Below are 55649 nucleotides of genomic sequence, written 5' to 3' on the forward strand. Positions count from 1 at the left end.
GGGTTGTACGTATTGCAAGGCCGCGTGCTGCGCTGGCAAAGGAGCGCCGGATGAAACGCCCTCAACAGTGGCATCAATGGGCGCTCATCGGCCTGGGTGTGGGCGTGGCGGTGCTGTTGCTCGTGCTGCCGCTGGTGCTGATCTTCACGCGCGCCCTCAGCGGCGGCTGGGAGCTGCTGGCGGCCAATCTCTCGGAAGGATTCATGCAGCATGCACTGGGCCTCACGCTGCTGGTGGCCGTGCTCACCGTGCCGGTCAACATGATCTTCGGGATTGCGCTGGCATGGTGCGTGACGCAGTATCAGTTCCGCGGCCGGCGCCTGCTCACCACACTGATCGACATCCCCTTCGCCACCTCGCCCGTGGTGGCCGGCATGTGCTATCTCGTGGTGTACGGCATGGAAGGCTTGCTGGGCCAGTGGCTGTCGGCCCGCGATATCCAGATCATCTTCGCCTGGCCAGGCATCGTGCTGGTCACGATCTTCATCACCTCGCCCTACGTGGCGCGCATCCTGATCCCGCTGATGCAGACGCATGGCAACGACGAGGAGCACGTGGCGCTCACCCTGGGGGCCAACGGCTGGCAGATCTTCTGGCGCGTGACGCTGCCCAAGATCAAGTGGGCCCTGCTCAACGGTGTGGTCACCACCAACGCCCGTGCGGTGGGTGAGTTCGGCTCCGTGGCCGTGGTGTCCGGGACGATCATGAACCAGACCCTCACGCTGCCGCTGCTGGTGGAGCAGCTCAACAACGACTACAAGGTGGCTGCCGCCTTCACGGCCGCTGCGTTGCTGGCCTGCATGGCGCTGCTGAGCTTGCTGCTCAAGAGCGTCATGGAATGGCGCCAGGAGAAGCTGGAAGCGCTGGCCGTCAGCGCTTGAGCGGGGATCGTCGGGCTCTGGGCCGACCGCCCGCTTCATCTCCCGAGCGCATTCCTCTACACACAACTTTACCCACCCTGCACAGGATCGACACCCTCGCGGTTCAGAGTCATGCTCATGGAAGCCGGGCACAGGGCCCGGCGCGATGCCAGGAGCAAGACCATGAGCAAGCTGAAACTGAAATCCTTCCGTATGGGCCGGGGGCTGCCGCTCGGCGTGGCCGCCGGGGTTCTGATGGCCGGCACGGCAGCCATCGCTGCCATGCCCGAGGGTGGTCAAGGGCGGCATGAAGGCATGCGCATGCATCACGCCGCCATGCACGGCGGTGGTGTGCATGGCGGCATGGGCATGGGCATGCGCCTGGGCGGCGATCCAGCCCAGGTGGATCGCATGGTCGAGCGCATGCTGCGTGGCTTGAACGCAACCGAAGCCCAGACGGCGCAGATCCAGCAGATTGCACGCGCGGCTACCCAGGATCTTCAGGGGCTGCGTGAGGCTCAGCGCTCGCTGCGCGAGCAATCCCGCCAGGTTTGGTCCCAGCCGAATGTCGATGCCAACGCGGTGGAGTCGTTGCGCCAACAGCAGATCGCGCAGATGGATCAGCGCAGCAAGCGCATGAGCCAGGCCATGCTGGACATCAGTCGCGTGCTGACGCCCGAGCAGCGCGCGCAGCTGGCCGAGCGGATGCAGCAGCGTCAGCGTCACATGCAGGAGCGTGCTGGCCAGAGCCCTCGCATGCAGCGCGGGGCGCCTTTGGCGCAGTGATGGGCTGAAGCATGAGCCGGGTCTGGCTGACCGCGGGCATGGGCCGCTGCGACCCGCCGGACGCCCCGGTTGGGGCGCAGCCGCTATCCTGTGCGTCCGTTGTCTCTCGCCGTGAAGAACCCATGTCCGCACGCCTTTTGCTGATCGATGACGACACGCGCCTGACTGGCATGGTGGGCGACTATCTGCGCCAGGCGGGCTATCAGATCACCGCCGCACCCACGCTGGCCGCCGCGCGCAGCCTGCTGGCGACCAAGGATCACGGCTTCGACGGCCTCATCCTTGACCTCATGCTGCCCGACGGCGACGGCCTGGACCTGTGCCGCGAGTTGCGTTCTCAGCCCCGCACGCGGACCCTGCCGGTGCTGATGCTCACCGCACGTGGCGAGCCGATGGACCGCGTGGTGGGCCTGGAGATCGGAGCCGACGACTACCTGCCCAAGCCCTTCGAGCCCCGTGAACTGCTGGCCCGGCTGCGCGCCGTCCTGCGCCGCGCCACACAGGGTCCGGCCGAGGAGGAGGGCGATGTCATGCGCTTCGGCCGCCTCGAGATCGACCTGGGCGCGCGCCTGGCCCGGGTGGACGGGCGCGAGTGCGAGCTCACGAGCTACCAGTTCCAGATGCTCGTGGTCCTGGCCCAGCAGCCCGGGCGGGTGCTGTCGCGCGATCAGATCATGGACGCCCTGAAGGGCCATGCGCTGGAAGCCTTCGATCGCTCGATCGACGTGCACATCTCGCGCATTCGGGCCGCCATCGAAGACGACCCCAAAAACCCCCGTCGCATCCTCACGGTGCGCGGTGCAGGCTATGTGTTCGCGAAGAAACAGGACGCCGACGAGGGCTGAGGTGAAGAGCCTGTACCTGCGCATCTATCTCACCGTCGTGACGGTGCTGCTGCTGTTCGCCCTGGTGGCGGGCTGGCTGTTCAAGCGCAACATCGAGCATGAGCAGGCCCAGCGGGCCACGGCCATGAGTTCCGAGCGGCAGGCGGCCTGGAGTGAACTCTTTGCCAATGCGCTGCCGGCGGCGAGCCTGCCCCGCGAAGCGCAGGCCCAGGGGCTGGAGGAGTGGGCGCAACGGTTGCGCATGCCGATGGCGCTGGACGACGAGCAGGGGCTGCGCATCGCCGAATCTCAGAGCTTTCGCGAAGCGCTGGATGAAGGCCCCAAGCGCTTCTGGCGCATGGAGCTGAACGACGGACGCACGCTGTGGGTCCTGCGCGGGCCCCCACGCACGGGGGCGCCCCGGAACGCCCCCTGGCGGCGCGATGCGCAGGTCATGACGGAATCCGGCCAGGTGCGCAACATCCCCGCGCCGGCCCCTTCCGCGTTCACGCCGCCCTGGATGCTGTTCGAGGGGGCACAGGGCCTCATCCTCGCGCTGGTGGTGCTCTTTGCCGCCGTGTCGCTGGGGGCCTACCCGGTGGTGCGCCGGCTCACACGCCAGCTCGAGACCCTCCAGCGAGGTGTCGAAGCCTTCGGCGCCGGCCAGCTCAGCCATCGTGTCAAGGTGCGCGGCAAGGACGAGGTGGCCGCGGTGGCGGCCAGCTTCAATCGCGCCGCGGCGCGGATCGAGGAACTGGTTCGTTCGCACAAGTCGCTGCTGGCCAACGCATCGCACGAGCTGCGCTCCCCGCTGGCGCGTCTGAAGATGGCGGTGTCGCTGCTGGAGACGGCCGGCCCCGAATCCCGCGCGGCCCTCAAGCAGGAAATCGAATCCAACATCCGCGAACTGGATGCCCTGGTCGAGGAGGTGCTGCTGGCCAGCCGGCTCGATGCGGCCAAGGCGCTCGATCGTCGCGAGCCGGTGGACCTGCTGGCGCTCGCTGCTGAAGAAGCAACACGCGTGGATGCGCAGGTCGAGGGTCAGAGCCTCGTCGTGAATGGCGATGAGCGCCTGCTGCGGCGCGCGCTGCGCAACCTCCTGGAGAACGCGCGCCGCTACGGTGGCGCCGAGGCCCCGCTCGTGCAGGTGCGCAGCGATGGCCGTCAGGCGCTGGTCCAGGTGTGCGACCGTGGACCGGGCGTACCCGAGGACCAGCGTGAACGCATCTTCGAGGCCTTCTACCGCCTGCCCGGCCACGCCGAGTACGCTGGCGGCGTGGGGCTGGGCCTGAGCCTGGTGCGCCAGATCGCCCAGCGCCACGATGGCCAGGTGCGCTGCGAGCCGCGCGAAGGCGGTGGCAGCTGCTTCAGCCTGCGGCTGCCTCTGGGGACGCCGGCGTGACGGATGAGACGAGGGTGGTGCGCTCGGCGTAGCGATTGAACCGCCAGGCCGTGCCCTGCAGCGTGATGCGCCGCCAGGTGGCGCGCTTTTCCGCCGGGCTCATCTCGGTCCACATCTGCACTTCGGCAAAGTCGCGACCGCAACCCTTGCACACCTCGTCACCCTGGCTGGTCGAGCAGATCGCAATGCATGGCGTGTCGGGGGTGGTGGCGTACCAGGCCAGCCAGGCGTCCTTGGCCTTGGGCGGCATCGAGTCCTCGTCGCACTCGCTGTGGTGGTAGTACACCATCAGCGCGTACACCTCGGCCAACGCAAGCACTTCAGGGCAGGCGGTCACCCCATCGGGCGAAGGTCGCTGCTGGCGCCACCAGTTGATGGCCGATTCGATGTCGGTGATGTGGATACCGGCCACACTGCCACCTTCTGGGTTCACTCCTGGGCTGCCACCAGGGCTGCCAGGGCCGCATCGACGGTGGGGCGTTCCACACCGTCACCGAGCGATACCGGGGCTGCGTCCAGCGCAGAAGCTCCCTCGGTCTTGAGCCGCTTGACCCAGCCGCCGGCCTCGCGGCCCTCGGCCAAGCCGGTGCTTTGGAGCAGCACCCGGCCGTCGGGGGCCGTCAGCTTGAAATAGAACAGGCCATTCTCGCGGTACTGCTTGAACTCGGGCAGGGCCGCGGCCTTGGCGGCCGGTGCCGCCTTCGCGGCCGGTCGAGGTACAGCCACCATCGGCCGCAGGCCCACCGCCTGCCGAAGCTCCTTCAGGAAAGGTGTGGCCACCGCGCGGGCCTTGCGTGCGCCGGCCTGGAGGATTTCTTCGACCTGCTCGGGGTGGGCCATGAAGCGTTCGTACACCTCACGCATGGGACCGATGTGACCTTCGATCAGGGCCAGCAGGCGCTGCTTGGCCTCGCCCCAGCCCAGTCCGCCGCGCAGGTCGGCATGAAAAGCCTCCCGTTGGCCCGCGTCGGCAAAGGCGTCGTGGATCATCACCAGGGCCGAGCCTTCCGGCTCCTTGGGTTCGCCAGGGGCGCGCGAATCGGTGACGATGCGCGCGATGGCGTCCTTCAGGCCCTTGGCGCCGCCTTCGAAAAGCGGGATGGTGTTGTCATAGCTCTTGGACATCTTGCGACCATCCAGACCGGGCAGGGTGGCCACATGGTCATCGATCTGCGCCTGGGGAAGCACGAAGTAATCGCGTCCCCGGCCGAAAAGATGGTTGAAGCGCTGCGCAATGTCGCGCGCCATCTCGATGTGCTGCACCTGGTCGCGGCCCACCGGCACACGGTGGGCGTTGAACAGCAGGATGTCGGCGGCCATCAGGATCGGGTAGCTGAACAGGCCCATCGTGATGTTCGCATCCACATCCTCCCCCGCGGCCTCGTTGGCATCGGTGGCCGCCTTGTAGGCGTGCGCCCGGTTCATCAGGCCCTTGGCCGTGACGCAGGTCAGCAGCCAGGTGAGTTCGGGGGTCTCGGGGATGTCGCTCTGGCGGTAGAAGGTCACGCGCTGCGGGTCCAGCCCGGCTGCCAGCCAGGCGGCGGCGATTTCCAGGCGCGAACGCTCGATGCGCTCCGGCTCGTCGCACTTGATGAGGGCGTGGTAGTCGGCCAGGAAGAGAAAGCTCTCCACGCCGGGCTCCAGGCTGGCCTGCACGGTCGGACGGATCGCTCCGACGTAGTTGCCCAGGTGGGGGGTGCCGGTGGTGGTGATACCGGTGAGGACGCGTTGGATCATGGGTGGAACCACAAATGGTGGGCGACGCAGGATGAGCGCAGGATTGTAGGTGCGGCTCCCGAGGCCTGCCGGGTGAGGGCAAGCCAACGGCTACACTGCCGCCCCATGAAACGCATCGTGATCCTGATCTCGGGGCGGGGTTCGAACATGGAAGCCATCGTCCAGGCCTGCGAGGCCGAGCAGTGGCGAGCCCGGATCGCCGCCGTGATCAGCAACCGCCCGGACGCCAAGGGCCTGCAGTTCGCCGCCTCGCGCGGCATCCCCACGGCCGTGGTGGACCATACCCAGCACGCCAGCCGCGAGGCCTTCGACGCCGAACTGGCCCGTGTCATCGACGGCTACAGGCCCGACGTCGTGGCCCTGGCCGGCTTCATGCGCATCCTCACGGCGCGCTTCGTCCAGCACTATCACGGCCGGCTGGTGAACATCCACCCCTCGCTGCTGCCGGCCTTTCCGGGCCTGCACACCCACCGGCGGGCGCTGGAGGCCGGCTGCAAGCTCGCCGGGGCCACCGTGCATCTGGTGACGCCCGAACTGGACCACGGCCCCATCATCATCCAGGCCGCGGTGCCCGTGCTGCCCAGCGACACCGAGGACAGCCTGGCCGAGCGGGTCCTGGCCAAGGAGCACCTCATCTACCCCCGTGCCGTGCGCTGGATGGTCGATGGCGTGCTGGACCTGCGCAAAGGCATCGTCACCCATCGCGACGGCGACGCCCAGTTGCTGCTGTAGATCAACCCCGACAGGGCGAGCCGGGGATAATCCCGCGCCATGCATCCGAATGCCCTTGTCGATCTGACCACCGAGCTGCTGCGCGCGATCCTGAGGCTGGACGCGCCGGCCGACGCGTTGGTGTCTGCCTTTTTCCGCCAGCACCGCAACCTGGGGCCGCGCGAGCGCCACGCCCTGGCCGAGACGGCCTATGCCGTGCTGCGACGGCGCCTGTTCTATCAGCACTTCGCCCAGTCCGGCCACGGCGCCCTGGAGCGCCGCCTGGCCCTGCTGGCCTGGCAGGGCGGCGAAGCTGTGCTGCGTGCCGCCGCAGGGCCCCATGAACAGGCCTGGCTGGCCCAGGTGAAGGCCGCGGATGTGTCTGCCCTGCCCGAAAAGCTGCGCCACAACCTGCCCGACTGGCTGGCCGGCGCACTGAAGGCCGCCTTGGGCGACGAGTTCTGGCCGCTGGTCGAGAGCCTGTCGCAGCCTGCCCCCCTGGATCTGCGCGTGAACGTCCTCAAGGCCAAGGTGGAGGCCGTGCAGGCCGAACTGGGCGCGGCGGGCGTGGAGGCCGCGCCCACGCCGTACTCCCCCTGGGGGCTGCGTGTGCAGGGCAAGCCGGCGCTGAACAAGCTCGAGGTCTTCACCCGCGGCGATGTCGAGGTGCAGGACGAGGGCAGCCAGCTCCTGGTCCTGCTCACTGGCGCAAAGCGCGGCGAGATGGTGGTGGACTTCTGCGCCGGCGCGGGGGGCAAGACCCTGGCGCTGGGGGCGGCCATGCGCAACACGGGGCGACTGTATGCCTTCGATGTCTCGGGCCACCGGCTGGACAAGCTCAAGCCCCGCCTGGCGCGCAGTGGCCTGTCGAACGTGTATCCGGCCCAGATTGCTCACGAACGGGACGATCGCATCAAGCGCCTGGCTGGCAAGGTCGACCGTGTGCTGGTGGATGCCCCTTGCTCCGGACTGGGCACCTTGCGCCGCAACCCGGATCTGAAGTGGCGCCAGTCGCCCCAGGCGGTCCAGGAACTGCAGGCCAAGCAGCATGCCATCCTGGCCAGTGCGGCGCGCCTGCTCAAATCCGGCGGGCGTCTGGTCTATGCCACCTGCAGCGTGCTCCCCGAGGAGAACGAGCAGGTCGCCGAGGCCTTCACCCAGGCCCACCGCGACTTCCGCGTGCTCCCGGCCGTCGAGGCGCTGACCCAGGCCAAGGTGCCACAGGCCGAGACTTTGGTGAGCGGCGATAGCCTCAGACTATGGCCACATCGTCATGCCACCGACGGCTTTTTTGCCGCCGTCTGGGAACGGACCTGAGTGCCCGCATCTCCAAGGCTGGGCCATGACGCCCGCGCCGATTGACGCAAGGCAAGCGGACGTGCGTTACGGCCGGAATCCGCCGCTTTCCCCGGGCAAATCCGGGCCCGGCGGCGACCGGGCCGCCTACAATGCGGCCTGCTATTGAAAGGCTAGACCAATGTCCGAGATTCTTGTCGTGTGGGAGGGCCTGGTGGACTGGCTCGCCAATGGGGTACTCCAGGCTGCCTGGTGGCAGATCCTGGCCTTCACCCTGGTGGCCACGCACATCACCATCGCCTCCGTCACGATTTTTCTGCACCGCTCGCAGGCGCACCGGTCGCTCGACCTGCACCCGATCGCGGCGCACTTCTTCCGCTTCTGGCTGTGGCTCACCACCGGCATGGTGACCAAGGAGTGGGTGGCCATCCACCGCAAGCACCACGCCAAGTGTGAAACCGAGGAAGACCCGCACAGCCCGGTGGCGCATGGCATCAAGACCGTGCTGCTGACCGGCAGCGAGCTCTACCGCGCCGAGGCCAAAAACCAGGAGACGCTGACCAAGTACGGCCACAACACGCCGGATGACTGGATGGAGCGCAACGTCTACAGCCGATTCACCTGGCAGGGCGTGGGCCTCATGCTCATCATCGACCTGGCGCTCTTCGGTGCCATCGGCGCCACGGTGTGGGCCGTGCAGATGCTGTGGATCCCGATCACTGCTGCGGGCATCATCAATGGCCTGGGTCACTGGTGGGGCTACCGCAATTTCGAGGCGGCTGATGCCTCCACCAATATCTCGCCCTGGGGCATCATCATTGGCGGCGAGGAACTGCACAACAACCACCACACCTACCCGACCTCGGCCAAGCTGTCGGTCAAGAAGTACGAGTTCGACATCGGCTGGGTCTACATCCGCGGCCTCGAAATGCTGGGGCTGGCCAAGGTGCGCAAGACCCCACCCATGCTCAAGCTGGGCCAGGTGAAGCCCGTGGCGGATGCCAAGACGCTGGAAGCCGTGATCGCCAACCGCTACGAGGTCATGGCCAAGTACGCCCGCGAATTGCGTCGTGCCTGCAAGGACGAGATGCGGGCTCTCAAGCAGGCGGGTGCCAAGAACAGCGCCCGCTGGAAGGAGCTGCATCTGGCCAAGCGCTGGCTGCACCGTGACGACGATCGCATCCCCAGCGAACTGAGGCCTCAGATCGCCAGTGCCTGCGCGCAGTCCCCGGCGCTGGCCAAGCTTGTCGCCATGCGCGAGGAACTCCGCCAGCTCTGGACGCGCACGAATGTGTCGGCCGAGCAGCTCGTCGCCGATCTGCAGGCCTGGTGCAGGAAGGCCGAGGAGAGCGGCATCGCCGCCCTGCAGGACTTCGCCCTGAAACTGCGCGCCGCCCACGCCTGACCCGAGCGTGGCTGGCAACACGAAGGCGCCCCGAGGGGCGCCTTTTTTCATGCCCGAAGCGGCTCCGGGTGTGAAGCACCCATGAAAAAACCCGCCTGCGTCGCCGCGGCGGGTTCTGCTTTGCCGGTGAACCGCAAAGGCAGGCCAGCGGCCTGCCCCGGGGGCTTACTTCAGCTTGGTTTCCTTGTAAGCGACGTGCTTGCGCGCCTTCGGGTCGAACTTGATGAATTCCAGCTTTTCAGGCGTGGTCTTCTTGTTCTTGGTCGTGGTGTAGAAGTGACCGGTGCCGGCCGTGGATTCCAGCTTGATCTTCTCGCGTCCGCCTTTGGTGGCCATGGTGCGTTCTCCTTAATGAGGCGGGTGGATCAGAGCTCGCCCTTGGCGCGCAGATCAGCGACGACCTGGTCGATGCCGACCTTGTCGATCAGGCGCAGCGCGGCGTTGCTCACGCGCAGGCGCACCCAGCGGTTCTCGGTTTCGAGCCAGAAGCGGCGGTACTGCAGGTTGGGCAGGAAGCGACGCTTCGTTTTGTTGTTCGCGTGGGAAACATTGTTGCCCACCATCGGGCCCTTGCCCGTAACTTGACAGACGCGTGCCATGACGCTTCTCCGTTTCAATCTCGGTTCACGATGTGCGGGGCAGAGCAGGAACGTGGAAGGCCCTGATGACCCGTCTTCGAGGGTCCGGCGCTGCCAATGAGGAAGGCGCCGGAATCGGCAAAGACCGCGATTATAGCCACAAAATGCGGCCCGGACCAGCGGTGCCGTGGCGCAGGCCGTCAGCCGGCGTTCTGCTCCAGGAAGCGCTGGGCATCCAGGGCAGCCATGCAGCCCGTGCCCGCACTGGTGATGGCCTGGCGGTAAACGTGGTCCTGCACGTCGCCGGCCGCGAACACCCCGGGCACGCTGGTCATCGTGGCCATGCCGTTCAGGCCGCTGCGGGTGACGATGTAGCCGTCCTTCATCTCCAGCTGGCCCTTGAAGATGTCGGTGTTGGGCTGGTGGCCGATGGCGATGAAGCAGCCCTGTACCGTCAGGTCTTTCGTGCTGCCATCCTGCGTGCTCTTCAGACGCACCCCGGTCACGCCGCTCTGGTCGCCCAGCACCTCGTCCAGGGTGTGGAACAAGTGCAGTTCGATCTTGCCGGCGGCCACCTTTTCCATGAGTTTGTCCACCATGATGGGTTCGGCGCGGAACTTGTCGCGGCGGTGAATCAGATGGACCTTGCTGGCGATGTTCGACAGGTAGAGCGCTTCCTCGACGGCCGTGTTGCCGCCACCCACCACGCACACCGGCTGCTCACGGTAGAAGAAGCCGTCGCAGGTGGCGCAGCCACTCACGCCGCGGCCCATGAAGGCCTCTTCGGAAGGCAGCCCCAGGTACTTGGCCGATGCACCGGTGGCGATGATCAGCGCGTCGCAGGTGTAGGTGCCGCTGTCGCCGGTGAGCGTGAACGGGCGCTTGGAGAAATCGACGCTGTGAATGTGGTCGAAGACGATCTCGGTCTTGAAGCGCTCGGCATGCTGCAGGAAACGCTGCATCAGGTCCGGACCCTGCACGCCATGCACGTCGGCCGGCCAGTTGTCGACCTCGGTGGTGGTCATGAGCTGGCCGCCCTGGGCCATGCCGGTGATCAGGACCGGGTTGAGATTGGCGCGCGCGGCGTACACCGCGGCGGTGTAGCCGGCCGGGCCGGAACCGAGGATCAGGACCTGGGCATGCTTGGGAGTGGTGCTCATGGGATGGGTGCGGTGGGGTGGGTGGGAAGGGCGGTGATCGCACGGCTCGCGCCGGCGCGGCTCTCCGTGAAAGCCAGTGCTTCAGTTAGAGTCGCGGTTGTGAGATAACTCACGCTGAGCCCGGCAAGGATGCTGCGCAGATGGGGACAGGATGCATCGTCACAAGACGGATTGTAGGAAAGTGACCATCCGCATGCGCCGTCGGGGTTTGATGCGTGGACGCCACGAACCGACAACCGATACCTATCAAGGGGGCCCTCCATGGCGATGCTGTCCAACCTCGACCTGATCCGTCGTGTGCCGTTGTTCTCGATGCTGACCAGCAGCCAGGCGGAGCAGGTGGCCGAAGGCGTGGTCAAGCGGCGTTTCCGCCGCGGCGAGATCATCGTCGAACAGGGGCGCAAGTCCAACGCCCTGTTCATCCTGCTCACGGGGCGTGCGCGCGTGCTCACCGCCGATTCCCGCGGCCGCGAGGTCATCCTGGCCATGCTCCACCCGGGCGACTACGTCGGCGAGATGAGCCTGATCGACAACGAACCCCATTCGGCCACCGTTCGCGCCGAAGTCCAGACCGACGTCCTGGTGCTGGGCCGCACCGAATTCGCCCGCTGCCTGCCTGAGAACTCGAGTCTGTCCTACGCCATCATGCGCGGCCTCGTGGCCCGCCTGCGTGCAGCCGATCGCCAGATCGAGTCGCTGGCCCTGCTGGATGTGTACGGCCGCGTGGCGCGCACCCTGCTCGACATGGCCGAGGAGACCGGTGGCACGCTGCTGATCCGCAACAAGGTCTCCCGCCAGGATCTGGCCAAGATCGTGGGCGCCTCGCGCGAGATGGTCAGCCGCGTGATGAAGGATCTCGAGGAGCGCCACTACGTCGAGACCCAGCCGGACGGTTCGGTCATCATCAAGGAGCCGCTGGTCACCGCGTGAGCCTGCCGGCGCAAGGCGCCGAATGTGAGCAGTTGTTGCCGCACCCGGGGAGTTCTCACGGGGCGGAGCCGGCTTGATTCACAATCCGGGCATGGCTTTTCCCCTTGGTTCCCTGGGCGGCGATGCCGCCGCCGAAGAGGCCGCGGCGCCTGCGCCGGCACGCGCCGCGCCATACAAGCGCGGAGCACGCAACGCCGCGCCACCGCCGCCTCCCTCCTCACCGCGCTGGCGCACCCAGGTGGGGGTGCTGCTCGGCGCCATGGGCCTGGCGCTGTTGCTGCTGGCCCTGCTGACCCATTCGGCGGGTGACGCCGCCTGGTCCACCTCGGGCGATGGCACCCCGCTGCACAACAAGGCAGGTGTGCTGGGGGCCTGGGTGTCCGACCTGCTCTACTACTTCTTCGGTTTCTCCGCGTGGTGGCTGGTGCTGGTGGCCGTGCGTGGCTGGCTGGGCGCGCTGGCGCGCCTGTTGCGCAGCGGCCAGGGAGGGGCGCCGGCCGCAGGGCCTGAGTCGGCGGCCCTGCCGACCTGGGTGTTCTGGGCGGGGCTGGCGGTGCTGATCGGGGCGAGCGCGAGCCTGGAGTGGACGCGGCTCTATGCCCTGGAGTCTCACCTGCCCGGCCATGCCGGCGGGGTGCTCGGCTATGGCCTGGGCACGCTGAGTGTCAGGTGGCTGGGCTTCGTGGGCTCAGGGGTGTTCTGGATCGCGCTGCTGGTGATGGGCTTTTCGCTGGCCTTCCGCTTCTCCTGGTTGCGCACCGCCGAACGTCTGGGCGCCTGGATCGATGGCTGGCGTTTGCGCCGGGAAGAGGCCCGCGAGCGCAAGGAAGACCGGCGCCTGGGCGAGCGCGCCAAGCGCGAGCGTGAGGCCGACGTGGAGGTCGAGCGCCAGGTCATCGTCGAGCATGCGCCCATCCTGATCGAGCCCACGGTGCCGGAGCTGCCGAAGTCCGCCCGGGTGGTGAAGGAGCGCCAGAAGCCGCTTTTCACCGAGCTGGCCGACACCAAGCTGCCGCAGGTGGACTTGCTCGATGCTGACCCGGGCCGGCAGGAGACGGTCACGCCCGAAACCCTGGAGATGACCTCGCGCCTGATCGAGAAGAAGCTGAAAGACTTCGGCGTCGAGGTGCGCGTGGTGGTGGCCTCGCCCGGCCCGGTGATCACGCGCTACGAGATCGAGCCGGCCACGGGGGTGAAAGGTTCCCAGATTGTCAATCTCGCCAAGGACCTGGCGCGTTCGCTCAGCCTGGTGAGCATCCGCGTGGTGGAGACCATCCCGGGCAAGAACCTGATGGCCTTGGAACTGCCCAATGCGCGGCGCCAGAGCATCCGTCTGGCCGAGATCCTGGGCTCGCAGGCCTACAACGATGCGCATTCCATGCTCACCCTCGGCCTGGGCAAGGACATCGTGGGCGGCCCGGTGGTGGCCGACCTCGCCAAGATGCCCCACTTGCTGGTGGCCGGTACCACCGGTTCGGGCAAGTCGGTGGGCATCAACGCGATGATCCTGTCGCTGCTGTACAAGGCCGAGGCCCGCGACGTGCGCCTCATCCTCATCGACCCCAAGATGCTGGAGATGGCCATGTACGAGGGCATCCCGCACCTGCTGGCGCCGGTGGTGACCGACATGAAGCAGGCCGCCAACGCGCTCAACTGGTGTGTCGGCGAGATGGAGCGCCGCTACAAGGTGATGAGCAAGCTGGGCGTGCGCAACCTGGCGGGCTACAACAAGAAGATCGCCGAAGCCGCCGAGCGCGAGGAGAAGATCCCCAACCCCTTCAGCCTCACGCCGGAGGACCCCGAGCCGCTCGAGCGCATGCCCTACATCGTGGTGGTCATCGACGAACTGGCCGATCTGATGATGGTGGTGGGCAAGAAGATCGAGGAGCTGATCGCCCGCCTGGCACAGAAGGCGCGGGCGGCCGGCATCCACCTCATCCTGGCCACCCAGCGGCCCAGCGTGGACGTGATCACTGGCCTGATCAAGGCCAACATTCCCACGCGCATCGCCTTTCAGGTGAGCAGCAAGATCGACAGCCGCACCATCCTCGACCAGATGGGCGCGGAGGCCCTGCTGGGCCAGGGCGACATGCTCTACCTGGCGCCGGGGACTGGGTTGCCGGTGCGGGTGCACGGCGCCTTCGTCAGCGACGATGAGGTGCATCGCGTGGTCGAGTACCTCAAGAGCCAGGGCGAACCCAACTACATCGAAGGCATCCTCGAAGGCGGCGTGCTCGATGGGGAAGGCGGCGGCGAAGGTGGCGCCGCGGGCGAGGGCGATGGCGAGGCCGACCCGATGTACGACCAGGCCGTGGCCGTCGTGCTGCAGCATCGGCGCGCGTCGATCTCCCTCGTTCAAAGACATTTACGCATCGGATACAACCGCGCTGCCCGCCTGCTGGAACAAATGGAGCGTTCGGGCGTCGTATCCAGCATGGCCACGAATGGCAGCCGCGACGTCCTCGTGCCCGCGGCCCGCGACGAATGAAACGACTGATCCTGACCGCGCTGCTGGGCGCCGCTCTTGCTTCCCCGGCCTGGGCCGATGCCGTGGCCAGCCTGCGCCAGTTCGTGCAGGAGGTGAAGAGCGGCCGCGCCACCTTCACCCAGACCGTGAGTTCACCAGACGGGGCGCGCAAGCGCAGCACCGAAGGGCGTTTCGAATTCGTGCGTCCCAACCGCTTCCGCTTCGACTACGCCCCACCCATGGCCCAGCACATCGTCGCCGACGGGCAGAAGGTGTGGCTGCACGACCCCGACCTCGACCAGGTGACGGTACGTGCGATGGGCGATGCTCTGGGCGCCACGCCGGCGGCCCTGCTGGCGGGTGGCTCGCTGGACAAGGATTTCACCCTCAAGGCGTTGCCCGATCGCGACGGCCTGCAATGGGCGGAGGCCCTGCCCAAGGCGCGCGACAGCCAGTTCCAGGCGGTGCGCGTGGGGTTCAGGGGCAAGGATCTGGCCGCCCTCGAGATCGTCGACAGCTTCGGCCAGGTCTCGGTGCTGTCGATGCGTCAGTTCGAGGCCAACGTGAGCCTCGCGCCGGAGCGCTTCCGCTTCACGCCGCCCCCGGGGGCGGATGTGCTGGAGCAGTAGGAGCGGGCGGCCACGATTCTTGCCAAATTTTGGCAAAAGACCTAGTCTTGCGGCATGAGCACGATGAACATCTCACTGCCGGAGGCGCTGAAGGCCTTCGTTGACGAACAGGTCGCTCAACGGGGCTACGGCACCAGCAGCGAATACGTGCGCGAACTGATCCGCAGGGATCAGGATCGCCAGCGGTTGCGCGAGCTTCTGTTGGCCGGGGCTGCTTCCGAGCCCACGGCCGTGGCTGATGAGGCCTATTTCCAGAGCTTGCGTGAGCGGGTTCGCCAAGCTGGCGCATCCGGTTGTGGCCTCAGGTGACGGGCAAGCCCGTGGTTCTGCGCGCATTGGCGCAGCAGGACGTGGAAGAGGCGGTGGCGTTCTACCTTGGTGAAGGGGCAGACCATGCCGCTGTCGGCTTCATTGATGCCCTGGAGCAGGCGTATGCGCAGATCGGACGCCATCCGGCGATCGGCTCGCCGCGGTATGCCCACGAGCTGGATCTGCCGGAGTTGCGCTCGTGGCCCTTGAGAGGCTATCCCTACCTCGTCTTCTATGTCGAGGGCGAGAAACACGTCGACGTCTGGCGCGTCCTGCACGGGCGGCGCGATATCGCTGCCTGGATGCAGCAGGGGCTGGAAACCCCATGAAGTCTCATGGGCAGAACAGAGGGGCAGCTTACCTGACGCGCATGCCGGGCTGAGCCCCCGGCCAGGGCTCCAGCACGTAGATGCCGGGCTGCGCCTTCTCGTCGGCATGCGAGGCCGCCAGCACCATGCCTTCGCTCACACCGAACTTCATCTTGCGCGGCGCGAGGTTGGCCACCATCACGGTGAGCTTACCCACCAGGTCTTCCGGCTGGTAGGCCGACTTGATGCCGCTGAAGACGTTGCGCGTCCGGCCTTCACCCACGTCCAGCGTGAGGCGCAGCAGCTTGTCGGAACCGTCCACATGCTCGCAGGCCACGATCTTGGCGATGCGCAGGTCGATCTTGGCGAAGTCGTCGATGCCGATGGTGGGGGCGAGGTCTTCGCCACCGGGCTTGGGCGCTTCGACCACCGGCGGCTCGAACAGGGCGTCGAGCAGCTTGGGGTCGACGCGCTGCATCAGGTGCTGATAGGTGCCGATCGTGTGGGCACCGAGTGTGCGATCGGCGTCGGCAAACTGCAGCGGCTCGACCTTCAGGAAGGTCTCGACCTGCGCGGCCAGGGCCGGCAGCACCGGCTTGAGGTAGATCGTGAGCAGGCGGAAGGCCTCGATGCACACGGAGCAGACCTCGTGGAGGCGGGCATCCATGCCCTGCTGCTTGGCCAGCTCCCAGGGCTTGTTCTGGTCCACGTATTCGTTCACACGATCGGCCAGCAGCATGATCTCTCGCAGCGCCTTGCCGTATTCCCGGTCTTCGTAGAGGCGCGCCACCTCGGCACGACCGCCGCGCAGTGCCTGCAGCAGGGCCTGACCGTCTGCACCGATGTCGGCGCCGAGACGACCCTGGAATCGCTTGGCGATGAACCCGGCCGCCCGGCTGGCAATGTTGATGTACTTCCCCACCAGGTCGCTGTTCACCCGCGCCACGAAATCGTCGGGGTTGAAGTCCACGTCCTCGACGCGCGCATTGAGCTTGGCGGCGATGTAGTAGCGCAGCCATTCGGGATTCATGCCCAGCGAGAGGTACTTCAGCGGGTCGATGCCAGTGCCGCGGCTCTTGCTCATCTTCTCGCCGCTGACGGTGATGAAGCCGTGCACGAAGACGTTGGTGGGCACCTTTCGCCCGCTGAAATGCAGCATGGCGGGCCAGAACAGGGTGTGGAAGTAGGTGATGTCCTTGCCGATGAAGTGGTACTGCTCCACCGCCGGATCGGCGATGAATTCCTCGAACGATCGGGTTTCGCCGTACTTCGCCCTGGGGCCGCCATTGTCGAAGTAGCTCTTGAGCGAGGCCAGATAGCCCACCGGGGCATCGAGCCACACGTAGAAGTACTTGCCGGGCGCATCGGGGATCTCGATGCCGAAATAGGGGGCATCGCGGGAGATGTCCCAGTCCGACAGCCCACCGTGACCGTTCTCGTCGGTGGTGAACCACTCCTTGATCTTGTTGGCCACTTCGCTTTGCAGCTTGCCATCCTGCGTCCACTGCTGCAGGAAGTCGATGCAGCGCTGAGAGGAGAGCTGGAAGAAGTGGTGCTCGCTGGTCTTCATCACCGGCGTGGCGCCGGTGAGCGTGGAGTAGGGATTCTTCAGCTCGGTGGGGGCATAGACGGCGCCACACACCTCGCAGGAGTCGCCGTACTGGTCTTTCGCGCCGCACTTGGGGCATTCGCCCTTGATGTAGCGGTCGGGCAGGAACATGTTCTTCACCGGGTCGAAGAACTGCTCGATGTCGCGCGTGAAGATGAGGCCGTTCTTGCGCAGGGCGCGGTAGATGTCCTGGGCGAGCTCGGTGTTCTCGGGGCTGTCGGTGGAATGCCAGTGATCGAAGCTGATGTGGAAGCCGTCGAGGTATTCCTTGCGGCCCGCGGCAATCTCGGCCACGAAGGCCTGCGGCGTCTTCCCGGCCTTTTCGGCGGCGATCATGATGGGCGCGCCATGGGCGTCATCGGCGCCGACGAAGTGCACCTGGTGGCCCTGCATGCGCTGGAAGCGCACCCAGATGTCGGCCTGGATGTATTCCATGATGTGGCCGATGTGGAACTTGCCGTTGGCGTAAGGCAGGGCGGTGGTGACGAAGAGCTGGCGGGTCATCGTGGGCGCGGCGCCGCGTGTGCGAACGCAACTGGGGGTAAACCCCGGATTCTAGGCCGGGAGCGGGCGCTTTGGCCCCTTGCGACAACTTGTCCTGCGCCCCTGCGCTAGACTGAACTCCAGTCCCAATTCCTCCTTTTCCTGCTCCCCATGGCCCCCACCGAACAAGCGCTGCAAGACGCCCTCAAGACCGTTGCCGACCCCCACACGGGGCGGGACTTCGTGACTTCCAAGGCTCTGAAGAACCTGCGGGTGGACGGGGGGGACGTCAGCTTCGACGTGGAACTGGGCTACCCCGCCAAAAGCCTGGCGCCGGGCCTGCGCAAGCAGCTCATCGCTGCGGCACGCACGGTGCCGGGGGTGGAGAATGTCAGCGCCAACATCACCACCCGCATCATCGCGCACGCAGTGCAGCGTGGCGTGCAGCTGCTGCCCAAGGTGAAGAACATCATCGCCGTGGCCTCGGGCAAGGGCGGCGTGGGCAAGAGCACCACCACCGTCAACCTGGCCCTGGCGCTGGCCGCGGAAGGCGCCAGCGTGGGCATCCTGGATGCCGACATCTACGGCCCCAGCCAGCCCACGATGATGGGCATCGAAGGCCGCCCGGAAAGCGTCGATGGCCAGACCATGGAGCCGCTGGAGAACTACGGCGTGCAGGTCATCTCCATCGGCTTCCTGATCGAACCCGACAACCCCATGATCTGGCGCGGCCCCATGGCCACCCAGGCGCTGGAGCAGCTGCTGCGTCAGACCAACTGGCGTGAGCTCGACTATCTGCTGGTCGACATGCCGCCGGGTACCGGTGACATCCAGCTCACGCTCAGCCAGCGCGTGCCGCTGACAGGGGCGGTGATCGTCACCACGCCGCAGGACATCGCCCTGCTCGACGCCCGCAAGGGCCTGAAGATGTTCGAGAAGGTGGGCGTGCCCATCCTGGGCATCGTCGAGAACATGGCGGTGCATGTGTGCCCCAACTGTGGCCATACGGAACATATCTTCGGTGCCGATGGTGGTCGCAGGATGGCTGCGGAGTACGGTGTGGACTATCTGGGCGCCTTGCCACTGAACCTGTCGATCCGCGAGCAGGCCGATGCCGGCCGCCCGACGGTGGTGAGCGAGCCCGATGGTGAGATTGCCCGTCTGTACGCCGACGTGGCGCGCAAGGTGGCGGTGAAGATCGCCGAGAAGGCCAAGGACTATTCGGCCAAGTTCCCGACGATCTCGATCTCCAAGAACACCTGAGAGAGCCGGCCATGACTGCCACTGCCTCCCAGCCCCTGCGCGTGGACGTCGCGGTGGTGATGGAGCGTGAACGCGCCCCCAACGCCTGGGAGGACTGGCGCTTTCGCATCGTCGAGGTCGTGCCTCAGGAGCCGGCCTTTGGCGACGCTGCCCGCCTCATGGTGGACGACGGCCGGGTGTCGCGCTGGCTGCATCCGGGCTTGGTGGTCGAATTGTTCCGGGATGAAGCCGAGGGCTACCACCTGAACCTGAGTTCGGGGCGGCCGGTGTGGTTCGTGATGTGGCGCCAGGAGTCCGGCGACCCACCGAAGGCGTGGCCGGAGGCGGTCAGTCTGTCCTACAACGAGGCCGGCCGGTGGCTGGACGCCCAGGAGCGGGTGGACAACGTGCCCCTGGATCCGGTGGTCGCGCAGTGGCTGCAGGCCTACACCGACGAGCACTACCGCCCCGAGCCGAAGAAGCGCCAGCGCCCGGCCTCTTTCCTGGCGCCGGGGCAGCGGGAGCCGGAGGGAGGCCGCCGTGGCTGAGGAAGGGTTCCTCTCACGCTGGTCCCGGCGCAAGGCCGCTCAGGCGCCGTCCGAGCCGGCACCGCAGGGCGTGCCTGCGCCGTCGCCGCTCGCCCCCGCCCCGCAGGCCGAGGGTGCTGCCGTCCCCCCGACGCCGACGGAACCTTCCTCGCCGCCGCCCACCCTGGAGGATGTCAAAAGGCTGACGCCCTCGACCTCCGACTTCTCGCGTTTCGTGGCGCCGGATGTGGACGAGTCGGTCAAGCGTGCGGCGCTGAAGACGCTGTTCAGCGATCCCCATTTCAACCGCATGGACGGGCTCGATGTCTACATCGAGGACTACACACAATTCACGCCCGTCCCCACGAGCGTGCTGCGAAGGATGGTCCAGTCCGAAGCGCTGGGCCTGTGGCGCGAGGAGCGTGCGCCCCAAGTGCCTTCCGAGACTCGGCGCGATGGCCCGGCGGCCCCCCCAACCCCGCAATCGAACGATTTCCCCACGCAGCCACCCGCCGATGAAGCGGGGGCGCCACCTCCCCACGATGAAAACCCTGATCTGCAATTGCAACCGGACGATGCCGCTGGACGAGACGGCCCTGGGCCGGGCTCTGAGCCAGGCGGGCGCTGACGCCGACCTGTCGTCCCACACGGTGCTGTGCCGGCGTGAGGCCGGGGCCTTTCAGCGTGCCGCAAAGAGCGGCGACGACCTGCTCGTGGCCTGCACGCAGGAAAGCCGGCTCTTCCTGGCACTGAACGACGAGACGGAAGGCGCGCAGCCGGTCACTGAACGGCCGATCCGCTTCGTCAACATCCGCGAGACCGGCGGCTGGTCACGCGACGCGAAGCAGGCCACGCCCAAGCTGGCAGCGCTCATTGCTGCGGCGCAGCTGCCCGACCCTGAGCCCGTGCCCACGGTGAGCTATGCCAGCGCCGGGCGCTGTCTCGTGGTGGGGCCGGCGGATGCAGCCCAGCGTGCAGCCGGCCTGCTGGCCGATACGCTGGACGTGACGGTGCTGGCCGAGGGCCGCAGCGGGGCACTGTCGCAGCGCCGCGCCCAGGCCCAGCACACGGGGCGCCTCACGAGACTGCAGGGCTGGCTGGGCAGCTTCGAGGCCGAATGGACGAGCGACAACCCGATCGACCTCGATCTGTGCACGCGCTGCAATGCCTGCATCGAAGCCTGCCCGGAAGGCGCGATCGACTTCAGCTACCAGGTGAACCTGGACCTGTGCCGCTCGCATCGCGATTGCGTGCGGGTCTGCGAAGCCGCGGGCGCGATCGACTTCCAGCGCGAGCCGCAGGCTGTCACCGAGCGTTTCGACCTCGTCCTCGACCTGGGCGATACCCCGCGCTTCACGATGCACCAGCCGCCCCAGGGCTATGTGCATGCGGGCCGGGACGAAGCGCGTGTGCTGCAGGCGGTGCTCACGCTCAAGGACCTGGTGGGCGAGTTCGAGAAGCCCAAGTTCTTCCAGTACAAGCGCAAGCTCTGCGCTCACAGCCGTAACGAGCAGGTCGGCTGCAAGGCCTGTGTCGAGGTCTGTTCGGCGCGCGCCATCCGGTCGGAGGCCGACAGCAGTGGCGGCATCTTCGTCGAGCCTCACCTGTGCGTGGGCTGCGGCGCCTGCACGACGGTGTGCCCCAGCGGGGCACTGGCCTATGCCTACCCCAACACGGTCGACCAGGGGCGGCGGCTGCGCACGCTGGTGGCGAGCCACGTGAAGGCCGGTGGCAAGGCGCCGGCCCTGTTGCTGCACAGCGAAGGCGCGGGCGCCCGGATGATCGAGGATCTGGGGCGCGCGGCGCGGGTGGATGCCGCAGTCCACGGTGTGCCTGCGCGTGTGCTACCCGTGGCGCTGTGGCATACCGCGAGCGTGGGCCTGGACCTGTGGCTGGCGGCCATCGCCTACGGTGCCGCCAATGTGTGGGTGCTGCTGACTGACGAGGAAGCGCCCGAATACCGGACGGCCTTGGGCGAACAGGTGGCGGTGGCCAATGCGATCCTGAACGGACTGGGCTACGCGGGCACGCCCGTGGCACTGATCGAGGTGCGCGACGCGCGCGATCTGCCGGCCCTGGACCAGGCGCTGCGGGCACCGGCGGCTCAGACGGTGCGCCAGCCGGCGGCTTTTGCCACCCAGTCCGACAAGCGGGCCACGCTCGATCTGGCCATTGACCACCTGCTGGCGCAGGCCCCCCAGGCCAGCGACGAGATCGTGCTGCCCAAGGCGGGCGCTCCCTTCGGCGCGGTCGTGGTCGACTCGGACAAGTGCACGCTCTGTCTGAGTTGTGTCGGCGCTTGCCCCGAGAGTGCGCTGGCGGACAATCCGGACCGTCCGCAGCTCAGGTTCGTCGAGAAGAACTGTGTGCAGTGCGGGCTGTGCGAGACCACCTGCCCCGAAGGGGCCATCACGCTGCAGCCGCGCCTGTGGCTGTCGGGTGCCGGCCAGGCGCGCAAGCAGGCGCGGGTGCTTCATGAAGTCGAGCCCTACCACTGCGTGCGCTGCGGCAAGCCTTTCGGCACGCTCAAGGCGGTCGAGCTGATGATGGGCAAGCTTGCCGGGCATGCGGCTTTCCAGGGCGCAGCGCTCGAGCGGCTGCGCATGTGCGGTGACTGCCGCGTCATCGACCTGTACAGCCAGCCCAATGAAGTGAGGATCACCGACCTATGAATGCCCAGGCCATGGCTTTTTCCACGCCGGACGACGCCGAGGAACTGGCGCGGGCCGAAATGTACGGCGTGCTCTCGCGGCTCTATGTGGCTGCGCCCGATGAGGCGTTGCTGCGCCAGTTCGCCGTCGCCGTGACTGAGGCGCCTGCCGAAGGCGCGTTCCTCCAGGGCCCGTGGGAGGCCTTGGTGGCCGCGATGCGCGGCACCACCGCGCAGGCTGCCGCAGACGAATACGATGCGCTTTTCCAGGGGATCGGCAAGCCCGAGGTGTTTCTCTATGGTTCCTACTACCTGGCCGGCTTCCTGAACGAGAAACCGCTGGCGGCGTTGCGCAGCGATCTGGCGGGCCTCGGTCTTGCGCGGGACGAATCGCGCGGCGAGACCGAGGACCATGTGGCCTACGTGTTCGAGGTGATGCGCTACCTGATCGCCGGGGACGACGTGGCGGTGTGCAATCTCGAGCAGCAGCGACGTTTCTTCCGCGCGCACGTCCAGTCCTGGGTCGAGGCCATGTGCGATGCACTGGTCGCCCACCCACGGGCGGATCTCTACCGTGCGGTGGCGGAACTCACCCGCGCGTTCGTCCAGGTGGAGGCGCAGGGTTTCGACATGATCGAGTAGCGCCTCTCGGTGGGTGCTTCATCAAAACGTCATCCCCCTGACGTGTCCATGTCATGCCGGCCGGGCAGCATGGGAACTCATGCGATGGATGCCCCCCACCGACTTCTTCCAGCCTCCGGTTGCTGCTGCAGCGCCAGGCGCTCATCCGCCGGCGGATCCTGACGCGGCACTCGCCGGCGGGTCGCCGGCACCGTTGAAGCTGCGTACGATCTTCATCTCGGACATCCACCTGGGGACGCCGGGCTGCCAGGCCGCCGCCTTGCTGGACTTCCTGCGTTCGGTGGAGTGCGAGACGCTCTTCCTGGTGGGAGACATCATCGATGGATGGCAGTTGCGGCGAAGCTGGTACTGGCCTCAAGCCCACAACGACGTGGTTCAGAAGCTGCTGCGCAAGGCCCGCAAGGGCACGCGCGTCATCTTCATCCCAGGCAACCATGACGAGTTTGCCCGACGCTATGTCGAACACAACTTCGGTGGCGTGGATGTGGCCGAGGACTGGGTGCATGTCACGGCCGACGGTCGCCGCCTGTGGGTGACCCATGGCGACCTCTTCGACGGCGTCATCCAGTGCGCAAAGTGGCTGGCCTACGTGGGGGACTCCCTGTACGAGTTCACCCTCAGGCTCAATCGCCACTTCAACTCTCTGCGCGCGCGTCTGGGGCTGCCCTATTGGTCGCTGTCGAGATACCTCAAGCTCAAGGTCAAGCGGGCGGTGAGCTACGTGAGCGACTTCGAGGAGGCGCTCGCACGCGAGGCGCGCAAGCGGGGGGTGGACGGCGTGGTGTGTGGGCACATCCACCACGCCGAGCTGCGGGACATTGACGGCATGCTCTACGCCAACGACGGCGATTGGGTCGAAAGCCTCACGGCCCTGGTCGAGCACCCGGACGGCCGGCTGGAGATCCTGGACTGGGCAGCCCGCCTGCGCGCCGAGAAGGCACTCAAGCCCCAGGGGCGGGTCGCTGCGGGCGTGCCCGCCTGAACCGGCCAGGGGTGCCGGTGAGGGGGCGCAAGGCCCTGGGGTGTCGTCACCTTGTCACACGCCGGTCATATACTGAAATCATGAGTTCGGACTTTGCCCCTGTCCTGCCGCTGGAGCGCCCCTCCTCGGCAGCGCCCCTTCCTTCGACGGTGGTCGGCAGCCTCAAGCTGCTCAACCGCGAGCGCGCGATTCTGGAGTTCAACGGCCGTGTGCTGGCGCAGGCGCAACGCCCCGACGTGCCGTTGCTCGAACGCCTGCGCTACATCTGCATCGTGTCGTCCAACCTCGACGAGTTCTTCGAGGTGCGCTTCGGTGACTACCTGGAAGCGGCCCGGCGACCCGGAGGCGGGGTGTCCGAGACCGATCTCGCCGAGGTGGCCGCAGCCGCCCACGAGCTCATCGACCGGCAGTATGCGGTGTTCAACCAGGAAGTGATGCCGGCGCTCAAACGCGAGGGCATCCTCATCCTGAACCATGCGGAGCGCAATGACGCTCAGCGCCGCTGGGTGGACCGCTTCTTTCAGCGTCAGGTCCGACCGCTGCTCGTGCCGCTGGGGCTGGATCCAGCCCACCCCTTTCCGCAGGTGGCGAACAAGTCACTGAACTTCATCGTGAAGCTCGGAGGCAAGGATGCCTTCGGCCGGGACAACACGATTGCCATCGTCAAGGTGCCGCGCGTGCTGCCGCGGGTGATCCGGCTGCCCGAAGACCTGACCGATGGTCAGCAGGTCTTCGTGCTCCTGTCCAGTGTGATTCGCGCCCACCTGGAAGAGCTGTTCCCGGGTCGAACGGTCGAAGCCTTCTCGCAGTTTCGCGTCACGCGCGATTCCGACCTCGCCGTGGACGAGGAGGACGTGACCAACCTGCGCCAGGCCCTGCGCTCCTCGCTCACCACACGTCACTTCGGTCAGGCCATCCGCCTGGAGGTGGTGAGCACTTGCCCCCCGGACCTCTGGGGTTTCCTGTTGCGGCAGTTCGGGCTGCCTGAAGCGGCGCTGTACCGGGTGGACGGGCCGGTGAATCTGGTGCGGCTCAACCAGCTCATCGACCAGGCCGATGCTCCCCATCTGCGCTTTCCCCCGTTCGAGCCGGCATGGCCGCGGAGCCTGCCGCGCCAGATGTCCATCTTCGAGCGACTCAAGCGGGGTGACGTGCTGATGCACCACCCTTTCGAGTCCTTTGAGCCGGTGGTGCAGTTCCTGCGGGAAGCCGTGCACGACCCGGATGTGCTGGCGATCAAGCAGACCATCTACCGTACGGGCAGTGAGTCGGTACTGATGGACCTGCTGCTCGAGGCCGCCCGGCGTGGCAAGGAAGTCATGGCGGTGGTCGAGCTCAAGGCACGTTTCGACGAAGAGGCCAACATCAATTGGGCCGAACGGCTGGAAGCCGTCGGAGCTCAGGTGGTGTACGGCATCGTGGGCCTGAAGACACACGCCAAGCTGCTGCTGGTCACGCGCCGTGAAGAGGGCTCGCGGGGCCCTGTCCTGCGCCGCTACGCCCACCTGTCCACCGGCAACTACAACCCCAAGACGGCACGCCTGTACACCGACGTGGGTTGCCTCACGGCGGATGCGGAGCTCACGGCCGACGCCGACGTGGTCTTCCAGCAGCTCGCGAGCCTGACGCGCGTGCGCACGCCTCGTCACCTCTTGATGGCGCCTTTCAGCCTGCACAAGCAGATGCTGCGGCACATCGAGCAGGTGGCCGAGGCGGCCAGGGCCGGCGAGCCTGCGCGCATCGTGCTCAAGCTCAATGCGCTCACGGACATCCCGCTGATCGAAGCCTTGATCCTCGCCTCGCAAGCCGGCGCCAGCATCGACCTCGTGGTGCGCGGCGCCTGCATGCTGCCGCCGGGGGTGCCCGGCCACACCGAGCGGATCCGCGTGCGCTCCGTGGTGGGTCGCTTCCTGGAGCACACGAGGTTGCTGTACTTCCGCTGGGGCAAGGCGGATGAGCAGGAGGTGCTCTACCTCTCCAGTGCCGACTGGATGAGCCGCAACATGTTCCGCCGCATCGAGGTGGCCTGGCCGGTGCGCGATGTGGCGCTGCGTCAGCGCCTCATCGACGAATGCCTGGTGCCCTATCTGCAGGATCGCTGTGATGCCTGGATCCAGCAGAGCGATGGCCGCTACGAACGTGTGGGTCATGACGGACCCAGCGCGCAGCAGGCTCTGATGGCACGCTACGCTCAGGCCTGACCCCGGGGCAGTGATGGACCTGATCCTCTGGCGCCATGCCGAAGCGGCGGTGGCCCGTGCGGGGCAGGACGACCTCGAACGCGCGCTGACACCCAAAGGAGAGCGTCAGGCTGCCCGCATGGCAGAGTGGCTCAACCAGCGGCTGGCCCAGTCCACCCGCGTGCTCGTGAGCCCGGCCGTTCGCACCCAGCAGACCGCTCAGGCCCTGGGGCGTCCTTACCGCACGGTGCCAGCCCTGGCGCCCTGCGCCGACGTGGAAGACCTGCTCCAGGCAGCACGCTGGCCGGATGCCAGCGAACCGGTCCTGATCGTCGGCCACCAGCCGACGCTGGGTCGCGTGGCGGCCCTCCTGCTGGCGGGCACCGATCAGGCTTGGTCGGTCAAGAAGGGGGCGGTGTGGTGGCTGCGCCAGCGCGAGCGGGACCACGGCAACCCGGTGGTTCTGCAAGCAGTCCAGTCGGTGGATTGCCTCTGAAGGAGGTCAGGTCCGGGTGCGCAGGCTGAGACGGAAGATCTCGCTGCGTTCCCAGATGGCCTGTTCCTCTCGCAGCAGATAGAGCGTGCGTGGATGCGCCTCGGCCCAGGAGGACTCCATGGACAGCACCACTGTCCGGCCATGACGACTGGCCGTGAGTGCGCTCAGCGTCGGCAGGTTGCGGGCATGGCACAGGATCACCGCCAGTCGCAGGCACATCACCTGCAAGGCGAAGGTTTCCTCGCGCAATTGCTCGTCGAGTTTGCGCAGTCCGCCCCGTTGCCCCATGACCATGTCGGCCAGGCGGCGCTGCTGCGACTGCGAGAAGCCCGGCGCATCCACGTGGCCGAGCAGGTAGGCGCTGTGGCGGTGATGGTCGTGGTGCGACACCATCATGCCCATCTCGTGCAAGGCACAAGCCCAGTCGAGTTCGCGCTGGGCCTCCAGCTGCGCCTGCGGGGCCAGGCTGGCATGCAGGTTGCGCGCCACGGTCTGCACACGCTCGGCCTGCACCCGGTCGATGCCGAAGCGCAACTGCATCTGCAGGACCGAGTCGTCGCGCATGTCGTGAGGGTGCTCGCTGTCCAGGCTGCCATGCAGGCGGTCCTGGAGATCGAAGATCACGCCCTGGCGCAAGGCACCCCGGGCAGGCTGCAGCGCCACGATACCGAAATGCGTGGCCAGCGTATAGAGGATGGACAGGCCCCCACCCAGCACCGCCTTGCGATCTTCCTTGAGCCCGGGCAGGTCCAGCCGCTCTGCACGGCCCGCACGCAGGCAGCGCTCCATGCACCAGCGCAGGCCCTCGGGCGTGATCGTGCCGTCGCTCACACCGTTGGCCACGAGCAGCTGAGAGACTGCGCCCACGGTGCCGGACGAGCCCAACGCTTCCTGCCAGCGGCTGGGGGCGAAGGTCTCCAGCGCCTCCTCCAGCTCGGCGCCGGCCGCGACCTGGGCGCGCCGGAAGGCGGTTTCCGTGTAGCGGCCATCGCCGAAGAAGCGCAGTGACAGGCTCACGCTGCCGATCTGGAAGGATTCGGCCTGCAAGGGGGTGCGGCCCTCACCCAGGATCATTTCAGTCGAGCGCCCGCCGATGTCCACCACGAGCCGCCGACCGTCGCCCGGCGGCATCAGCCGCGCCACCCCGACGTAGATCAGGCGGGCTTCCTCGCGGCCGGAGATCACCTCGATGGGATGGCCCAGCACCGTTTCGGCTCGCCGCAGGAACGCGTTGCGGTTGCGTGCCTCGCGCAAGGTCTGGGTGGCGACGGCGCGCACCTGGCCCGGACGGAAGCTGCGCAGACGCTCTGCGAAGCGCGCCAGGCAGGCCAGGCCACGCAGCGCCGCCTCCTCGGTGAGCATGCCCTCGGCGTCCAGACCGCCTCCCAGGCGCACGGTTTCCTTGATGTAGTCCAGCCGGCGGTATTGGCCGCGGTCGATCTGGCCGATCTCCAGCCGGAAGCTGTTCGAGCCCATGTCGATGGCCGCGAGCAGCGCGCCGGCCTCCGCCGAGGCTGGGGTGGGCGCAGGGGGGGACGATGCGGCCGTGCGGGTGGAAGGGGGCGGGGAGGCGGTCATGGCCTCCATTCTCTGCGCAAACCGAGGGTTTCTGGCGCGCCTGCAACTGTGCGCCGGGCTGCAATCCGGTGCCCGCTTGACATGATTGATAAGATCAAGCCTGCATCCATGCGGATGGAAGGGCCTGCGGGCCCTTCTTTGCTGATGTCCACGCCCTCGCCCTCATGACGCTCACCTACATCGTTCTGGCCACCTTCCTTGGGGGGCTCCTGTCGGTCGTGATTGCGGCCAGTCTCACGGTGACGGTGCTGAGCAAGGTGGTGCGCAGCCTGGTCAGCCTGTCAGCCGGCGTGCTGCTGGGCACCGCACTCATCCATCTTCTGCCCGAGGCCTTCGAGAGTTCTGCCGGCGCACACGAACTCTTCCTCACGCTGTTGGGCGGCCTGCTGTTCTTCTTCCTGCTGGAAAAGGCCGAGCTTTACCGCCACGGCCACCACCACGAGGGCGATGGCGACCATCACCATCATGGTTTCGACCACGAGCAGGCCGGCCGGGGCGGATGGACGGTGCTCGTGGGCGACAGCATCCACAACTTCTGTGACGGCGTGATCATCGCCGGCGCCTTCCTAGTGGATGCCCGGCTGGGGGTGGTGACGGCCCTGGCCATCATCGCCCATGAGATTCCCCAGGAGGTGGGTGACTACATCGTGCTGCTCAATGCCGGGTTCTCGCGGTCCAAGGCACTGCTCTTCAATGCCCTGTCAGGCCTTGCGGCCGTGCTGGGCGGGGTGGTCGGCTACTTCGTCGTGCGGCCCTGGGAAGACCTCTTTCCCTACCTGCTGGTGGTGGCCTCATCGAGCTTCATCTACGTGGCCGTGGCCGACCTCATCCCCCAGCTGCAGCGGCGGCTCTCGTTGCGGGAAACCCTGTCGCAACTGCTGTGGCTCGCCGCCGGCCTGGGGCTCATTCTCGTCCTGGTGGAGCAGTTCCACGGGCACTGAGCCCCATGCGGCTGTCAGCGCACCACCAGCACCGGCACGGTGCTGTGTGTGAGCACGCGGTTCGTTTCGCTGCCCAGGAGCAGCGCCTGCACGCCGCGACGGCCGTGGGAGGCCATCACGATCAGATCGACCTGGTGCTGCTTGGCGTAGTCCACGATGGCTTCCCACACGCTGACCGACTCCACGGTGTGCCCGGTGCAGGCCACCCCCTGCGCTGCGCACGCGTCCTTCACGGCTGACACGTTCTTGGCCGCCACCCGTTCCTGTGCATCCAGGAACTCCTGCGGCAGCGTGGGCTGCATCTCTGACATCGCGCTGTAGGGGTAGGGGTCCTTGACGCTGAGCGTGAAGACCTCGGCGCCAAACTGTTTCGCCAGCGTCACCGCCGTGGCCACGGCCCGCTGGGTGATTTCGGAGCCGTCCGTCGGAACGAGGATGCGCTTGTACATGGTGACCTCCTGTCAGTGATGAATGTGCTCATCTTGCGCGCCAGGCGCCAGACCATGTTGATGCAAATCAAGCGTCGGGGCAAGCCCCGGGCGGATGCGGCCGATTCAGCCCTGGGCCACCGGCCGGGTCGGGTCGGCGCACCATTCGCTCCACGATCCCGGGTACAGCGCAGCCCCCGCCAGGCCGGCGGCCTCCATGGCCAGGAGGTTGTGGCAGGCGGTGACGCCGGAGCCGCATTGGTGGACGACGGTGTCGGGCGCAGCGCCTTGCATCAAGGTCAGGAAGTCGGCTCGAAGGGCTTCGGCCGGACGGAAGCGGCTGTCCGGGCCGAGGTTGTGCTGGAAGAAGCGGTTGAGGGCCCCCGGAATGTGGCCGGCCACCGGATCCAGTGGTTCCACGTCTCCGCGGTAGCGCTCGGGCGCGCGGGCATCGAGGATGCGCTGGGTGGGCGAGCCCAGCTCGCGCAGCACGGCATCGGCGTCGCGCATGGCCACCCGGGAGGCTCCCGGGGCATAGGCCACGGCCGCAGGCGGACGCACCGGGCCCTCCTGCACCGGGCCTCCAATGGCCTGCCAGGCGCCCAGGCCGCCATCGAGCACCGCCACGGCCTCGTGCCCCAGCCAGCGCAGCATCCACCAGCAGCGCGCGGCATAGGGGGCGCCCTGGCGGTCATAGACCACCACGGGGGTGTCGGGGCCGATGCCGAGGGCGCCGACGCGCTGCGCAAAGACCTCGCGTGTGGGCAGGGGGTGGCGGCCGTTGCGGCCGGTCTTGGCACCGCTGAGGTCCCGGTCCAGGTGCAGGTAGTGCGCTCCGGGCAGATGGGCTTGCAGGTAGGAGGCTTCGCCAGCGGCCGGGTTGGCCAGGTCGAAGCTCACGTCGATGAGCACGGGGGGCGTCGGGCCGGCCAGCGCGGCCTGCAGCGCCTCGGCCGAGATCAGCGGGGTGGTCAGGATCATGATTCGGTGCTCGTGGTGTTGGGCGGCACGCTGGGCGCCGTCTTGCTGCGCAGGAAGGTGGCGGCGATGCCGGCCGCCACGATGAGGATCATGCCGGCGACGGCCATCCATGTCACCGGGTCGCGGAAGAGCAGCACGCCATAGAGGAAGGCAAACACGATGCCCAGGTACTGCAGGCTGGCGTTGACCAGGGTCTTCCCGGTCGCGTAGGCGCGTGTCATGAGCAACTGGGCCACGGTGGCGAGCACGCCCACCGCCAGCAGGAGCGCCACGCCCTGGAGCGTGTGCGGGTTGGCGCCGCCGGCGAGCATCGTGAGGGCCCCAGCCACGACCCCACCGAGCGAGAAGTAGAACACCACGCGGTATTCGGGCTCGCCGATGCGGCCCAGGGCGGTCACCTGCAGATAGGCAGTGGCCGAGAGCATGCCCGAGATCAGGCCGACCAGACCGTGCCAGAGCTGGTTGTCGTCGATGGTGGGGCGCAGAATCAGGGCCACGCCGGCAAAGCCCGCGAGCACGGTGGCAATGAGCCGGCCGTCGATGCGGGCCCCGCCCATGATGATGGCCCCGCCCAGCAGGAAGAGTGCCATCCACACCGAGGACATGTAGTTCAGCGTCATGGCGGTGGCCAGCGGCAGGCCGCCGATGGCGTAGAACCAAAGGCTCAGGGCCAGCACGCCGCTGAGGCTGCGCCAGAAGTGCATGGCGGGTACTGGGGTGCGCAGCGAACCGCCGCGGCGCCACACCATGAAGCCGATGGTGACCGCGCCGACGATGCCACGATAGAACACGATCTCGCCGCTGCTGTAGAACTCGGAGGCGTACTTCACGCACACCCCCATGGTGGCGAACAGCAGGGAGGACAGAACCATCAGGGTGGAGGCGCTCACAGGACTTCTTCTTCGGGACGCAGGAGGTGAACGGGAGGCTCGGGCAGCGCGGCGTTGGCGGGCAGACCCCACACCAAGATTTCGCTGTCGCGCCCTTTGATCGTGCGGGCTCCGAGCGGGCGCAGGCACTCTCGCAAGGGGGGTGGCAGCAGGTCGTGGGTCGCCTGGTTGACGAAGGCGACCATGCCGGGTTCCTCTTTGGCCAGGCCCTCGATGCGCGCGGCGATGTTCACGGTGTCGCCGATCACAGTGTAGATGCACCGCTCGGGCGAGCCGATCTGCCCGGCCAGGGCTGCGCCGCTGGCCAGGCCGATCCCGATGGACAGCGGGGCCGCACCGTAGCTGGCCCGTTCGGTGTTGAACTCGGCCAGCGCCTGCTGCATGGCGGCGGCCGCATACAGCGCCCGTTCGACCCGGTGCGGATCCGGGGTGGGGGCACCGAAGACCACCACCATCGCGTCGCCCATGTAGTTGTTCACATAGCCGCCGAATCGCTGCACGGCATGGGTCATGCGGGTGAAGTGTTCGTTGAGCGTGAGCACCACGTCGCGGGGCTTGAGCCCTTCGCACAGCTGGGTGAAGCCGCGGATGTCGGAAAAGAGCACGGTGACATCGACCTCATGGCCCCCAAGGATCAGCTCGCCTTGCACCAGCTGGTCGCGCACCTCGGGCGACACCAGCCGCCCGAAGACGTCGCGCTCCCGCTCCCGCTGCTCCAGCTCCCGGCTCATGTGATTGAACGACTGGGCGAGCAGCCCCAGTTCGTCGTCGCGCTCGAGCTGGACGTGTGCATTGAGGTAGTGTCCCCGCAGGATGGCGCGCGCGGAGCGGGCGACCTCCCGGATGGCCCGGGCCAGAGAACGGGCAAAACGCCAGGCCAGCCAGGCGCTGAGCAGCGAGATGGCCAGCACCACGGCGCCGAATCGCAGCAGCTCGGCGTAGACCAGGGAGCGGTAGGCATCCAGCGAGGCCTGCACTTCCACGTGCCAGCCGCTGGTGTCGATGGGGGACGAAGCCACCAGTGGGGCGGCGTCGCGCCCGGCGGAGGGCAGGGCTTCGAGCACCGGCAGCGGCAGGATCTCGACAGGCCCCGAGGCCACGCGGCGTACGAGGGACAGAGGCCGGCCTTCAGGGTCGCGCAGCAGGGCGCGGACCTCGCCGGCATCCTGCGCCGGCAGCTCCAGGGCCCGGGCCATGGCGTTGGCAGAGAGTCCGACGCTGACCCAGCCCGCGCCCCCGGGAACCTCGGCCCACACATCCACGCTGCCGCTGCCGTTGCGGGCGAGCCAGAGGGGCCCGCCAACCTGAGGGACCCTGCGGTGCTGCGTGTCGCTGCTGGCCCGAGGCGGATGGCTTTGCACGATGCGGCCCTGTGGGTCGAGCAGTTCGACCTGATCCACCTCCGGGAAGCTGCGCACCAGCACCAGCCATTCGCCGCCCAGCGCGTCGATCTGTGTCTGGGGTTCCATGGCAGCGTGGTCGTCACGAGACTGCAGGCGCAGGGCCACCTGGGCCGTGGGGGCGGCCGCGATCATGCCGGCCAGACGTTCCGCCGAGACCATCAGCTGCCCGACCCGACCGGCCAGCAAGGTGGCCGTCTGACGTGTGCGCAGGTCCTGCTCGTCGCGCAGCCGCTGGGCACCTTCGGTGAGGGTGAGCAGCCCGGCAATCACCAGCGGGACCACGGCGAACAGCAGCACCGACACCGGCAGGGTGCGGCTCAGCGAGCGTCGTTGGGTGTCGGCGGGGATGGGGGTCACGTCGATCGGGCGGGGGAGACGAGTGGCATTGTGCGACACCCGGAAACAAAACACCCGGCCGAGGCCGGGTGCTGCACAGAGCGGGGCACTGTCAGAGGCTGCCCAGCTTGTCGCGATACCACTCATGGAAGTGCTGCATGCCGTCTTCCATGGGGCTCTGGTAGGGGCCGACCTCGTTGTCGCCACGATCGAGCAGGGCCTTGCGGCCCCAGTCCATGCGCAGCGCGATCTCGTCGTCCTCGATGCAGGTCTCCATGTAGGCGGCGCGCTGGGCCTCCACGAACTCGCGTTCGAAGGCGGCGATGTCCTCGGGGTAGAAGAACTCCACCACGTTGAGCGTCTTCTGTGGCCCCTTGGGGTGCAGCGTGGACACCACCAGCACATGCGGATACCACTCCACCATGATGTGCGGGTAGTAGGTCAGCCAGATGGCCCCATGGGTGGGGGCCACGCCGCCACGGTAGTTGAGCAGCACCTCATGCCACTTGCGGTAGACGTCCGACCCAGGCTTGCCCAGAGCATTCGACACGCCCACGGTCTGCACCGAATACTCGCGGCCGAACTCCCAGCGCAGGTCGTCGCAGGTCACGAAGTTGCCCAGGCCCGGGTGGAAGGGACCGACGTGGTAGTCCTCCAGGTAGACCTCGATGAAGGTCTTCCAGTTGTAGTCGCACTCGTGCATCTCGACGTGATCGAGCACGTAGCCCGAAAAGTCGAGATCCTTGAGCGGGCCGAGGCCGGCCAGGTCGGCGGCAATGTCGCGGCCGTTGTCCTCGAACAGCAGGCCGTTCCACTCGCGCAACTTGTAGTTGTTGAGGTTCAGGCAGGGGTCCTGCGCGAAATGCGGGGCACCCAGCAGCTGGCCGTCCAGTGCGTAGGTCCAGCGGTGCAGGGGGCACACGATGGTGCTCTTCGTGTTGCCGCGCCCGCGCAGCATCACGGCCTGGCGGTGGCGGCATACGTTCGAGATCAGCTCGATGCCCCGCTGCGAGCGCACCAGGGCGCGGCCTTCGCCTTCCTGGGGCAGCGCGTAGTGGTCTCCCACCTCGGGTACCGCGAGCGCATGCCCGAGGTACCGCGGACCGCCATGGAAGATGAGCTCCATCTCGCGACGGAAGAGTTCGTCGCTGAAATATGCCGATACCGGCAGTTGCGTGTGGCTTTGCTCAAGGGCAATGCTTAGGTCTGACATGATCCCCAGGATCTCCAAAAACCAATGTCCAACCACCACCCACGGTGGGCCCATCTTTCCCGGAAGGCGCCATGTGCCCGGAGTCCTTGCGGATGCCTCCATTCGTCTGGGACAGCCGGTCTGGCGCGGGGAAACCTTGAATTTTAGCCCCGGGGGGGTGGACGGGGCGGGTGGCCCTACGGGGCGGTGCGGCTTGCCACATCGTGGGGCCGGCTGACGGTCGGGACCTCAGCAAGTGCTTGACTACAATGGTCTGATTTGACCCTTCGCCATGCCCAAGACCCCTTCCCCTGCGAGCGCGGCCGCGCCCGCGGCCAGCTATGAAGAAGCGCTGGCCGAGCTGGAGCGGCTGATCAGCCAGCTCGAGTCCGGCCAGCTGCCGCTGGACAAGCTGCTGGAAAGCTACCAGCGCGGGGCGCAGTTGCTGGAATACTGCCGCGGCCGCCTGGAGGCCGTGGAGACCCAGGTCAAGGTCATCGAGGACGGGCAGCTCAAGCCCTGGGCTGCGGCATGAGCGGCGCCACCGACTTTCCGGCCTGGTCGGCTGCCGCACTCGACCGTGTCGAGGGGGCGCTCGACCGCCTGGTGCCCGCTGACGCCCCGGCGCAGCTGGGCGAGGCCATGCGCTATGGCGTGCTCGAGGGCGGCAAACGGGTGCGGGCCCTGCTGGTGCTGGCAGCCGCCGAAGCTGTCCGGGGTCAGGAGGCGGCCGCGCTGCGGGCGGCCTGTGCCGTGGAGCTCATCCACGCCTATTCCCTGATCCACGACGACATGCCCTGCATGGACAACGACGTGTTGCGCCGGGGCAAGCCCACGGTGCATGTGCGCTATGGCGAAGCGCTGGCGATGCTGGCCGGTGATGCCATGCAGGGCCTGGCTTTCGAGGTGCTCACGCCCGACACCGCCGAGGTGCCTGCCGCCTTGCAGGCCCGCCTGTGCGCCCTGCTGGCGCGCGCTGCCGGCCATGCCGGCATGGCCGGCGGACAGGCCATCGACCTCGCCTCGGTGGGGCGCGCCCTCGGTGAAGCCGAGTTGCGCCACATGCACCGCTGCAAGACGGGCGCGCTGCTGCATGGCAGCGTGATGATGGGAGCGGCCTGCGGGGCCGCCGATTCGGCCGCGCTGGCGGCGCTGTCCGACTACGGCTGGGCCATCGGCCTGGCCTTCCAGGTGGTCGATGACATCCTGGACGTGACCCAGGCCTCCGAGACCCTGGGCAAGACGGCGGGCAAGGATGCCCAGGACAACAAGCCCACCTACGTGTCGCTGATGGGGCTGGAGGCCGCGCGCCGCCATGCTGGCGAACTGCACGAACAGGCGCGTGCGGCGCTGGTCCGCAGTGGCCTGGCCGACACCCGCTGGCTGGACGCGCTGGCCTCGCGCATCGTGAACCGGGAACACTGATGAACTACCCTCTGCTCGAAACCATCCAGAGCCCGGCCGATCTGCGCCGGCTGCCGCGCACCGAGCTCAAACGCCTGGCGACCGAACTGCGTGAATTCGTGCTGCACAGCGTGTCGCAGACCGGTGGGCACCTCTCTTCCAACCTGGGCACGGTGGAGCTCACGATTGCCCTGCACTACGTCTTCAACACGCCCGAGGACCGGCTGGTGTGGGATGTGGGCCACCAGACCTACCCGCACAAGATCCTCACCGGCCGCCGCGATCGCATGCACACGCTGCGCCAGTTTGGCGGCATCAGCGGTTTCCCGCGCCGAGACGAGAGCCCCTACGACACCTTCGGCACGGCACACTCGTCCACGTCGATCTCGGCCGCTCTGGGCATGGCCCTGGCCGCCAAGCAGAAGGGCGAGGACCGTCGCGCGGTGGCCATCATCGGCGACGGCGCCATGACGGCGGGCATGGCCTTCGAGGCGCTGAACAACGCGGGGGTGCAGCATGCCGTGGGCCTGGCCGACATGCTGGTGGTGCTCAACGACAACGACATGTCGATCAGCCCGCCGGTGGGAGCGCTCAACAAGTACCTGGCCCGCCTGATGAGCGGCAGCTTCTATGCGGCGGCCCGCGAGGGCGCCAAGGCCGTGCTGAAGAACGCGCCGCCGCTGTTCGAGCTGGCGCGACGCTTCGAGGAGCATGCCAAGGGCATGGTCGTGCCCGGCACCATCTTCGAGGAGTTCGGCTTCACCTACGTGGGCCCCATCGACGGGCACGACCTCGACGCGCTGATCCCCACGCTGGAGAACCTGCGCGCGCGCAAGGGTCCGCACTTCCTGCATGTGGTCACCAAGAAAGGCTACGGCTACAAGCTGGCCGAGGCCGACCCCATCGCCTACCATGGCCCGGGCAAGTTCGACCCGGCCCAGGGCCTGGTCAAGCCGGCCACGCCGCCCAAGACCACCTTCACCCAGGTCTTCGGCCAGTGGCTGTGCGACATGGCCGAGGCCGACCCCAAGCTGGTGGCCATCACGCCGGCCATGCGCGAAGGCTCGGGCATGGTGGAGTTCCACAAGCGCTTCCCCACGCGCTACCACGATGTGGGCATCGCCGAGCAGCATGCGCTGACCTTTGCCGCCGGCCTGGCCTGCGAAGGCCTCAAGCCCGTGGTGGCCATCTATTCCACCTTCCTGCAGCGCGCCTACGACCAGCTCATCCATGACGTGGCCCTGCAGAAGCTGCCCATGGTGCTGGCGCTCGACCGCGCGGGCGTCGTCGGGGCCGACGGCGCCACCCATATGGGCGCCTTCGACATCGCCTTCTTGCGCTGCATTCCGAACGTGAGCGTGCTCACCCCGGCCGACGAGAACGAATGCCGGCAGCTGCTCTACACCGCCCACCTGCAGGACCACCCGGTGGCCGTGCGCTACCCGCGGGGTGCCGGCGTGGGGACCGAGATCCAGAAGGAAATGACGGCGGTGCCCTTCGGCAAGGGCGAGGTGCGCCGGCGCGGCCAGCGCATTGCCATCCTGGCCTTCGGAACCTTGCTGTATCCGGCGCTGCAGGCAGCCGACAAGCTTGACGCCACCGTGGCCAACATGCGCTTCGTCAAGCCCCTGGATGCCGCGCTGGTGGAGGAGCTGGCGCGCAGCCACGATGCCCTGGTGACGGTGGAAGAAGGCTGCGCCATGGGCGGCGCCGGCAGCGCGGTGGCCGAGGCCCTGCACGCCGCGGGACTGCAGACGCCGGTGCTGATGCTCGGGTTCAAGGACGAGTTCGTCGAGCATGGCGATCCGGCCAAACTGCTGGCTTTGCTGGGGCTCGACGCCGAGGGCATCGAGCGCAGCATCCTGCAGCGCTTTGGCGCCAAGCTCGAACTGGTGAAGCCGGCGGCCAACCAGTAAGCCGCGAAGGCGGTGGCTTCAGGCCACCGTCAGTCCTGCCGGGCCGGCCTCGACCCGGCCCACCACGGCAGCCTGCCCGAAGCCCCGGCGGTGGAAGACCGCCAGCACGGTTTCGACCGCCTGGGGCTCGCAGGCCACCAGCAGGCCCCCGCTGGTCTGCGGGTCGGTCAGCAGCGCACGATCGGCCTCGGCAAAGCCCGCAGGCAGCGTCACGTCGGCCCCATAGCTGGCCCAGTTGCGGCCCGAAGCGCCGGTGACGAATCCCCGCGAGGCCAGGTCGCGCACGCCCTCCAGCAGGGGCACCTGGGCCCAGTCGATCACCGCCCGGTGCCCGGCCCCGCGCGCCAGCTCCAGGCCGTGTCCGGCCAGGCCGAACCCGGTGACGTCGGTCAGGGCATGCACGCCGGCCAGCTCGGCCAGGTCGGTGCCGGGGGTGTTCAGGCGGGTGGTGGTGTCGATCATGCGCCGGTAGCCGGCCTCATCCAGCGCCTCCTTCTTCAGCGCGGCCGAGAGCACGCCCACGCCCAGCGGCTTGCCCAGCACCAGCACGTCACCGGGACGGGCACCCGCGTTGCGCTTGACCTTGTCGGGGTGGACCAGGCCCAGCACCACCAGGCCGTAGATGGGCTCGACGGAGTCGATGGTGTGCCCGCCGGCGATGGGGATGCCGGCCTCGCGGCACACGCTTTCGCCACCTTGCAGGATGCGCCCGATCACCTCCAGCGGCAACACATTGACGGGCATGCCCACGATGCCCAGCGCGAAGATCGGGGTGCCGCCCATCGCGTAGACATCCGAGATGGCGTTGGTGGCCGCAATGCGCCCGAAATCGTGCGGGTCGTCCACGATGGGCATGAAGAAGTCGGTGGTGGCGATCAGGGCCTGCTGGTCGTTGAGGCGGTACACCGCCGCGTCATCGGCGGTCTCGATGCCCACCATCAGGGCCTCGGGCACGGGCAGGCCGCGGCTGGAGCGCAGGATCTCGGACAGCACGCCGGGCGCGATCTTGCAGCCGCAGCCGCCGCCGTGCGAGAGGGAGGTCAGGCGGGGATGGGGGGGCAGGGGGGAAGCGGTCACATCAGGTCTCCAAGCCACTGGCCCACGCAGTGTAGGACGAGGGCGCGTTCCCGGTCGGGCTCGAAGAGCGTCGCCCTGCGCTGACCCTGGGCTTGCAGCGCTTCAAGGAAGCCCGGTTCGTCGCGGCAGCGGGCCACCAGGGACGCCAGCGCGGCGTCGTCGCCCACCGGGAAGTAGCCGGCATGGTCCGGCCCAAGCATTCCGAGGTTGCCCGACATGCGCGAGGCCAGCACCGGCGTGCCGCTGCGCACGGCCTCGGCGATGACCAGGGCACCGCCTTCCATGCGTGAGCAGTTCACCAGCACATCGGCACGCCGGATGTGCTGGCGCGTCTGCCCCCGGGGCAGTCCGCCCAGCCAGCGAAAGCGCGGCAAGGCGCGGGCCACGGCCTCGGCGCCTTCGGCCCAGCGTGGCTCGAGGGCGCGCCCGATCTGGGTCCAGTGGATATCGTGGCGACCCGCCAGCCGCGCGGCGGCCCGCCAGAAGGTGCCGGGGTCCTTTTCCTCGCGCAGGTGCCCCACCATGAGCACATTCAGCCACCGGGTGTGGAAGGGCGCATGCCCTTGTGCCGGCACCGACTGGTGGATGACTGTCGCACGGGTGCGTGCCGACGGCGGGAGCAGTGCAAGGCCCTCCTCCTGCAGCACCACCAAGCCGTCTGCTACATCGAGGCTGGCCTGGGCGCTGGTGTCGATGGCGAGGTCACGATAGAGGTCGGTGCCAGTGAGCACCAGCAGGCGGGGCACGGCGGGGTGGGCCTGGGCGTGACGCAGCAGCGAATCGGCCGAGCGGCGGGCATGCAGGGCGATCAGCAGGTCGCAGGGTTCGCCCTGCCAGCGCTCGACGATGCGGATGCGACAATGCCCTTGCAGCATGCGCGACCAGCGCCGGGCGGTGTGCCAGTTGCCGTTGTTGGCTTCAGGCCGCGCCGGACAGACGATGACCACCGTGGGCCGGCGGGCGCGTGGTGAAGACGAGGGGATCCGCAACGTGCTCGACATCGACACTCCCTTGCTGCGCCAGGTGGGGCGGGATGCCCTTTCGCTGGCGCTCATCGATGCCCGCAACTGTACGTTGCGCCGCTTCGAGGCCTATGAGCGGGCCGGCGCCCTGGCGGTGCCCTGCCTACCTGAGCTCAACCCTCCGCTGTGGGAGCTGGGCCATGTGGCCTGGTTCCAGGAGTACTGGGTCGGGCGCAATGTCGAACGCTACCGTGGCGCCCAGGCCGACCCGACGCGGCCCAAGCTGGCCTCCATCCTGCCCCAGGCCGACGCCTGGTACGACTCCTCGCGGGTGCCGCACGACGAGCGCTGGTCGCTGGCGCTGCCCGATGCGCCCGACACGCGGGCCTACCTCGTGGACACGCTGGAGGCCACGCTGGACCTTCTGAGCGGGGCTCCCGAGACCGACGAGGGTCTGTACTTCTTCCGGCTCGCGCTCTTCCACGAGGACATGCACGCGGAGGCGTTTGCCTACATGGCCCAGACCCTGGGGCTGCCCATGCCCGACCTGCCGCCCGCCGAGTTTTTTGCCCCACGCGACCCGATCACGGTGCCGCACTGCCGCTGGACCCTGGGCAGCGCTCGCGGGGAGGGCTTCGTGTTCGACAACGAGAAATGGGCCCATGAGGTGCGCCTGCCGGAGTTCGAGATCGACGCTCAGCCGGTGAGCTGGGCCCAGTTCCTCGAGTTCATCGAGGATGGGGGGTATGAGGACCGCCGCTGGTGGAGCGACGACGGCTGGGCCTGGGTGCAACGCGATGCGCGCACGGCACCGCGCCACGTGGAGCAGGTGCGCCACGGCGTGCTGGCGCGGCAGTTCGGCGCACTCACCCAGGTGCCGCTGGCCGCGCCGGCCACCCACGTGAGCTGCCACGAGGCCGAGGCCTGGTGCCGCTGGGCGGGACGGCGTCTGCCTTTCGAAGCGGAGTGGGAAGCCGCGGCCTCGCTGGGTCGGCGGCGGGGCTTTCGCCACGGCGAGGTGTGGGAATGGACGGCCAGCCGTTTCAAGCCCTTCGAGGGCTTCGAGCCGGACCCCTATCGCGACTACTCGCTGCCCTGGTTCGGCACGCACCGGGTGCTCAAAGGCGGCTCACGGGCCACACGAGGTCGCCTGAAGGACCCGAAGTACCGCAACTTCTATCTGCCGCACCGTGACGACATCTTCTGCGGCTTCCGCTCCTGTGCTCTGTGATCAGGCCTTTGCGGGCTTGGGGCGGCGGTAGGTCCACCAGGGCAGCACCGAGCGCAGGCTGAGCACCTCGCCGCAATGGTCGAGGTTATAGCCGGGCAGCGCGGCCAGCTCGATCTGCCACTGCGGGTCACGCAGGGCCCGCATCAGCTGCTGTACGGCGGGCTGGTCCAGGCTGATGGCGAGCACGGCCAGCAGGTAGCGTTCACGCGCGAGCGGCAGGAAATCCAGGCCACGCGACTGTGCGGCCATCTCGATGCCGAAGCCGGCATCGGCCTGTCCGCTGGCCACCGCCTCGGCCACGGCCGCGTGCGAGGGCTCGGTGCGGGCCGCCTGGAACATCGTGCGCGCGTCCAGGCCTTGCTCCGCGCACAGCTCTTCGAACAGCACGCGCGAGCCGGTGCCTCGCGGCCGGTGCACGAAGCGCAGGCCCGGGCGCGCCAGGTCCACGAGGCCGCGCAGGCCCAGCGGGTTGCCTTTCGCCACGATGAGGCCCTGGCTGCGCTGGGCGAAGCCGATGAGCTTGTGCCGGCCGGGCTTCAGGCGCGGCCGATAGGTGCGCGCGGTGGTCGAGCGGCGATCGGCATCGACACGCACGTGGAAGCCTGCCAGGAGGCAGCGGCCCTCGTTCAGGGCATCCAGCGCATCGACGCTGCCGCCGAACTGCAGGTCCAGGTGCAGGCCGGCCCGTGCGGTGCGTTCGCGCAGGCGCGGCAGCGCTTCGTCGTGGCTGGCCTGCAGGCTCAGCACCTGGGCCTGCTCGTCGAAGACCACGGCGAAGGTGCGCTCGAGCTCGCTGCGCAACGCCTCGATCTGCGGTGCGAGTCGCGCACGGGCGCGGCGCTCGGCCCACAGCAGCTTGTCGCCGAACGGCGAGAGCTGCGCCCGCTGCCCCTTGATCCATAGCACCAGCGGCTGGCCGAGCTCGCCTTCCCAGCGCTTGAGTTCGCCCCAGACGTGGCGGTAGGACAGGTTCAGCTCGCGTGCCGCGGCCGAGATCGAGCCGCACCGATGGATGGCTTCGAGCAGCTGCATCAGGGGGTGGTGCAGGTCGTCGGCCGGTTCATCCGGTGCGCACAGCGCATAGCGCAGGGAGATCCTATGCATGAGGCTTCATATCGCCGGGACAGGCAGGGACGCCTAGCATAGCGAGCGTTGTCCGAAGCCTTGCATGAACACCTTTGCCGACAGCTTCGCCCAGGCGATTGCGCTGCTGCTTTCCTTCGATCCCCGCCTCTGGAACATCGTGGCGCTGTCGCTGCAGGTCAGTGGGCTGGCCAGCGTGATCGCGATGGCGCTGGGCCTGTTGCTGGGCGCATGGATCGCCGCGGCCCGGTTCCGGGGCCGCCACGCGGTGCTGGTGCTGCTCAACACCTCGCTGGCGCTGCCGGCCGTGGTGGTCGGTCTGGTGGTCTACCTGCTGCTGTCACGCGCCGGCCCGCTCGGGCCGCTGGGGATGCTCTTCACACCCACGGCGATGGTGATCGCGCAGGTGGTGCTGGTGCTGCCCATCGTCACGGCCCTGGTCCGGCAGAACCTGGAAGGGGCGCTGAACGATCACGGCGAGCAGTTGCGCTCCCTGGGGGCCGGGCGCTTTGCCAGCGCGCTCATCCTGGCCTGGGACGAACGCATGGCGCTGGCCACGGTGGCGCTGGCGGCCTTCGGGCGCGCCATTGCCGAGGTGGGCGCGGTGATGATCGTGGGCGGCAACATCGACGGCGTGACACGCGTGATGACCACCGCGATCGCGCTGGAGACCAGCAAGGGCGACCTGCCGCTGGCCCTGGGCCTGGGCCTGGTGCTGATGGCGGTGGTGCTGACGCTGAACGTGCTCATCGCGGGACTGAGGCAGTGGCGCGAGCGACAGGATGAGGCCTTTGCATGACGCCCCCGGTCACTCCTTTGCGCCTGGTGAGCCGGACGGCGTCGGCGCAGCCGGCGCTGCAGATCGAACTCGAAGGGGCCTGTGTGCGCTTCGGCCGCAAGACGGCCCTGCACGGCGTGAGCCTGCAGGTGCGTGCCGGCGAACGCATTGCCTTCGTGGGGGCCAATGGCTCGGGCAAGAGCACCCTGCTGAGGGCCTTGCATGGCCTGGTGCCGCTGGCCGAGGGCCGCAGGCACTGCGGTGTGCGCGAGGACGGCAGCGTGTGGCGGCAGGCCATGGTGTTCCAGCGCCCCCACATGCTGCGCCTGAGCGCACGTCACAACGTGGCCCTGGGGCTGTGGCTGGCCGGGGTGCCCTGGCGTGAATGTGGTGCCCGTGCCGATGAGGCTTTGCACCGCGTGGGTCTGGAGGCCCAGGCGCGTCGCCCGGCCCGGGTGCTGTCGGGAGGGCAGCAGCAGCGCGTGGCCCTGGCACGAGCGTGGGCGCTGCGGCCCGATGTGCTGCTGCTGGACGAGCCCACGGCAAGCCTGGACCCGTCGGCCAAGCGCGAGGTCGAGGCCCTCATCGAGCAGTTCGAGGCCCAGGGGCTCACCGTGCTGATGAGTTCGCACAACCTGGGCCAGGTCAAGCGTCTGGCCAATCGGGTCGTCTACCTCGAACGAGGCCATCTGGTGGCCGATGTCGATGTCGATCACTTCTTCCACGGCGAGCTGCCGCGGGAGGCTCAACTCTTCCTCAAAGGAGAACTGCCGTGGCGTTGACTCGCTGGCCGTGGGGTCGTCTGACTGGCTTCGGGCTGCTGGTGCTGGCCTGCGGGTTCGCGCAGGCCCAGAGCCGCTTCATCGTGGTGGCCTCCACCACCTCCACCGAGCAGTCGGGCCTGTTCGCCCACCTGTTGCCGGCCTTCCGGCGGGCCAGCGGCATCGACGTGCGGGTGGTGGCGCTGGGCACCGGCCAGGCCCTGGACATGGGTCGCCGCGGCGACGCCGACGTGGTCTTCGTGCACGACCCGGCCGCCGAGGAGAAGTTCCTGGCCGAAGGCTTCGGGGTGAAGCGCTTTCCGGTCATGTACAACGACTTCGTGATCGTGGGGCCAAAGAGTGATCCCGCCGGGGCGAAAGGGCGCGACGTGGTGGCGGGATTGCAGAAGGTGGCCGCACGAGGCGCCCCCTTCATCTCCCGCGGCGACAAGAGCGGCACACACGCCGCCGAGCTGCGCTACTGGAAGGCCGCCGGCGTCGAGGCACCTGAGGCCCGTGTGGCCGGCTACAAGGCCTGCGGCTGCGGCATGGGGCCGGCGCTGAACATCGCCTCCAGCAGCCATGCGTACGCGCTCGCCGACCGCGGCACCTGGCTGTCGTTCAGGAACCGGGGGCCGCTGGCGGTGCTGGTGGAAGGTGATCGCCGCCTCGTCAACCAGTATGGCGTGATGGTCGTCAACCCGGCTCGCCACCCGCATGTGAAGACCGAGCTGGCGCAGACCTTCGTGGACTGGCTGATCTCGGATGCGGGCCAGTCGGCCATCGCCACCTACACGATCGGGGGCGAGCCGCTCTTCTTTCCGAACGCGAAGACGGCGCCCTGAGAAGCGTCAGTCCGGCGGTAGGGCCCCCTTGCGCAGCTTGCGGTAGAGCGTGTTACGGCCAATGCCGAGTTGCCGGGCGGCCTGGGACAGATTGCCGCCCGCGGCGGCGACCGCACGGCGGATGGTGTCCAGCTCCACCGCTTCGAGCGTGCCGCCGGGCGGGACCGTCGCGGCCTGTGCCGAGGCGGCAACGGCGGGCCTGACGGGCGGGGCGGCGATCGTTGCGGGCATCGAGGGCCACAAGGTGGGCCAGTTGAAAAAGGCCCGCAGGTGCACGGGCTCTTCGCGCCCATCGGCAGCGCGCAGCATCAGCGTGAGCGGCTCGTCGCCGCGGCGCCGGCAGTGGTCGATGATCGCGCTGACCGTGATGCCCAGCACGGCCTCCAGGCCCTGCATGCGCAGCGCCGCGGCACTCATGCCCAGTTGCTGCAGCGCCGCACGGTTGGCCCCCAGGATGGCCCCGTCCGGGGACACGGCGAGCAGACCCTCGCGCACGGTGCCCAGCATCTCGGCGCGTGCGTGGAAATGCAGGCGCAAGCCCTGGCGGAAGCGATCGCTGAACCAGTGCTTCTCGATCATCTGCGCGGACAGCCCCACCAGCGCCAGCGTGTGGGGGTGGTAGGAGCGCTGATCGCCCGTCACGTCCAGCACTCCCATCACCTGGCCGGCATGGTCGAAGATGGGCGAGGCGGAGCAGGTGAGGAAGTGGTTGGCGCGCACGAAATGCTCGGCGCCATGCACCAGCGTGGGGGTTTCGTCGAACAGCGCCGTGCCCACGGCGTTGGTGCCCTTGCTGGCCTCGGACCAGTTCACGCCGGGCGCCAGCGCAATCTGCTGGGCCTTTTCCATGAAGCCGTCGTCGCCCAGGCTGTGCAGGATGGTGCCTTGGCTGTCGGTGAGCACCACGAGACTGCGGGTGAAGACGATCTGCTCGAACAGCATTTCCATGACCGGCGCTGCGTGTTGGCACAGACGCTGGTTGCGTTCACGCATCTCGCGCAGCCGCACCTGGGGCACGGGGCTCACGTCAGGCACGGCGCGGGCGTCCACGCCCAGTGCAGCGCACCGCGCGTGGCTGCGGCGAATCGCGTGCTCGTGCGCCGCAGGCGGGGGCACGGTGGCCGGTCCCGCGGACAGGGCGCTGGGGCACTGCGGCGCCAGGCGCTGGGGCTGGGGCATCGGGGTCTCCTGGCTTTTTCGCTGGGGATCGATGAGCGGTAATCATCGGGCAAGCGAGGTAAGGTGCCTGCCCGCTCAGGTTAGGCGCAGTGTCGCACTCGGGAATCCGCTCGCCAACCCGGGTGTTCCAGCCTGGGACACCCGGGTGGCCCCAGCCGGCTGAAACCCCGGGTTAGGCCTAGGTTTGCAGCCTTGCGGCCTGGGAAGAAGATTGCAGGGCACCTGAACAGGGCGTGGCCATGCTGCGCCGCACGAACCCACCAGCCAACCGAAAGGCGAGCCATGCAAAAGGTTCTGCACATCAATCCCGAGAAGTGCACCGGCTGTCTGCAGTGCGAAATGGCCTGCAGCTACGAGAACTACGGGGTCTACGCGACGTCCAAGTCGCGCATCAAGGTCTTCGATTTCCACCACACGGGCCGCAAGGTGCCCTACACCTGCACGCAGTGCGACGAGGCCTGGTGCCTGCACGCCTGCCCGGTGGAGGCCATCACCATCGACAAGATGACCGGCGCCAAGGTCGTGAGCGAGACCACCTGCGTGGGCTGCAAGGTCTGCACCATCGCCTGCCCCTTCGGCACCATCAACTACGTGCAGGAGACGGGCAAGGTCCAGAAATGCGACTTGTGCGGGGGCGAGCCCGCTTGTGCCGAGGCCTGCCCCACCCAGGCCATCACCTTCGTCGATGCCAACTGGACCGGCCTGGACCGCATGAAGGCCTGGGCCGACAAGCTTGGCAACCAACCCGCCGCGGCCTGAAAGGAGAACACCATGTCCTGGGCTGGCAAGATCCTGCGCGTGAACCTCACCACCGGTGAGTGCAAGAGCGAACCGTTGAACATGACCTGGGCCAAGCAGTACCTGGGTTCTCGCGGCCTCGCCTCGAAATACCTGGTCAGCGAGGTCGACCCCAAGGTCGATCCGCTGTCACCGGACAACAAGATCATCTGGGCCACGGGCCCGCTCACGGGCACCATGGCGTCCACGGGGGGGCGCTACACCGTGGTCACGAAGGGGCCGCTGACCGGCGCCATCGCCTGCTCCAACTCTGGCGGCTACTGGGGTGCCGAACTGAAGATGGCCGGCTGGGACATGGTCATCTTCGAGGGAAAGTCACCCAAGCCGGTCTATCTGTCCATCGAGGACGACAAGGCCGAACTGCGCGACGCGGCCCACCTGTGGGGCAAGTCGGTGTGGGAAACCGAGGAGATCATCAAGAAGCAGCACCAGGATCCGCTCACCCGCATTTCCAGCATCGGTCTGGCGGGCGAGAACCAGGTGCTCTTTGCCGCGGTCGTCAACGACCTGCATCGCGCGGCCGGTCGCTCGGGCGTGGGTGCGGTGATGGGCAGCAAGAACCTCAAGGCCATCGCCGTGCGTGGCACGAAGGGCGTGGGCAACATCGCCAACCCCGAGGAGTTCATGAAGGTCACCTTCGAGAAAAAGAAGGTGCTGGCCGACAATGCCGTGACGGGCCAGGGCCTGCCCACCTACGGCACCCAGGTGCTGATGAACGTGATCAACGAGGTGGGGGCCTTGCCCACGCGCAACCACCGCGACAGCCAGTTCGAGGGGGCCAAGGACATCTCTGCCGAGGCCATGGCCACGCCGCGCAAGAGTGACGGCAAGCCCCAGCTCGTCACCAACCAGGCCTGCTTCGGTTGCACCATCGCCTGCGGTCGCATCAGCAAGATCGACCAGACCCACTTCTCGGTGGAGAACAAGCCGCAGTACTGGGGCGCTTCCGGTGGCCTGGAGTACGAGGCGGCGTGGGCGCTGGGTGCGGCCAACGGTGTCAATGACCTGGAGGCACTGCAATATGCCAACCTGATCTGCAACGAACAGGGCATGGATCCGATCTCCTTTGGCGCCACCGTCGGCGCGGTGATGGAGCTCTACGAGATGGGCGTGCTCAAGAAGGAGCAGATCGGCGTCGAGGCGCCTTTCGGATCGGCCAAGGCGCTGTGCGAGCTGGCGGACATGACCGCCAAAGGGGTGGGCTTCGGCAAGGACATCGGACAAGGCAGCAAGCGGCTGTGCGCAAAGTACGGTCATCCCGAGCTGTCCATGAGCGTCAAGGGGCAGGAGTTCCCCGCTTACGACGCCCGTGGCATCCAGGGCATGGGCCTGACCTATGCGACCAGCAACCGCGGGGCCTGCCACCTGCGCAGCTACACCGTGGCCTCCGAGATCCTGGGCATTCCGGTCAAGACCGATCCGCTGGTGGCCGATGGCAAGCCCGAACTGGTCAAAGCCTTCCAGGATGCCACGGCCGTGTTCGACTCGGCCGGCATCTGCATCTTCACCAGCTTCGCCTGGGGACTGGCCGATGTGCAGCCGCAGGTGGCGGCAGCCTGCGGCGAGGAGTTCTCGCTCGAGTACCTCAACGAGGTGGGGGAGCGCATCTGGAACATGGAGCGTGACTTCAACAACCGGGCGGGCTTCACCGCCAAGGACGACACCCTGCCGCCGCGCCTGCTCAACGAGGGGGCCAAGACCGGACCGGCCAAGGACCTGACCAGCAAGCTGCCCGAGATGCTGCCGAAGTACTACGAGGTGCGGGGCTGGGACGCCAACGGCCAGCTCAAGCCGGAGACACGCACCCGCCTGGGCCTGTGATCGCTGCTGTCTGACCCCGTGGGGCGGCCCAGCGCGCTGGCGCCGCCCTTCGTTTTGGAGCCCACGATGAAGCACGTCATCCTCGGTGCCGGCCCGGCCGGTGTGATCGCGGCGGAGACCCTGCGCAAGCAGGCCCCGCGGGATGAGATCGTCCTGATCGGCGACGAGCGCGAGCCGCCGTACTCGCGCATGGCCATTCCCTACCTCTTGATCGGCAACATCGGCGAGCCGGGCACCTACCTGCGCAAGGCGCCGGATCACTTCCAGCGCCTGAATGTCCAGGTGCGTCAGCAGCGGGCCAAGCGGATCGACACTGCCGCGCGCCGCCTCACGCTCGATGACGACAGCGTGGTCGGCTTCGACACGCTGCTGATCGCCACGGGTTCCAGTCCGGTGCGACCGCCCATTCCCGGCATGAACCTGCCCGGCGTGCACCCCTGCTGGACGCTGGAGAACGCCCGGGCGATCGAGCGCCTCGCCGTGAAAGGGGCACGCGTTTTGCAGATGGGCGCCGGCTTCATCGGCTGCATCATCATGGAGGCTCTGGCCATGCGGGGCGTGCAGCTCACCGTGGTGGAGATGGGCGACCGCATGGTGCCGCGCATGATGGGCCCCACGGCCGGCGGCATGATCAAGCGCTGGGTGGAGTCCAAGGGCGTGACGGTCTTCACGGGCACACGCGTGGAAGCCATCGACAATGGCACGCCGCTGAAGGTGCGCCTGTCCAACGGGCAGCACCTCAGTGTGGACCTCGTCATCAGTGCGACCGGGGTGAAACCGAACATCGGCTTCCTCGAGAACTCCGGCATCACCTGCCTGCAGGGTGTGCTGACCGACGAACACATGCAGACCAACGTGCCCGGCATCTACGCCGCCGGTGATTGCGCCGAGGCCCTGGATGTGGTGACCGGCAAGCCCATCGTCAGCGCCATCCAGCCCAACGCAGCCGACCAGGCCTACGTGGCAGCCATGAACATGGCCGGCAAGGGGGCCACGCTCAAGGGCGTGACGCAGATCAACGTGCTCGACACGCTGGGGCTCATCAGTGCGAGCTTTGGTGACTGGCAGGGGGTGCCTGGCGGCGACCGGGTCGAGCTCACCGATGAGGCGGGGTGGAAGCACCTGAGCCTGCAGTTCGACGGTGATCGAGTCGTGGGGTGCAACAGCATTGGCTGGACCGACCACGTGGGCGTGATGCGGGGGCTCGTCGAGGGGCGGGTCCGGCTGGGCGAATGGAAGGAACGCCTGCTGCGCGACCCGACCCGACTCATGGAAGCGTACCTGGCCTGTGCGCAGTCACAGCACCAGTGGCAGGTCGCCAGGCTGAAGGCTGCGGCATGATGGGCCCATGAAGATCACCTTCAAGCTCTACGCCACCCTCACCGACTATCTGCCGCCGCAGGCGCGCAGTGACAACCGCCTCGAGCTCGATGTCGAGCCCGGTGCAACCATCGCCGACGTCGTCGCGCCGTTCAACCTGCCGATGAAGCTGGTGCATCTTGTGCTGGTCAACGGGGTCTATGTGCCGCCGGAGGCGCGCGCCAGCCACCGCCTGCAGGAGGGAGACGTGCTGGCCATCTGGCCCCCGATTGCCGGAGGCTGAGGCCCGGGCCATACTTGCGCGGTCGTTTCCTTTTCCCGTTTCAACCCGCACATGCCACAAGGAGGCACCATGGCGAATCGGAAGATCGAGGATGTGGAAGGTATCGGCCCAGTCATCGGCGAGAAGCTGCGTGCCGCTGGCGTGAAGGACACCGACGGACTGCTGGCCGCGGCGAAGACGCCGACGCAGCGCAAGGATCTGGCGGCCAAGACCGGGCTGACGGACAAGCAGGTGCTCAAGTTCGCCAACATGTGCGATCTGTACCGCGTGAAGGGCATCGGCTCGGAGTACTCGGAGTTGCTGGAAGCGGCCGGTGTGGACACGGTACCGGAACTGGCCCAGCGCAAGGCGGCCAACCTGCACGCGGCGCTGGCCCGGGCCAATGAGGCCAAGAAGCTCACGCGCCGGTTGCCCACCGAGGCCGACGTGGGGCAGTGGATCGAGCAGGCCAAAGGCTTGCCCCGAGCGCTGGAGTACTGAACCTGGCTTGATGCAGTCCACCTACGCTGAACACTTCGTCAGGGAAATGGGCTGCACATCGGCCGAATGGCTGGGGTGGCTGCCAGGGGCGGTCCGGGACTGCCCCTTGGTGCTGGATGAGAGCCGCGCCACCGTGAGTTTGCCGCACGGGGACTTGCACCTTGATTGGGAAGCGCTGCCGCCGCGCCGGATTGCGCTCGTGCAGTTGCCCCGGTTACTGGTGAGGTTCACCTTTGTGGGGACCACGCCAGACGTGCGGCTGAACTTCATGCGCTATTTCGATCTCTACCTTCAACGCGGAGGCGGCTGAGCCTGCGCGAAGACTGGAGAATGCCATGACGATCACCCCGAGCCGATACCTTCGCCCTGCAATGGTTGCTGTGGCCGCCGTGTCGATCATGCTGGGCTCCGCCTGGGCTCAGGACCGACCGCCTGCCGATGCGCAGCCCTTGTCCAGCATCGTGCGATCTCTGGAGCAACAGGGCTTCGGACCCTTCATCGAAATCGAGTTTGATGATGGTGTCTGGGAGATCGACGTGTTCAAGGACGGGCGCAAGCGCAAGCTGGATGTCGATCCACGCAGCGGGAAGATCCTGAGGGATCGGGCTGACGGTTGAGGCGGGCGGGCGGCCTTCGGCGCCGCTTGGTATGGTTGGGGCTCACAGAAGACCCCGAAAGTTTGGCCATGACCCTTGAACGGCCCTCTTGCCGTCGAATCGCTCGCTGGCTGGGACGGGCCCTTGTCGGCCTGGGCGTCGCTGCCGGCCCTTTGCAGGCCGCCGACGAGGTACCCTTCATCACCACGCCCGACCATGTGACGCTGTCCATGCTCGAGCTGGCGGGCGTCGGTGCCTCCGATCATCTGATCGACCTGGGTTCGGGGGACGGCCGCATCGTGATCACGGCGGCGAAGCGTTTCGGGGCCAGTGGCCTGGGGGTGGAGATCGTGCCCGACCTCGTGGCGCGCAGCATCGTGACTGCGCGCCAGGCCGGGGTCGAGCAGCGCACCGAGTTCCGCGTGCAGGACCTCTTCACCACCGACCTCAGCGCTGCCACGGTCATCACGATGTACCTGCTGCCGGAAGTGAATCTCGCACTGCGCCCCCGGCTTCAGCAGCTTGCGCCCGGCACCCGCATCGTCTCGCACGACTGGGACCTGGGCGACTGGCTGCCCGATGCCAGTCGCACGATCGAGGTGCCGGACAAGCCCGTGGGCCGGGAGAAGCTGAGCCGCCTGTACCTGTGGGTGGTGCCTGCCCAGGTGAATGGCGTGTGGTGCGGGACGGGAGCCCAGCAGCGGCTGCAGCTCACGGTGCGCCAGCAGCACCAGCGCTTCGACGCCAGCCTGAGCCGCTCGGGCGAGGCGGCCCTGAATCTGTTGGGACGCATCGACGGGACACGGCTCGTGGCCCTGCAGGGCGGGGCGGCGGCTGCCAGTCCCTGGCTGTGGGTGGCCGCCGGCGCCGAACTGCACCTCGCGCAGACGGGGGATGCCGCCTGGAGCCCGGCGGGCGCGCGGTTTGTGCGTGCCCCTGAGAGTGGATGTCCGGCGCCCTGAGGATGGGTTATCGTTGAAAGATATCTGCATCCTCAGGGAACAACCATGAACCTCCAGCCCCCCATGAACGAACTTCAACTGGGCGCCGAGCCGGGCGACGACGCCAAGAAGGCCGACAAGTCCGGTGGCGTCACCGAGCGACTGGTCTTCCAGTCGCGTTTCGTGCTGATCTTCGGTGAGATCAACCCGGTGATGGCTCGCAGCACCTGCGAGAAGCTGATCGCGATGGCCCAGGAATCCGATGCGCCCATCCACGTGCTGGTGTCGTCGCCGGGCGGCCACGTGGAATCGGGTGACGCAATCCACGACATGATCCGCTTCGTGCGTGCGCCGGTCACCACCGTGGGCACGGGCTGGGTGGCCAGCGCCGGCACGCACATCTTCCTGGCCGCGCCCAAGGAGCGGCGCGTGTGCCTGCCCAACACCCGCTTCATGATCCATCAGCCCGGCGGCGGGGCCGGTGGTCAGGCCACCGACATCGCCATCCAGGCGCGCGAGATCCTGCGCATCCGCGAGCGCATCGCCCGCCACACGGCCGCGGCCACCGGCCAGCCGGTGGAGAAGGTGCAGGTCGACATGGAGCGCGACTACTGGATGAACGCGCAGGAGGCCATCGACTACGGCATCGTCTCGCGCATCATCGAGCGTCACACCGAACTGGGCTGAAAGCGCTCGCGGCCTACGCGTTGCTGGTCGCGCGCACCTCGGCCAGCGTGGTCACGCCAGCCAGCACCTTGAGGATGCCGTCCTGTCGCAGGGTGCGCATGCCTTCGCCGAGAGCGCGGCGCTGCAGTTCCTCGGCGCGTGCGCCGGTCTGGATGAGGTGCCGCAGCTCCCGGGTGACGATCATCAGCTCGTGCAGGCCGGCGCGTCCGCGGAAGCCGGTGTGGTGGCACTTCTCGCAGCCCGGGCTGTCGTGGTGCATCAGTCGGCCGTCACGGCCGTAGCGTTCGATCCAGCCGTTCAGCACAGCCTCTCGCGTGTAGCGCGGGTCGTCCTTTGGACAGACGTGCAGGTAGTCGGCCAGCCACTCCTCGATCTCCTCCTCGGTGGCCGGACGATGGGTGCGGCATTCGTTGCACAAGCGACGCACCAGGCGCTGGGCCAGCACGGCCAGCAGAGAATCGGCGAAGTTGAAGGGGTCCATGCCCATGTCGAGCAGCCGGGTCACCGTTTCGGGGGCGCTGTTGGTGTGCAGCGTGGACAGCACCAGATGCCCCGTCAATGAGGCCTCGACGGCGATCTGGGCTGTTTCCTGGTCGCGGATTTCGCCGACCATGATCACGTCCGGGTCGGCGCGCAGGAAGGCGCGCAGGGCCTTGGCAAAGGTCCAGTCGATCTTGGGATTGACCTGCACCTGGCGCAGCCCCGGCTGAGTGATCTCCACGGGATCCTCGGCGGTCCAGATCTTGCGCTCGGGCACGTTGATGTAGCTCAGTGCCGAGTGCAGCGTGGTGGTCTTGCCCGAGCCCGTCGGCCCCACGCACAGCACCATGCCGTAGGGACGCTCCATCGCCTGTTTGAGGTTCGCCAGGTTGTCGGAGGCCATCCCGAGCTGGTCCAGTGGTATCGGTTTGGCCGAGGCCAGGATGCGCATCACCACGTCTTCGAGGTTGTTGTTCGTGGGGATGGTCGCCACGCGCAGTTCCAGACGATGGCCGGGCATGAAGCGCGCGAAGTTGATCTTGCCGTCCTGGGGCTTGCGACGCTCGGAGATGTCGAGGTCGCACATGATCTTGATGCGCGCGATCAGGGCGCTGCGGTAGGTGTGGGGCAGCTCCAGGTAAGGCTGCAGCAGGCCGTCCTTGCGGAAGCGCACCTTGAGCTTCTCGCGGCCCGGATAACACTCGATGTGGATGTCGGACACGCCTTGCGCGTGGGCATCGACGATCATGGTGTTGATCAGCTTCACGAGCGAGTTGTCCGACTGCTCGATCTGCGGTTCCTCGAACCCTTCATCGCCTTTCGAGGAGCTGTCTTTCTCGAGCGACTGGACCAGGCTGCCGGCGGTCTCGGGCTCGAACTCGATGGGGGCGAGCTGGGCGTTCAGGGCCCACACATCGGTGCCGATCTTCTCGTAGGCCAGGCGGATGGCCGATTCGAGGCTGCCCACCTGCGCCAGCGCAGGGACGATCTTGAGCTGGCTGACGAACTCCAGCTCCTCGATGGTCTTGCGCTGGGAGGGGTCCTCCATCGCCACGGCCAGGCGCCCGTCCCAGAGCACCAGCGGCAGCACTTCCAGCCGCGCCGCCATGGCATAAGGGATCTTGCGCAGGGCTTCCGCATCGGTGGGGAAGTTCATCACATCCACCAGCGGGTAGCCCATCTTGTGCGCCAGCGCCGTCTGCAGATCCTGCCGGGAGACGAGGTTCATGCGCACCAGCAGCTCGCCCAGGGGGACACTCCGGTCGGCCTGCTGCTGAGCCAGCGCCTCGTTGAGTTGCTCGGACGTGACCAGCCCGAGCGACACGAGGGCTTCGCCGATGCGCACCATGGGCATGCGTGACTGCTGTTCCAGCGCGCTTTTCAGGGTGTGAGGCTCGACGATCTTGCGAGTGAGCAGGATGTCGCCGAGCTTGCGTTCGCGCAAGGCTTCCTGCTCGCGCACGGCGGCTTCCACCTGTTGCGTCGTGGCGGCGTTCTGAGCCACCAGGACATCCCCGATGCGCGGGCCCAGCTCGACCCTGTCGTAGCCCGAGCGTGGCACGAAGACCCGTCGTACGCCGCCGTGCTCGTCGGCGGGTGGAAAGAGGAAAAGACCGGCATCGGTCTCGACATGTCCGACGGTTTCGCCCTCGAGGACGCTGCCCTGGCGCATGATCACCCGATACGGGCTGCGCGGCCGCGCATCGAGCAGCCCGGTGTGCGGATCCTGGGTGAGCAGGGCCTGTGCGGGCAGCACCTCGCGAAGCGAGAGGGTGCGGAACTGGTCGAAGCGCAGGGTGATCGTGGTTCGTGCCGGGGGCACCTGCACATAGGCGAGGCTTTCGTCGGGGACGAAGAAAATGAGCCGTCCGGAGATCAGACGGCTGTTCAGTCCTTCGATGTCGCACTCCATCGGCTGCTGCTGTTCCACCGCAGGGGGGTAGGCAGCAAACGGTGGAGTGGGCCACTTGAAAGCGGCGTGACGCGACTTCTCACGGGCCGGGCGCACGGGCTCGTCGAGGAAGGGCATCGGCAGGGTGTCGGTGGTCATGACGGTGGGCCTTCGAGGTGGCTGCGGGCGTACTGCGCCAGCCTGTGTCAGGCACTATGTCCGGCCGCACGCCATGTCAACGCGAGAATAAGCGGTCAGAGATACCGCAATTCTCGGGACCGACCCGCCCTTTCCGCCTTGCTCCGACGGGCGCGTGCTTGGCATACTGTCGCGGGCGCGATGTGCGTCCGTCCTTTTTGTCGCGCTCCTGCCGACCCACACGCTTGGACTTCTCCATCGTTTCTCTTGCCGCAGCCGTTCTCGGGCTGCTCCTGGCGCTTGTGCTGGTGCTCACCATTCCCCATGTTCCCGATGCCGAGGGCGCAGGCTACTGGGCCCTGGCCTTCCTGCCCTTGGGGCTTGGCAGTGCGCTCGTGGCGCGTGGCGAGGCGTTGCCGGCCTTGTTGCTGATGTTGCGCGAGCCCCTGCTGCTGTCCGGCTATGCCTTGTTGCTCATCGGGCTGCGTCAGTACCTGCGCTTGGGGCAACCCTGGGCCCTGGCGGGTGCCGTGGTGTTCGGCGCCATGGTGTTGTCGGCCCTGTTCGTTGCCCTCTACCCCAGTCCTTCCGCACGACTGGGGATCCGCGTGTGCGGCATCGCGGTGCTGATGGGCGCGGCTGTCTGGAGCCTGCAGACCGTCCAGGAGCCGTCCCTGCGCGGCGTGCGCTGCTTCCTTCAGTGCGCCTGCGGGTTGATCGCTGCATTGGCGATCCTGCGGCTTTTTCTGCTCCTGGTGCCAGGCGCTTTGGAAGGAGTGCAATCCATCGTTCAGTTGGCGGGCATGATCACGACCTTGTCGGTGCTGGCGGTGATCTGCGGCCTGGTGCTGCTGATGACGGCTCGCATGAACGAGGCGCTGCTGCAACTGACCATCCGCGATGCGCTGACGGGCGTGTTCAACCGCCGTGGGCTGGACGATGCCATGGCAACCGTGCTTTCCTTTGCCAAGCGTGTGGGCCGTCCGGTGGCGGTTCTGGTGTGCGACATCGACCAC

56 protein-coding genes (2 of these 56 cut by a window edge) are annotated in these 55649 nt (G+C 67.7%); 39 read left to right on the top strand and 17 right to left on the bottom strand.

Going from position 1 to position 55649, the window contains the following annotated elements:
- From cysT to C1704_RS13405, 5 genes are all read left to right on the top strand, one after another.
- A protein-coding gene (cysT, locus tag C1704_RS13385) for a sulfate ABC transporter permease subunit CysT (protein WP_104303240.1) crosses the window boundary here: on the top strand, positions 1-54 show its final stretch. The gene continues 804 nt to the left of window position 1, outside the view; 54 of the gene's 858 nt are visible here — the last part of the coding sequence; the start codon falls outside the window, past its left edge; its stop codon occupies positions 52-54.
- A complete protein-coding gene (cysW, locus tag C1704_RS13390) occupies positions 51-881 on the top strand; it encodes a sulfate ABC transporter permease subunit CysW (protein WP_104303241.1) in 831 nt (276 codons plus the stop codon). The genes cysT and cysW overlap by 4 nt, the downstream gene beginning before the upstream one ends.
- Positions 882-1043: 162 nt before the next feature.
- Positions 1044-1646: a Spy/CpxP family protein refolding chaperone gene (locus C1704_RS13395; protein ID WP_170064702.1), complete on the top strand. Its 603-nt coding sequence runs from the start codon at positions 1044-1046 to the stop codon at positions 1644-1646.
- 122 nt (positions 1647-1768) lie between these two features.
- Positions 1769-2491, top strand: coding sequence for a response regulator (locus tag C1704_RS13400; protein WP_104303243.1), 723 nt, complete (start codon positions 1769-1771; stop codon positions 2489-2491).
- Position 2492: 1 nt separating this feature from the next.
- A complete protein-coding gene (locus C1704_RS13405) occupies positions 2493-3872 on the top strand; it encodes a sensor histidine kinase (RefSeq protein ID WP_104303244.1) in 1380 nt (459 codons plus the stop codon).
- Here C1704_RS13405 and C1704_RS13410 read toward each other — a convergent pair.
- Together C1704_RS13410 and C1704_RS13415 are read right to left on the bottom strand one after the other, a co-directional pair.
- Positions 3838-4284, bottom strand: a complete 447-nt coding sequence (locus C1704_RS13410) for a DUF3717 domain-containing protein (RefSeq protein ID WP_104303245.1) — start codon at positions 4282-4284, stop codon at positions 3838-3840. The two genes, C1704_RS13405 and C1704_RS13410, sit on opposite strands and share 35 nt — an antisense overlap.
- A gap of 17 nt (positions 4285-4301) precedes the next feature.
- The gene (locus tag C1704_RS13415) at positions 4302-5609 is read right to left on the bottom strand and encodes a tryptophan--tRNA ligase (RefSeq protein WP_104303246.1); all 1308 of its coding nucleotides are present in this window, start codon (positions 5607-5609) and stop codon (positions 4302-4304) included.
- Positions 5610-5714: 105 nt separating this feature from the next.
- Here C1704_RS13415 and purN point away from each other — a divergent pair, with 105 nt between their 5' ends.
- The 3 genes from purN (at position 5715) to C1704_RS13430 (ending at position 9021) form a co-directional block, all read left to right on the top strand.
- A complete protein-coding gene (gene purN / locus C1704_RS13420) occupies positions 5715-6341 on the top strand; it encodes a phosphoribosylglycinamide formyltransferase (RefSeq protein ID WP_104303247.1) in 627 nt (208 codons plus the stop codon).
- Between the two features lie 39 nt (positions 6342-6380).
- A complete protein-coding gene (locus tag C1704_RS13425; RefSeq protein WP_104303248.1) occupies positions 6381-7637 on the top strand; it encodes an RsmB/NOP family class I SAM-dependent RNA methyltransferase in 1257 nt (418 codons plus the stop codon).
- Positions 7638-7797: 160 nt separating this feature from the next.
- The gene (locus C1704_RS13430) at positions 7798-9021 is read left to right on the top strand and encodes a DesA family fatty acid desaturase (protein ID WP_104303249.1); all 1224 of its coding nucleotides are present in this window, start codon (positions 7798-7800) and stop codon (positions 9019-9021) included.
- A gap of 165 nt (positions 9022-9186) precedes the next feature.
- On the opposite strand, the gene rpmG is transcribed toward C1704_RS13430, so the two are convergent.
- The 3 genes from rpmG to trxB form a co-directional block, all read right to left on the bottom strand.
- Complete coding sequence (rpmG, locus tag C1704_RS13435; RefSeq protein ID WP_104303250.1) at positions 9187-9357, bottom strand: 50S ribosomal protein L33; 171 nt, start codon at positions 9355-9357, stop codon at positions 9187-9189.
- Between the two features lie 29 nt (positions 9358-9386).
- Entirely contained in the window at positions 9387-9620 is a 234-nt protein-coding gene (gene rpmB, locus C1704_RS13440; RefSeq protein ID WP_104303251.1) for a 50S ribosomal protein L28, read from the bottom strand.
- A 179-nt stretch (positions 9621-9799) separates the two neighbouring features.
- Positions 9800-10759: a thioredoxin-disulfide reductase gene (gene trxB, locus C1704_RS13445; protein WP_104303252.1), complete on the bottom strand. Its 960-nt coding sequence runs from the start codon at positions 10757-10759 to the stop codon at positions 9800-9802.
- A gap of 261 nt (positions 10760-11020) precedes the next feature.
- Here trxB and C1704_RS13450 point away from each other — a divergent pair, with 261 nt between their 5' ends.
- The 5 genes from C1704_RS13450 to C1704_RS13470 all read left to right on the top strand — a co-directional run bounded on the left by C1704_RS13450 (position 11021) and on the right by C1704_RS13470 (position 15423).
- Complete coding sequence (locus C1704_RS13450; RefSeq protein ID WP_104303253.1) at positions 11021-11689, top strand: Crp/Fnr family transcriptional regulator; 669 nt, start codon at positions 11021-11023, stop codon at positions 11687-11689.
- A gap of 91 nt (positions 11690-11780) precedes the next feature.
- Entirely contained in the window at positions 11781-14177 is a 2397-nt protein-coding gene (locus C1704_RS17910) for a DNA translocase FtsK (RefSeq protein WP_104303254.1), read from the top strand.
- A complete protein-coding gene (lolA, locus tag C1704_RS13460) occupies positions 14174-14785 on the top strand; it encodes an outer membrane lipoprotein periplasmic chaperone LolA (RefSeq protein WP_104303255.1) in 612 nt (203 codons plus the stop codon). Before C1704_RS17910 ends, lolA begins: the two co-directional genes overlap by 4 nt.
- Positions 14786-14839: 54 nt before the next feature.
- A complete protein-coding gene (locus tag C1704_RS13465; protein ID WP_104303256.1) occupies positions 14840-15094 on the top strand; it encodes a type II toxin-antitoxin system ParD family antitoxin in 255 nt (84 codons plus the stop codon).
- A complete protein-coding gene (locus tag C1704_RS13470) occupies positions 15091-15423 on the top strand; it encodes a type II toxin-antitoxin system RelE/ParE family toxin (protein ID WP_104303297.1) in 333 nt (110 codons plus the stop codon). The genes C1704_RS13465 and C1704_RS13470 overlap by 4 nt, the downstream gene beginning before the upstream one ends.
- Positions 15424-15451: 28 nt before the next feature.
- On the opposite strand, the gene metG is transcribed toward C1704_RS13470, so the two are convergent.
- On the bottom strand, positions 15452-17515 hold the full coding sequence (gene metG, locus C1704_RS13475) for a methionine--tRNA ligase (RefSeq protein ID WP_104303257.1): 2064 nt from the start codon (positions 17513-17515) through the stop codon (positions 15452-15454).
- Between the two features lie 150 nt (positions 17516-17665).
- Here metG and apbC point away from each other — a divergent pair, with 150 nt between their 5' ends.
- From apbC to sixA, 8 genes are all read left to right on the top strand, one after another.
- Positions 17666-18757, top strand: a complete 1092-nt coding sequence (apbC, locus tag C1704_RS13480) for an iron-sulfur cluster carrier protein ApbC (protein WP_104303258.1) — start codon at positions 17666-17668, stop codon at positions 18755-18757.
- 11 nt (positions 18758-18768) lie between these two features.
- A complete protein-coding gene (locus C1704_RS13485) occupies positions 18769-19284 on the top strand; it encodes a DUF3305 domain-containing protein (RefSeq protein WP_104303259.1) in 516 nt (171 codons plus the stop codon).
- Positions 19277-19891 (top strand): DUF3306 domain-containing protein, encoded by a 615-nt coding sequence (locus C1704_RS13490; protein ID WP_104303260.1) that lies wholly within the window; start codon positions 19277-19279, stop codon positions 19889-19891. The genes C1704_RS13485 and C1704_RS13490 overlap by 8 nt, the downstream gene beginning before the upstream one ends.
- Entirely contained in the window at positions 19839-21935 is a 2097-nt protein-coding gene (locus C1704_RS13495) for a 4Fe-4S binding protein (RefSeq protein WP_104303261.1), read from the top strand. The genes C1704_RS13490 and C1704_RS13495 overlap by 53 nt, the downstream gene beginning before the upstream one ends.
- The gene (locus C1704_RS13500; protein ID WP_104303262.1) at positions 21932-22555 is read left to right on the top strand and encodes a TorD/DmsD family molecular chaperone; all 624 of its coding nucleotides are present in this window, start codon (positions 21932-21934) and stop codon (positions 22553-22555) included. The genes C1704_RS13495 and C1704_RS13500 overlap by 4 nt, the downstream gene beginning before the upstream one ends.
- Before the next feature lie 88 nt (positions 22556-22643).
- Positions 22644-23537 (top strand): UDP-2,3-diacylglucosamine diphosphatase, encoded by an 894-nt coding sequence (locus tag C1704_RS13505; protein WP_104303263.1) that lies wholly within the window; start codon positions 22644-22646, stop codon positions 23535-23537.
- An 80-nt stretch (positions 23538-23617) separates the two neighbouring features.
- The gene (ppk1, locus tag C1704_RS13510) at positions 23618-25738 is read left to right on the top strand and encodes a polyphosphate kinase 1 (RefSeq protein WP_245876485.1); all 2121 of its coding nucleotides are present in this window, start codon (positions 23618-23620) and stop codon (positions 25736-25738) included.
- Between the two features lie 13 nt (positions 25739-25751).
- Positions 25752-26213, top strand: coding sequence for a phosphohistidine phosphatase SixA (sixA, locus tag C1704_RS13515; protein WP_104303264.1), 462 nt, complete (start codon positions 25752-25754; stop codon positions 26211-26213).
- A gap of 6 nt (positions 26214-26219) precedes the next feature.
- Here the strand turns inward: sixA and ppx are convergent, their stop codons facing one another.
- Entirely contained in the window at positions 26220-27791 is a 1572-nt protein-coding gene (gene ppx, locus C1704_RS13520; protein ID WP_104303299.1) for an exopolyphosphatase, read from the bottom strand.
- Positions 27792-27955: 164 nt separating this feature from the next.
- Between ppx and C1704_RS13525 the strand changes: the two genes are divergently transcribed.
- Positions 27956-28732, top strand: a complete 777-nt coding sequence (locus C1704_RS13525; protein ID WP_104303265.1) for a ZIP family metal transporter — start codon at positions 27956-27958, stop codon at positions 28730-28732.
- A 14-nt stretch (positions 28733-28746) separates the two neighbouring features.
- Here C1704_RS13525 and C1704_RS13530 read toward each other — a convergent pair whose 3' ends face one another.
- From C1704_RS13530 to C1704_RS13550, 5 genes are all read right to left on the bottom strand, one after another.
- On the bottom strand, positions 28747-29181 hold the full coding sequence (locus tag C1704_RS13530; protein WP_104303266.1) for a universal stress protein: 435 nt from the start codon (positions 29179-29181) through the stop codon (positions 28747-28749).
- 105 nt (positions 29182-29286) lie between these two features.
- Positions 29287-30135 carry a sulfurtransferase gene (locus C1704_RS13535; protein WP_211286942.1) on the bottom strand — a complete coding sequence of 283 codons (849 nt, stop codon included), beginning with the start codon at positions 30133-30135 and terminating at the stop codon, positions 29287-29289.
- A 2-nt stretch (positions 30136-30137) separates the two neighbouring features.
- Positions 30138-31013, bottom strand: a complete 876-nt coding sequence (locus C1704_RS13540; protein WP_104303300.1) for a DMT family transporter — start codon at positions 31011-31013, stop codon at positions 30138-30140.
- Between the two features lie 14 nt (positions 31014-31027).
- Positions 31028-32791, bottom strand: coding sequence for an adenylate/guanylate cyclase domain-containing protein (locus C1704_RS13545; protein ID WP_104303268.1), 1764 nt, complete (start codon positions 32789-32791; stop codon positions 31028-31030).
- Positions 32792-32882: 91 nt separating this feature from the next.
- A complete protein-coding gene (locus tag C1704_RS13550; RefSeq protein ID WP_104303301.1) occupies positions 32883-33983 on the bottom strand; it encodes an aromatic ring-hydroxylating oxygenase subunit alpha in 1101 nt (366 codons plus the stop codon).
- 271 nt (positions 33984-34254) lie between these two features.
- Here C1704_RS13550 and xseB point away from each other — a divergent pair, with 271 nt between their 5' ends.
- Genes xseB through dxs form a run of 3 tightly spaced genes read left to right on the top strand, consistent with a single transcriptional unit; the run spans position 34255 to position 37282 of the window.
- Positions 34255-34497, top strand: coding sequence for an exodeoxyribonuclease VII small subunit (xseB, locus tag C1704_RS13555; RefSeq protein ID WP_104303269.1), 243 nt, complete (start codon positions 34255-34257; stop codon positions 34495-34497).
- On the top strand, positions 34494-35387 hold the full coding sequence (locus C1704_RS13560; protein WP_104303270.1) for a polyprenyl synthetase family protein: 894 nt from the start codon (positions 34494-34496) through the stop codon (positions 35385-35387). The genes xseB and C1704_RS13560 overlap by 4 nt, the downstream gene beginning before the upstream one ends.
- Positions 35387-37282, top strand: coding sequence for a 1-deoxy-D-xylulose-5-phosphate synthase (gene dxs / locus C1704_RS13565; protein WP_104303271.1), 1896 nt, complete (start codon positions 35387-35389; stop codon positions 37280-37282). The genes C1704_RS13560 and dxs overlap by 1 nt, the downstream gene beginning before the upstream one ends.
- Positions 37283-37300: 18 nt before the next feature.
- On the opposite strand, the gene selD is transcribed toward dxs, so the two are convergent.
- Complete coding sequence (gene selD, locus C1704_RS13570) at positions 37301-38359, bottom strand: selenide, water dikinase SelD (protein ID WP_104303272.1); 1059 nt, start codon at positions 38357-38359, stop codon at positions 37301-37303.
- Complete coding sequence (senB, locus tag C1704_RS13575; RefSeq protein ID WP_245876486.1) at positions 38356-39306, bottom strand: selenoneine biosynthesis selenosugar synthase SenB; 951 nt, start codon at positions 39304-39306, stop codon at positions 38356-38358. The genes selD and senB overlap by 4 nt, the downstream gene beginning before the upstream one ends.
- Between senB and senA the strand changes: the two genes are divergently transcribed.
- A complete protein-coding gene (gene senA / locus C1704_RS13580; RefSeq protein WP_170064703.1) occupies positions 39299-40552 on the top strand; it encodes a selenoneine synthase SenA in 1254 nt (417 codons plus the stop codon). The genes senB and senA overlap by 8 nt on opposite strands.
- On the opposite strand, the gene C1704_RS13585 is transcribed toward senA, so the two are convergent.
- On the bottom strand, positions 40553-41656 hold the full coding sequence (locus tag C1704_RS13585; protein WP_104303275.1) for a substrate-binding domain-containing protein: 1104 nt from the start codon (positions 41654-41656) through the stop codon (positions 40553-40555). It lies immediately after the preceding gene.
- 64 nt (positions 41657-41720) lie between these two features.
- Between C1704_RS13585 and C1704_RS13590 the strand changes: the two genes are divergently transcribed.
- The 3 genes from C1704_RS13590 to C1704_RS13600 are packed head-to-tail and all read left to right on the top strand — an operon-like array spanning position 41721 to position 44019.
- Positions 41721-42434, top strand: coding sequence for an ABC transporter permease (locus tag C1704_RS13590; protein ID WP_104303276.1), 714 nt, complete (start codon positions 41721-41723; stop codon positions 42432-42434).
- Positions 42431-43195 carry an ABC transporter ATP-binding protein gene (locus C1704_RS13595; protein WP_104303277.1) on the top strand — a complete coding sequence of 255 codons (765 nt, stop codon included), beginning with the start codon at positions 42431-42433 and terminating at the stop codon, positions 43193-43195. Before C1704_RS13590 ends, C1704_RS13595 begins: the two co-directional genes overlap by 4 nt.
- A gap of 20 nt (positions 43196-43215) precedes the next feature.
- On the top strand, positions 43216-44019 hold the full coding sequence (locus C1704_RS13600) for an ABC transporter substrate-binding protein (RefSeq protein WP_245876491.1): 804 nt from the start codon (positions 43216-43218) through the stop codon (positions 44017-44019).
- Positions 44020-44025: 6 nt separating this feature from the next.
- Here C1704_RS13600 and C1704_RS13605 read toward each other — a convergent pair whose 3' ends face one another.
- Complete coding sequence (locus tag C1704_RS13605; protein ID WP_104303279.1) at positions 44026-45198, bottom strand: sigma-54-dependent Fis family transcriptional regulator; 1173 nt, start codon at positions 45196-45198, stop codon at positions 44026-44028.
- Between the two features lie 282 nt (positions 45199-45480).
- Between C1704_RS13605 and C1704_RS13610 the strand changes: the two genes are divergently transcribed.
- From C1704_RS13610 to C1704_RS13650, 9 genes are all read left to right on the top strand, one after another.
- Complete coding sequence (locus tag C1704_RS13610; RefSeq protein ID WP_104303280.1) at positions 45481-45957, top strand: 4Fe-4S dicluster domain-containing protein; 477 nt, start codon at positions 45481-45483, stop codon at positions 45955-45957.
- 12 nt (positions 45958-45969) lie between these two features.
- Positions 45970-47817: an aldehyde ferredoxin oxidoreductase family protein gene (locus C1704_RS13615; RefSeq protein ID WP_104303281.1), complete on the top strand. Its 1848-nt coding sequence runs from the start codon at positions 45970-45972 to the stop codon at positions 47815-47817.
- A gap of 66 nt (positions 47818-47883) precedes the next feature.
- Positions 47884-49158: an NAD(P)/FAD-dependent oxidoreductase gene (locus C1704_RS13620; RefSeq protein ID WP_104303282.1), complete on the top strand. Its 1275-nt coding sequence runs from the start codon at positions 47884-47886 to the stop codon at positions 49156-49158.
- Positions 49159-49165: 7 nt separating this feature from the next.
- Positions 49166-49420: a sulfur carrier protein ThiS gene (gene thiS / locus C1704_RS13625; RefSeq protein ID WP_104303283.1), complete on the top strand. Its 255-nt coding sequence runs from the start codon at positions 49166-49168 to the stop codon at positions 49418-49420.
- A 69-nt stretch (positions 49421-49489) separates the two neighbouring features.
- Positions 49490-49900 carry a DUF4332 domain-containing protein gene (locus tag C1704_RS13630; RefSeq protein WP_104303284.1) on the top strand — a complete coding sequence of 137 codons (411 nt, stop codon included), beginning with the start codon at positions 49490-49492 and terminating at the stop codon, positions 49898-49900.
- Positions 49901-49910: 10 nt separating this feature from the next.
- Complete coding sequence (locus tag C1704_RS13635; protein WP_104303302.1) at positions 49911-50210, top strand: hypothetical protein; 300 nt, start codon at positions 49911-49913, stop codon at positions 50208-50210.
- A gap of 25 nt (positions 50211-50235) precedes the next feature.
- The gene (locus tag C1704_RS13640; protein ID WP_211286939.1) at positions 50236-50517 is read left to right on the top strand and encodes a PepSY domain-containing protein; all 282 of its coding nucleotides are present in this window, start codon (positions 50236-50238) and stop codon (positions 50515-50517) included.
- A gap of 68 nt (positions 50518-50585) precedes the next feature.
- Positions 50586-51458 (top strand): SAM-dependent methyltransferase, encoded by an 873-nt coding sequence (locus C1704_RS13645; RefSeq protein ID WP_146076085.1) that lies wholly within the window; start codon positions 50586-50588, stop codon positions 51456-51458.
- Positions 51459-51521: 63 nt separating this feature from the next.
- Positions 51522-52124, top strand: a complete 603-nt coding sequence (locus tag C1704_RS13650) for an ATP-dependent Clp protease proteolytic subunit (protein ID WP_245876487.1) — start codon at positions 51522-51524, stop codon at positions 52122-52124.
- 13 nt (positions 52125-52137) lie between these two features.
- Here the strand turns inward: C1704_RS13650 and C1704_RS13655 are convergent, their stop codons facing one another.
- Positions 52138-54654 (bottom strand): GspE/PulE family protein, encoded by a 2517-nt coding sequence (locus C1704_RS13655; protein ID WP_211286940.1) that lies wholly within the window; start codon positions 54652-54654, stop codon positions 52138-52140.
- 224 nt (positions 54655-54878) lie between these two features.
- Between C1704_RS13655 and C1704_RS13660 the strand changes: the two genes are divergently transcribed.
- Positions 54879-55649, top strand: partial view of a GGDEF domain-containing protein gene (locus C1704_RS13660; RefSeq protein ID WP_170064704.1) — the 5' portion only. 423 nt of this gene lie beyond the right edge of the window; only the first 771 of its 1194 coding nucleotides appear in the window; the start codon lies at positions 54879-54881; its stop codon lies off the right edge, out of view.

The sequence above is a fragment of the Caldimonas caldifontis genome (assembly GCF_002930615.1).
Lineage (GTDB): Bacteria > Pseudomonadota > Gammaproteobacteria > Burkholderiales > Burkholderiaceae_C > Caldimonas > Caldimonas caldifontis.

Coding starts and splice junctions, on each gene's coding strand:
- cysW (WP_104303241.1), top strand. CDS start 51: ATGAAACGCCCTCAACAGTGGCATCAATGGGCGCTCATCGGCCTGGGT.
- C1704_RS13395 (WP_170064702.1), top strand. CDS start 1,044: ATGAGCAAGCTGAAACTGAAATCCTTCCGTATGGGCCGGGGGCTGCCG.
- C1704_RS13400 (WP_104303243.1), top strand. CDS start 1,769: ATGTCCGCACGCCTTTTGCTGATCGATGACGACACGCGCCTGACTGGC.
- C1704_RS13415 (WP_104303246.1), bottom strand. CDS start 5,609: ATGATCCAACGCGTCCTCACCGGTATCACCACCACCGGCACCCCCCAC.
- purN (WP_104303247.1), top strand. CDS start 5,715: ATGAAACGCATCGTGATCCTGATCTCGGGGCGGGGTTCGAACATGGAA.
- C1704_RS13425 (WP_104303248.1), top strand. CDS start 6,381: ATGCATCCGAATGCCCTTGTCGATCTGACCACCGAGCTGCTGCGCGCG.
- C1704_RS13430 (WP_104303249.1), top strand. CDS start 7,798: ATGTCCGAGATTCTTGTCGTGTGGGAGGGCCTGGTGGACTGGCTCGCC.
- rpmG (WP_104303250.1), bottom strand. CDS start 9,357: ATGGCCACCAAAGGCGGACGCGAGAAGATCAAGCTGGAATCCACGGCC.
- rpmB (WP_104303251.1), bottom strand. CDS start 9,620: ATGGCACGCGTCTGTCAAGTTACGGGCAAGGGCCCGATGGTGGGCAAC.
- trxB (WP_104303252.1), bottom strand. CDS start 10,759: ATGAGCACCACTCCCAAGCATGCCCAGGTCCTGATCCTCGGTTCCGGC.
- C1704_RS13450 (WP_104303253.1), top strand. CDS start 11,021: ATGGCGATGCTGTCCAACCTCGACCTGATCCGTCGTGTGCCGTTGTTC.
- C1704_RS17910 (WP_104303254.1), top strand. CDS start 11,781: ATGGCTTTTCCCCTTGGTTCCCTGGGCGGCGATGCCGCCGCCGAAGAG.
- lolA (WP_104303255.1), top strand. CDS start 14,174: ATGAAACGACTGATCCTGACCGCGCTGCTGGGCGCCGCTCTTGCTTCC.
- C1704_RS13465 (WP_104303256.1), top strand. CDS start 14,840: ATGAGCACGATGAACATCTCACTGCCGGAGGCGCTGAAGGCCTTCGTT.
- metG (WP_104303257.1), bottom strand. CDS start 17,515: ATGACCCGCCAGCTCTTCGTCACCACCGCCCTGCCTTACGCCAACGGC.
- apbC (WP_104303258.1), top strand. CDS start 17,666: ATGGCCCCCACCGAACAAGCGCTGCAAGACGCCCTCAAGACCGTTGCC.
- C1704_RS13485 (WP_104303259.1), top strand. CDS start 18,769: ATGACTGCCACTGCCTCCCAGCCCCTGCGCGTGGACGTCGCGGTGGTG.
- C1704_RS13495 (WP_104303261.1), top strand. CDS start 19,839: ATGCCGCTGGACGAGACGGCCCTGGGCCGGGCTCTGAGCCAGGCGGGC.
- C1704_RS13500 (WP_104303262.1), top strand. CDS start 21,932: ATGAATGCCCAGGCCATGGCTTTTTCCACGCCGGACGACGCCGAGGAA.
- C1704_RS13505 (WP_104303263.1), top strand. CDS start 22,644: ATGCCCCCCACCGACTTCTTCCAGCCTCCGGTTGCTGCTGCAGCGCCA.
- ppk1 (WP_245876485.1), top strand. CDS start 23,618: ATGAGTTCGGACTTTGCCCCTGTCCTGCCGCTGGAGCGCCCCTCCTCG.
- sixA (WP_104303264.1), top strand. CDS start 25,752: ATGGACCTGATCCTCTGGCGCCATGCCGAAGCGGCGGTGGCCCGTGCG.
- ppx (WP_104303299.1), bottom strand. CDS start 27,791: ATGACCGCCTCCCCGCCCCCTTCCACCCGCACGGCCGCATCGTCCCCC.
- C1704_RS13525 (WP_104303265.1), top strand. CDS start 27,956: ATGACGCTCACCTACATCGTTCTGGCCACCTTCCTTGGGGGGCTCCTG.
- C1704_RS13530 (WP_104303266.1), bottom strand. CDS start 29,181: ATGTACAAGCGCATCCTCGTTCCGACGGACGGCTCCGAAATCACCCAG.
- C1704_RS13540 (WP_104303300.1), bottom strand. CDS start 31,013: ATGGTTCTGTCCTCCCTGCTGTTCGCCACCATGGGGGTGTGCGTGAAG.
- C1704_RS13550 (WP_104303301.1), bottom strand. CDS start 33,983: ATGTCAGACCTAAGCATTGCCCTTGAGCAAAGCCACACGCAACTGCCG.
- xseB (WP_104303269.1), top strand. CDS start 34,255: ATGCCCAAGACCCCTTCCCCTGCGAGCGCGGCCGCGCCCGCGGCCAGC.
- C1704_RS13560 (WP_104303270.1), top strand. CDS start 34,494: ATGAGCGGCGCCACCGACTTTCCGGCCTGGTCGGCTGCCGCACTCGAC.
- dxs (WP_104303271.1), top strand. CDS start 35,387: ATGAACTACCCTCTGCTCGAAACCATCCAGAGCCCGGCCGATCTGCGC.
- senA (WP_170064703.1), top strand. CDS start 39,299: ATGACCACCGTGGGCCGGCGGGCGCGTGGTGAAGACGAGGGGATCCGC.
- C1704_RS13585 (WP_104303275.1), bottom strand. CDS start 41,656: ATGCATAGGATCTCCCTGCGCTATGCGCTGTGCGCACCGGATGAACCG.
- C1704_RS13590 (WP_104303276.1), top strand. CDS start 41,721: ATGAACACCTTTGCCGACAGCTTCGCCCAGGCGATTGCGCTGCTGCTT.
- C1704_RS13595 (WP_104303277.1), top strand. CDS start 42,431: ATGACGCCCCCGGTCACTCCTTTGCGCCTGGTGAGCCGGACGGCGTCG.
- C1704_RS13605 (WP_104303279.1), bottom strand. CDS start 45,198: ATGCCCCAGCCCCAGCGCCTGGCGCCGCAGTGCCCCAGCGCCCTGTCC.
- C1704_RS13610 (WP_104303280.1), top strand. CDS start 45,481: ATGCAAAAGGTTCTGCACATCAATCCCGAGAAGTGCACCGGCTGTCTG.
- C1704_RS13615 (WP_104303281.1), top strand. CDS start 45,970: ATGTCCTGGGCTGGCAAGATCCTGCGCGTGAACCTCACCACCGGTGAG.
- C1704_RS13620 (WP_104303282.1), top strand. CDS start 47,884: ATGAAGCACGTCATCCTCGGTGCCGGCCCGGCCGGTGTGATCGCGGCG.
- thiS (WP_104303283.1), top strand. CDS start 49,166: ATGAAGATCACCTTCAAGCTCTACGCCACCCTCACCGACTATCTGCCG.
- C1704_RS13630 (WP_104303284.1), top strand. CDS start 49,490: ATGGCGAATCGGAAGATCGAGGATGTGGAAGGTATCGGCCCAGTCATC.
- C1704_RS13635 (WP_104303302.1), top strand. CDS start 49,911: ATGCAGTCCACCTACGCTGAACACTTCGTCAGGGAAATGGGCTGCACA.
- C1704_RS13640 (WP_211286939.1), top strand. CDS start 50,236: ATGACGATCACCCCGAGCCGATACCTTCGCCCTGCAATGGTTGCTGTG.
- C1704_RS13645 (WP_146076085.1), top strand. CDS start 50,586: ATGACCCTTGAACGGCCCTCTTGCCGTCGAATCGCTCGCTGGCTGGGA.
- C1704_RS13650 (WP_245876487.1), top strand. CDS start 51,522: ATGAACGAACTTCAACTGGGCGCCGAGCCGGGCGACGACGCCAAGAAG.
- C1704_RS13655 (WP_211286940.1), bottom strand. CDS start 54,654: ATGACCACCGACACCCTGCCGATGCCCTTCCTCGACGAGCCCGTGCGC.